Source organism: Mesorhizobium sp. M0152 (assembly GCF_040322415.1).
Lineage (GTDB): Bacteria > Pseudomonadota > Alphaproteobacteria > Rhizobiales > Rhizobiaceae > Mesorhizobium.
On record NZ_JAMYTH010000042.1, the window covers coordinates 1 to 43390 of the forward strand.

Annotated in this window: 29 protein-coding genes, 4 pseudogenes and 1 riboswitch; of the genes and pseudogenes, 19 read left to right on the plus strand and 14 right to left on the minus strand. The window is 60.8% G+C overall.

Annotation, left to right across the window (positions count from 1 at the left end; all coding sequences use genetic code 11):
* A partial coding sequence (locus NKJ26_RS28180) for a Ulp1 family isopeptidase (RefSeq protein WP_352698659.1) occupies nucleotides 1-2874 on the minus strand: 2874 nt, incomplete at its 3' end.
* Between the two features lie 658 nt (nucleotides 2875-3532).
* Nucleotides 3533-4068 (minus strand): annotated as a pseudogene (locus tag NKJ26_RS33655) (aldehyde dehydrogenase family protein); the annotation flags it as partial.
* A gap of 507 nt (nucleotides 4069-4575) precedes the next feature.
* On the opposite strand from NKJ26_RS33655, the pseudogene NKJ26_RS28190 reads away from it, so the two are divergent.
* The 3 genes and pseudogenes from NKJ26_RS28190 to NKJ26_RS28200 all read left to right on the plus strand — a co-directional run.
* Nucleotides 4576-4934 (plus strand): annotated as a pseudogene (locus tag NKJ26_RS28190) (DDE-type integrase/transposase/recombinase); the annotation flags it as partial.
* Between the two features lie 267 nt (nucleotides 4935-5201).
* Nucleotides 5202-5578, plus strand: a pseudogene (locus NKJ26_RS28195) (type IV secretory system conjugative DNA transfer family protein); the annotation flags it as partial.
* A gap of 641 nt (nucleotides 5579-6219) precedes the next feature.
* Nucleotides 6220-8754: a two-component system VirA-like sensor kinase gene (locus NKJ26_RS28200; RefSeq protein ID WP_352698661.1), complete on the plus strand. Its 2535-nt coding sequence runs from the start codon at nucleotides 6220-6222 to the stop codon at nucleotides 8752-8754.
* A 983-nt stretch (nucleotides 8755-9737) separates the two neighbouring features.
* Here NKJ26_RS28200 and NKJ26_RS28205 read toward each other — a convergent pair.
* Nucleotides 9738-11231: an NAD-dependent succinate-semialdehyde dehydrogenase gene (locus NKJ26_RS28205; RefSeq protein WP_352698663.1), complete on the minus strand. Its 1494-nt coding sequence runs from the start codon at nucleotides 11229-11231 to the stop codon at nucleotides 9738-9740.
* 123 nt (nucleotides 11232-11354) lie between these two features.
* Nucleotides 11355-12734, minus strand: a complete 1380-nt coding sequence (locus NKJ26_RS28210) for an aminotransferase (protein ID WP_352698665.1) — start codon at nucleotides 12732-12734, stop codon at nucleotides 11355-11357.
* Nucleotides 12735-12832: 98 nt separating this feature from the next.
* Between NKJ26_RS28210 and NKJ26_RS28215 the strand changes: the two genes are divergently transcribed.
* The 4 genes from NKJ26_RS28215 to NKJ26_RS28230 all read left to right on the plus strand — a co-directional run bounded on the left by NKJ26_RS28215 (nucleotide 12833) and on the right by NKJ26_RS28230 (nucleotide 16812).
* Nucleotides 12833-13714 carry a transketolase gene (locus tag NKJ26_RS28215; RefSeq protein WP_352698667.1) on the plus strand — a complete coding sequence of 294 codons (882 nt, stop codon included), beginning with the start codon at nucleotides 12833-12835 and terminating at the stop codon, nucleotides 13712-13714.
* Complete coding sequence (locus tag NKJ26_RS28220; RefSeq protein WP_352698669.1) at nucleotides 13711-14691, plus strand: transketolase family protein; 981 nt, start codon at nucleotides 13711-13713, stop codon at nucleotides 14689-14691. Before NKJ26_RS28215 ends, NKJ26_RS28220 begins: the two co-directional genes overlap by 4 nt.
* A gap of 35 nt (nucleotides 14692-14726) precedes the next feature.
* On the plus strand, nucleotides 14727-16040 hold the full coding sequence (locus NKJ26_RS28225) for an aspartate aminotransferase family protein (RefSeq protein WP_352698671.1): 1314 nt from the start codon (nucleotides 14727-14729) through the stop codon (nucleotides 16038-16040).
* Between the two features lie 88 nt (nucleotides 16041-16128).
* A complete protein-coding gene (locus NKJ26_RS28230) occupies nucleotides 16129-16812 on the plus strand; it encodes a GntR family transcriptional regulator (protein WP_023737066.1) in 684 nt (227 codons plus the stop codon).
* Nucleotides 16813-16856: 44 nt separating this feature from the next.
* Here NKJ26_RS28230 and NKJ26_RS28235 read toward each other — a convergent pair whose 3' ends face one another.
* The 7 genes and pseudogenes from NKJ26_RS28235 to NKJ26_RS33660 form a co-directional block, all read right to left on the minus strand.
* The gene (locus NKJ26_RS28235) at nucleotides 16857-18650 is read right to left on the minus strand and encodes a hydantoinase B/oxoprolinase family protein (RefSeq protein WP_352698673.1); all 1794 of its coding nucleotides are present in this window, start codon (nucleotides 18648-18650) and stop codon (nucleotides 16857-16859) included.
* A gap of 30 nt (nucleotides 18651-18680) precedes the next feature.
* Nucleotides 18681-20741: a hydantoinase/oxoprolinase family protein gene (locus tag NKJ26_RS28240; protein WP_352698675.1), complete on the minus strand. Its 2061-nt coding sequence runs from the start codon at nucleotides 20739-20741 to the stop codon at nucleotides 18681-18683.
* A gap of 16 nt (nucleotides 20742-20757) precedes the next feature.
* Nucleotides 20758-21747, minus strand: coding sequence for an ABC transporter permease (locus NKJ26_RS28245; RefSeq protein WP_352698677.1), 990 nt, complete (start codon nucleotides 21745-21747; stop codon nucleotides 20758-20760).
* On the minus strand, nucleotides 21740-22714 hold the full coding sequence (locus NKJ26_RS28250; protein WP_352698679.1) for an ABC transporter permease: 975 nt from the start codon (nucleotides 22712-22714) through the stop codon (nucleotides 21740-21742). Before NKJ26_RS28250 ends, NKJ26_RS28245 begins: the two co-directional genes overlap by 8 nt.
* A complete protein-coding gene (locus tag NKJ26_RS28255) occupies nucleotides 22711-24213 on the minus strand; it encodes a sugar ABC transporter ATP-binding protein (RefSeq protein WP_352698681.1) in 1503 nt (500 codons plus the stop codon). The genes NKJ26_RS28250 and NKJ26_RS28255 overlap by 4 nt, the downstream gene beginning before the upstream one ends.
* A 73-nt stretch (nucleotides 24214-24286) precedes the next feature.
* On the minus strand, nucleotides 24287-25357 hold the full coding sequence (gene torT, locus NKJ26_RS28260; RefSeq protein WP_352698683.1) for a TMAO reductase system periplasmic protein TorT: 1071 nt from the start codon (nucleotides 25355-25357) through the stop codon (nucleotides 24287-24289).
* Nucleotides 25358-25833: 476 nt separating this feature from the next.
* Nucleotides 25834-26337 (minus strand): annotated as a pseudogene (locus NKJ26_RS33660) (ISNCY family transposase); the annotation flags it as partial.
* A 366-nt stretch (nucleotides 26338-26703) separates the two neighbouring features.
* Between NKJ26_RS33660 and NKJ26_RS28265 the strand changes: the two are divergent.
* Nucleotides 26704-27456, plus strand: coding sequence for an SDR family NAD(P)-dependent oxidoreductase (locus NKJ26_RS28265; RefSeq protein ID WP_031213998.1), 753 nt, complete (start codon nucleotides 26704-26706; stop codon nucleotides 27454-27456).
* A gap of 11 nt (nucleotides 27457-27467) precedes the next feature.
* Here NKJ26_RS28265 and NKJ26_RS28270 read toward each other — a convergent pair whose 3' ends face one another.
* The gene (locus NKJ26_RS28270; protein ID WP_023747628.1) at nucleotides 27468-28145 is read right to left on the minus strand and encodes a GntR family transcriptional regulator; all 678 of its coding nucleotides are present in this window, start codon (nucleotides 28143-28145) and stop codon (nucleotides 27468-27470) included.
* Between the two features lie 837 nt (nucleotides 28146-28982).
* On the opposite strand from NKJ26_RS28270, the gene hemA reads away from it, so the two are divergent.
* From hemA to NKJ26_RS28310, 8 genes are all read left to right on the plus strand, one after another.
* Nucleotides 28983-30194, plus strand: coding sequence for a 5-aminolevulinate synthase (gene hemA / locus NKJ26_RS28275; RefSeq protein ID WP_352698685.1), 1212 nt, complete (start codon nucleotides 28983-28985; stop codon nucleotides 30192-30194).
* Nucleotides 30195-30764: 570 nt separating this feature from the next.
* A complete protein-coding gene (locus NKJ26_RS28280) occupies nucleotides 30765-32069 on the plus strand; it encodes an ATP-grasp domain-containing protein (protein ID WP_352698687.1) in 1305 nt (434 codons plus the stop codon).
* A gap of 220 nt (nucleotides 32070-32289) precedes the next feature.
* Nucleotides 32290-32406: riboswitch (TPP riboswitch) on the plus strand.
* Nucleotides 32407-32509: 103 nt separating this feature from the next.
* The gene (gene thiC / locus NKJ26_RS28285; protein WP_352558838.1) at nucleotides 32510-34345 is read left to right on the plus strand and encodes a phosphomethylpyrimidine synthase ThiC; all 1836 of its coding nucleotides are present in this window, start codon (nucleotides 32510-32512) and stop codon (nucleotides 34343-34345) included.
* A complete protein-coding gene (gene thiO, locus NKJ26_RS28290; RefSeq protein WP_352698689.1) occupies nucleotides 34342-35343 on the plus strand; it encodes a glycine oxidase ThiO in 1002 nt (333 codons plus the stop codon). Before thiC ends, thiO begins: the two co-directional genes overlap by 4 nt.
* Nucleotides 35312-35509: a sulfur carrier protein ThiS gene (gene thiS / locus NKJ26_RS28295; protein WP_352698691.1), complete on the plus strand. Its 198-nt coding sequence runs from the start codon at nucleotides 35312-35314 to the stop codon at nucleotides 35507-35509. The genes thiO and thiS overlap by 32 nt, the downstream gene beginning before the upstream one ends.
* A 2-nt stretch (nucleotides 35510-35511) precedes the next feature.
* On the plus strand, nucleotides 35512-36285 hold the full coding sequence (locus NKJ26_RS28300) for a thiazole synthase (RefSeq protein ID WP_352698693.1): 774 nt from the start codon (nucleotides 35512-35514) through the stop codon (nucleotides 36283-36285).
* Nucleotides 36282-36887 (plus strand): thiamine phosphate synthase, encoded by a 606-nt coding sequence (locus NKJ26_RS28305; RefSeq protein WP_352698695.1) that lies wholly within the window; start codon nucleotides 36282-36284, stop codon nucleotides 36885-36887. Before NKJ26_RS28300 ends, NKJ26_RS28305 begins: the two co-directional genes overlap by 4 nt.
* Complete coding sequence (locus NKJ26_RS28310) at nucleotides 36878-37639, plus strand: hydroxymethylpyrimidine/phosphomethylpyrimidine kinase (RefSeq protein WP_352538849.1); 762 nt, start codon at nucleotides 36878-36880, stop codon at nucleotides 37637-37639. Before NKJ26_RS28305 ends, NKJ26_RS28310 begins: the two co-directional genes overlap by 10 nt.
* Before the next feature lie 626 nt (nucleotides 37640-38265).
* On the opposite strand, the gene NKJ26_RS28315 is transcribed toward NKJ26_RS28310, so the two are convergent.
* Together NKJ26_RS28315 and NKJ26_RS28320 are read right to left on the minus strand one after the other, a co-directional pair.
* On the minus strand, nucleotides 38266-38958 hold the full coding sequence (locus NKJ26_RS28315) for a hypothetical protein (RefSeq protein ID WP_352698696.1): 693 nt from the start codon (nucleotides 38956-38958) through the stop codon (nucleotides 38266-38268).
* 242 nt (nucleotides 38959-39200) lie between these two features.
* Complete coding sequence (locus NKJ26_RS28320; RefSeq protein WP_352606402.1) at nucleotides 39201-39488, minus strand: hypothetical protein; 288 nt, start codon at nucleotides 39486-39488, stop codon at nucleotides 39201-39203.
* Nucleotides 39489-40024: 536 nt separating this feature from the next.
* On the opposite strand from NKJ26_RS28320, the gene NKJ26_RS28325 reads away from it, so the two are divergent.
* From NKJ26_RS28325 to NKJ26_RS28335, 3 genes are all read left to right on the plus strand, one after another.
* Nucleotides 40025-40414 carry a hypothetical protein gene (locus NKJ26_RS28325; RefSeq protein ID WP_352606400.1) on the plus strand — a complete coding sequence of 130 codons (390 nt, stop codon included), beginning with the start codon at nucleotides 40025-40027 and terminating at the stop codon, nucleotides 40412-40414.
* A gap of 284 nt (nucleotides 40415-40698) precedes the next feature.
* On the plus strand, nucleotides 40699-42354 hold the full coding sequence (locus NKJ26_RS28330) for an MFS transporter (protein WP_352606398.1): 1656 nt from the start codon (nucleotides 40699-40701) through the stop codon (nucleotides 42352-42354).
* Between the two features lie 136 nt (nucleotides 42355-42490).
* The coding region (locus tag NKJ26_RS28335; protein ID WP_502903220.1) for an NAD(P)/FAD-dependent oxidoreductase at nucleotides 42491-43390 on the plus strand (900 nt) is incomplete at its 3' end.

Below are 43390 nucleotides of genomic sequence, written 5' to 3' on the forward strand. Positions count from 1 at the left end.
CGCCTCCCATGGCAATGCACCCACTTGATGGGTGGGGGCCTGCATCAGCACGCGAGCGCCTGAATTGCCGATCTCGCTCAGCTGCTTAGCTTTCCCAGGGAGCTTCTCTGGCCGACCCAATGCCTTCTGCGGCCCGCTGTGCTGCGCAGCGGCGTCCCCAATGGCACGAGCCTCCATGCCGACTGCGTCTTCCGGACGAGCAGCAAGGGCAATTTCGCGCCCGAGTGCGGCGTACGGCGGGAACTTCCGGAGATGAGCTAGTGCACTGATCCACCGGTTACCACTGGAGTCCAAATAGCGCCTGGCATCTTCATCCAGCGACCCCTCGTAAAGCCGAGCCGCAATCCCCGGCCTGTTGTTTTCATGCAGGTATTGACTGAAACGTCTAAGAGTAGCCGCATAGTCCTGAGTGGTTTTGGGATTCGGCCCGGTCGCAGGCTCTGACTCGTACTTTTTGATGAGAGCCGCTTTGTAATCTCTGATGAGCTCGGCGTCGACAGGGTGGGGATTCAGGGCAGCGCGGCCCACCATTGGCGCTCCGCCCGCCGACTCTTTGAGACGACCCAGTGCTCTAGCCACGTTCGAGGAGCCACTCTCGCGCTGGTACTCCTTGAGATCCTGATCCAGCAACGGATCGTCAAGCCGAGCAGCAAATCCCGGCTTGTTATTATCAAAGAGCCAACGACCAAAGCCGAGAAGAGAATTTACATGGTCCGTGACCGTGCGCTCCCCGACCTTACCGGCATAGAGTGCTGACCGCAGCCCTTCGACAACGGTCGCATCGTTGGAATAAAGAGGACGCTTGTCGCGACCGGAGACCACTACTGGAGGATCTGGCTGCACCGCCGCCGGCATAGAACGAGCATGGTCACGCAACTCGAACGGTGCGGGGGGATTCAGATCAACCACTGACGAATCCGGCGCATGATGATGGCGTGTTTCCCCGGGAACAACGTCCCGTACGAACACCGAGTCTGGGTTGCCTTGGTCCGGCGCGACTGGAGCCAGGGCTCTGTCGTGCAACGCTCGCGCTGACTGGCCGAGCCGCTTGATCCGCTGGTGAAACGTCCCAACGGGGCTTTCCTTAACCGCGTCTCGCGCCTGTCGGTCCATGAGTTCAAAGTTCGTGAGATAATTTGCCGTTCCAGATGTATCGTCACCCATGAGTCGGGTTTGTAGTGCCTGCCGATTGACGACGAGGTTGTTGAGGTTCAGGTCTGGCAGGTCTGGCTGCCATCTTTGCAATCGCCCAACCAGCGCCCGCGTGCCGTCCACCACGTAGACTCCGCAATCCCACTCGTTGCTCTGCTGGGCGATGCGGGGTAAGTCCACGCGGGTCTCCAGGCTGGCGCCCAGCCTTTCTGCGAGGTGTTTTGCAAGCTTGTCATGCCATCCGCTGACGGAGTCATAATGATAGGCAACCGGCCGTTCCCGGTCGCTGCGATCAACGAACAGCAGCGACCAATGTTTGCCGCGCTCCGCAAGAGTCTTACCGCCATCGCTCACTGGCACGAACAGGAAGTCGGCTGTGTCGTTACCGTTCTGATTATGGACGATGCGCTGGAATGCGCTTAGCTTGTCGCTCTCGGAGCCCAAGCGCAGATGATAATTGGCTACGAGGGGATCCACGAACCGCGTCCGGGCGGCGAGTTCTGGATTGTTCCCCTGCAACTCCTGCTCCAGGAGCTGGTAATCCCTGTGGATATGTTCGTCGCCTAGCAATTGCAATGCGCCGAGCACCCGCCCGCTGGGGTCGCCGAAAACACCAAAAAACCCTTCGACCGCGGGGGACATCCCCTCAGGAAAGAGCTCTGGCGAGGCGGAATTCCCCGCCCGCAAGCTGGGCGGAGCGAATTCCGGTGGCCTCAGTGGCACCTCCTCGCTTGGTAGCAGGTTGCTCCTGTCCTGTGCAGCGATCCGCTCGTCCGGCGCGCGCTGGTCGCCGTCGCGCCAGATCAGGGGACGAAAGGACTCTGCGGGATCCGAGGCTTGGTGATGGTGCCCAGTTGGTACGAAAGACGATGGCAGAACAGCGGCGTCTTCATTAGCTTCCCCAGGGAGCTTCTCTGGCCGACCCAATGCCTTCTGCGGCCCGCTGTGCTGCGCAGCGGCGTCCCCAATGGCACGAGCCTCCATGCCGACTGCGTCTTCCGGACGAGCAGCAAGGGCAATTTCGCGCCCGAGTGCGGCGGACGGCAGGAACTTCCGGAGTTGAGCTAGTGCAATGATCCTCCGGTCACCACTGGAGTCCTTATAGCGCTTGGCATCTTCATCCAGCGACTCCTCGTGAAGCCGAGCCGCAATCCCCGGCTTGTTGTTTTCAACCAGGTATTCACTGAAACGTCTAAGAGTAGCTCCATAGTCGTGAATGGTTTGGCGATTCGGCCCGGTCGCAGGCGCTCCCTTGTACTCTTTGATGAGAGCCGCTTTGTACTCTTTGATGAGCACGGCGTCGGCAGGGTCGGGATTCAGGACAGCGCGGCCCACCATTGGCACTCCGCCCGCCGACTCTCTGAGACGACGCAGTGCCACAGCCACAGTCGAGGAGCCACCACTGCTCTCGTACTCCTTGAGATCTTCATCCAGCGACTCCTCGTGAAGCCGAGCAGCAAATCCCGGCTTGTTATTTTTAAAGAGCCAACGACCAAAGCCGTAAAGAGAATTTACATGGCGCTTGACCGTTTCCTCCTTGGCCTTACCCGCGTAGAGTGACCTCAGCCCTTCGACAACGGTCGCATCGTTGGAATAAAGAGGACGCTTGCAGCCGCGACCGTCGGAGACCACTATTGGAGGATCTGGCTGCACCGCCGCCGGCACGGCGGAACGAGCATGGTCACGCAACTCGAACGGTGCGGAAGGATTCAGATCACCCACTGACGAATCCGGCGCATGATGATGGCGCGCCGTTGAGTGACCCGGCTGCAGCACCGAGGCACCTAGCATCGACCCACTGCCTCCGGCGTACGGCGCCGCGGCGTGTTCTTGTCCGCTCCCTTGCATCATGGGCTGCGCTTCCCATGGGGCCGCGCCTTCGATGAGGCTCAGGTCTCCCTGAGACGGATGAGGATGGAACGGGTCTGGCAGAGCCGGAACGCCGGGGGCGGGAATTTGGGCAGCGGCTTGGCGCGCCTCGCCCGAGCGCTGCTCAAAGCCCTCTTGCCCGGCCTGTGCCGCTTGCTCTTGAGATGCCGGGGGCTGCACCTGCCGCCAACCTGTTACATTGGATAGGTCAAATTTGTGCCGGTTCACGCTAGCCTCACGTCCACAGATCAGCTGAGCAACCTACTCGGGCATACTTACGAGAAGCTGACGAGGTCCGCGGTCCCGGAGCGGGTAGGCCTAATTTTCTGCGCGCCGATTGCGCTGGCGCGACGTAGCCCGGCCTTTTGCCAGCTCGGCAGCTACGGCTCGCAAAGAGCGTCGTAAGGCTTGCGGAGCCGCCCCTCAGCTCCCGTCGAGGAGCAATCCACAATTCACATATTTGGAGATGGCTCGCTGGTTTACCGGTCTGCGAGCCCTGCAAGCCCATGCTTCAGATGCCGCCCGTGCAGAGGTATTTCATTTCGAGGTAGTCCTCGAGGCAATGGCGGGAACCCTCCCGCCCGATGCCGGACTGCTTCACTCGGCCGAAAGGCGCGGCTTCCGACGACATGCGTCCCGTGTTCATACCACTATGCCATATTCCAAGGCCTCGGCGACACGCCAAACACGCTTCCGTTTGAGGCACAAATGTGGGGGAAGGCCGTAGATCGTGTCGTTGGCCTCATGCACGACCTATCCGCATCGTCGAAGCAATCACAGGCGCCAGCCGCCCGAATGTCTCTTTCTTGCGCGATGGTCATCTCGCTGGAGACAGGACCGATAGTTCGACGTGCCATTCGCGCGATGCGTTTGCCCCCGCATCGAATTCTGCGGCCTTTCGCGACGGCATGGGATTCGAATTTGGCCAGAGCCTGCCTGTCGATCAGCGCACCGATCGCCACTCCGGAGCAAAGCCCTCGCCAACGATAAGTGGCGGACTTTCTCCACGAACTCTCGACAAACACCTTCGTGAACGCCTGACTGGACGGGGGTAGCCATGCCGAACAGGTCGCATAACCAGGCCATCGTTCGGCGACTGCAGCCGCGAAGCGTCTCGAACACATCGGCTCGATGCGGTTGCGTCCAGAATGCATCAGCGAGCGGCGGGAGTCTTCGCTATATTCGCCCCCGACATCCCGAAGTCCACCAGCTTGCCTGCCAAAAAGGGGTGTTGCATGAATAAACCCGCTTTCGTCGCCGTCAGCCGCGTGCCCAGGAAGGACGACAGTCTCCATAGCAAGAATGCGAGATGATCATCGTATTCAGCGGCAGCGTGCCGGCGAAATTGGGTTTTCGGCAAGCCAAATAGCGCGATGCAGAAGGATGGTGAGGATTTCGCGTCCGCCACTGCGATGCATAGAGCCACCCTTCGCAACCGACCAGCGCAACAAAGCTCGTTATGCGGCGCGTAGGTTCGTAGACGCTTATCCAGTATCGAGATAACAAGGCCGCTGCGCAGGAACGAACTCTGAGAGCGCACCCTGCGAGAGGTTGCGCTTGCTGACGCGGCTGTGGAAGAAGCAGGGGCTCGCGCCGAAGCGCATGATCACCGACTAGCTTCGCTCGTATGGAGCGGCAAAGCGACAGATGATGCCGGACGTCGAGCACCGGTCGCACAAGGGGTTGAACAACAGAGCGGAGAATTCCCATGTGCCGCCGCGAAAACGGGAGCGGATGATGCAGGGGTCCGATCGCCGGGAGGCCTGCAACGCTTCGTCTCGACCTTGTCAGCCCTCCGCAACCTCTTCGTCCCCCGCCCCAAACGTTCTGCTCTCGCCATACATGTTCATCGCTTGCAAGCCATCGCCGAATGGAAGGCCGTGACTGGAACGCCCGCAACGATGGATTGCTAACGGCGAACTCATGCTGGTCGGCAAGGCGATACTGGCTGGAGCATCAACTCGGCCGACGAGAGTGGCCACACCATCCTAGACAGGATCGGCCGATATGCCCGGCATCGCCGCTCTGCAAAAAGCACAGCGGGCATCCAGATGTTGCCGGGTTGACTATGGGTGTCCGAACCGCGAAAAGAGGCCGCTCTTTATGAGTGGCGTGCGCTGGCAGTCTAACCCCAAGCCCCCCGCCCGGGCTGCCGGCGCGCTTCTAGGAACATCGAGGTAGATGACGAGACTCCGAACTACATTTCCAAAGCTATCGGTGGATTCACATTTCAAGCCCAATCGATTTCCTACAGCCAGGCGCGAACGTTCGATTGGAACGTTCAGAATTCACATCAAGGTGCACCGCTGTTGCGTCCCGAACAGGTGCGGCTGCTCAATGACGAGTACGAAATCGTTCTCATCAAGGTCTGCCACCATTAAAATTGAGGAAGGTGCGATATTTTTCGGATCGCATTCTGAAACGCATCTTTGAAAGCCAGACAGGCGCCCTCCCGGAGCCGGCGCCCTTGACGGGAGCAGAGGAGGCGCTCTCCGCAGAATCTCAACTCGATGACCCGCAGTGTGAATTGGCGCAGGACTTTGACGATACAGTTTGATGTGAGGCTAGTATGAACCCGCGAAATAGTAATCCATCCCGTGTAACAGCTTTGTCGCAGGTGCAGGACGCCGGCTTGGAAGACGGGCAAGCGGTCCAGGCCCGGCGAGTGGGCTTTGAGCAGCACGTGTCCGAGGCGCTCCGGCCGCTGTTCGATGGTCGAGCTGACGAGCCGCCTACCGGTCCAGAGGAGCTTCTGCGACTGGAACAAGGGTTTCGCGAGGTGCTTCAGCGAGGGCAGGATCATCAAGCCGCCTCGTCTTTTTTCAGCGATCCAAGGATGCCCGCTGGACGGGATGAACCCAAGGGAAGCGTGTCGGACGCTTTCGCAGCAGCCGGCTCTAGGCACGCCGGAGTCGAGGCCGCCGCCCCGCCAGTGTTAGCTGCCAGCCAACAGCAGATCCGGCCCTCGCCAGTTGCGTTTGACCGGCCGGCATCATCCTCGGCTGCTGCAGGCGTGCGCTTGTATGCCCCTTCGATGATCTCTCGGAAGACCAGTTCCGAAAACTGCGATCAGTTGCCCGCCTTGTGCTGCCGCCTCGCCGTCGAGGTCGAAACGCCCGCGAATCAATGGAAGGTCAGCGGGCCATGGGGGCAGAGTGCGACGGCGTCTACACCGCCTATTTGAGGGGAGAGGTACACTTGGCTTTCCTGTTCCAGCAGCATCCGGCCGCACACCGACGCGATGGGGAGCTAGAATTCAAATCGGACCTTCGCAAGGCACGCACCGCGGATCAAACGCCGTTCGTTTGGGAAAAATGGCTCAGTACCGACAAAGCTTCTGTAATGGCCCTAGTGGCCTCGGTCGCGCTCTTGGTCGCGATACAGTGGCAAGACCCCCAGATCAACGAGGCGGTCCTAAGCGAACTGCGGACGATTCAGATCAACTACGCATTGCTCCAGCGAGACGTCGCCCGCGCCGACATGGTATTGGACTTCCGTTCCGTTGCTTCTACCGGGCAAGCATTAAAAAGGAACCTTCAAAACTACCAACGCCTTGTTGAGATTTCGCCCAATGAGAGCTCCGGGGTGCACTCCAGGTTGGTTGCACAGCTCAAAAATTCCCTCGAAAACACAGAAGCTGCCATCTCGGTCTCGGCCGCGCAAAATGAGCTTCTGCAAAGCTCTCTCGTACGCTTTGCTCGCTCGGCTAATCGCCTTCGGGGGGGAGTGTCGAACAGGCCTGAATTTTCCAATCTGATCCTTCAATTTTCGGCCAGACCGGGATTCAGCCTCGCATTACAAATCGATCAGTCTCTCGGCCGACTTCCTCCTAGCCAGGACCAAGTCACGGAGGATGTTGCCCGCGAGGGCCGCGCTATACTGTCCTCAATGTTGAAGTTGGACCGCGCTGTCAATCGGATCCCATCCTTCGACACGTTCGCCAAGGCCGCCGAATTGGAGCGAGAACATCTGAAAGCCTACAGCTTCGCGAGCGCGCAAGCGCAGCGTACACGACTTTTCTTTGGCTTGGTGTCCATATGCCTCTGCTTGTTTGCGACCATTCGAGCCTCCACGCTGCATGTGCGGACGAAGCGATTGGAAAGGCGGTTGGAGCTTGAAGCGGCAATGAGTGAGATCGAAGCTTGCTTCATCGACAGTCAAGCAACGAAGGCTTCGCGGCGCTTCTCCACCGAAGCAGCGCTTAGACTCATTCAATGCGTTTTCGATGCGGATCAATGCGCGCTTGCTCTGGTGGATCCGAGTATCAGCAGGAATACCGAGTACTTTGTCGCGAACAAGCGCATGCGCGTCTGGAACGCCACGCTAATCCATGAAGTCGTCTCACTTGTAGACGCGGAACAGCCAGTGTTTCGCGTCGTTCCGGCGTCGGAAGTGGTTCGGACTGCCGTAGGCACTTCCGGTGTCTGTCAAATTGTTGGTTGCAGGGCCTCCGATCAGCAGGCTGCGGTTTGTATCCTTGTTTTTGAAGGAGATCGCTCACCACCCTCCACAGACGACCTCCCGGTTCTGGCAAGCGCTACTGTGCGTTTAAGCAACCATCTTGAAATGCAACGTGTACACACGGAACGTAACCTTTTTGAGAGTCGATGGGAGCATGCGGAAAGGCTGACGGCTGTCGGCACAATCGCAAGCGGCGTTACACATGAATTCAATAATGTTCTAGGAGCAATAGTCGGCTACGCAGAGATGGCTAAAGGTCTTGTGCGCCGCCCCTCGAGAATTCGGGGCCACATCGGCCAAATTATCCTGGCCAGCAACCGAGCCAAGCTTATTATTGATCAAATTTTGTCACTAAGCCGAAATCGGAAGCGCGTGACGGTGCCTTTCGACGTCGCGGAGATTGTAATGGATCTGGCGCCATTGCTGCGAGTTACACTTCGTGCGGATGTTCAGTTGAACCTCAAGATCAACGAGTGGCAAACGGTGATCGAGGGCAGCCCAACCGAGATACAGCAGATCCTTATGAATCTATGCAAGAACGCGTCGGAGGCTCTCTTGAATGAGGGCCGTGTCGAGGTTAGCGTTTCTCGCGCTCACGTCTGTCAAACGAAGTCCGTGGCTAAGGGCACCTTGAAACCGGGAGATTACGTTCTCCTCTCCATCAGCGACGATGGCCAAGGAATCGCAAGTTCGGTGCTTCCGCATATCTTTGAGCCCTTTTTTACCACGCGCTCTCGCGTCGGCGGGACCGGACTGGGTCTTGCTGCAGTGGACCGCCATGTGAGCGCGCTCGCAGGATGCCTTGACGTCACCTCGGCTGTTGGCCGAGGTACACGCTTCGATCTCTACTTACCGGCCTGCGCTGAGGAGCAGGTCAGAGCTGATAGCGCTTTCGGCCCATACGATGGATCACTTGGCAACGGAGAAATCATTGCAGTCGTGGACCCCGATCCAGCAGCGTTGGAGATCTACAAGGATAAGATCGCCGCGCTGGGTTATAAGCCGGTCGGCTTCGCGACCTTCGAGAGTCTTTGCGACTGGATCGAGAGCGGGAAGGCAGCCGACCTCCTAATTTTCGATGAAGCGACTTTCCTAGGGCGAGGACAGGCCGAAGCCGTATGTCCCACCCTGATGACGGTGCCCATCATCGTCGTTGGTGGAAACGACCCCATGCCGATCACATCTGGTAATCAGACCTTCGTCCTTTGGCTAGCCAAACCGGTCTCGCCCAGGACGATGGAGCATGCAATTCGTACGATGATAGTGGCATGATGCCGCCGACGCGCTCAGGCTACCGAGCTATCGAGGCAATCGGAGGCGGAGCCGGCTGGGATCCAGCAAATACAAGAGCGTCGGACGATCTCTGCGCACCCGGCTCATGGCGAGTTCCCCTCGAACACTGTCGTCGGCTTCCGCCCAACAAAAGGGCTCCCCGACCACGGCAAACCTGCCGCCGTGCTCGTGACCGTCAAGGACAAGTCCCCGCGCGATGGGGTCTGCAGGCCTCCATCCTTGACAGTCACTGCGCGCTCGCGGCGACAGGCGACGGTAATATAAGGTCGGGACGAGGAGATGGTCGCCAATCGGTCAGGCAAGATGGTTGACGAACTGACTCGGGAGCAAAGCTTGACAATCATCGCCCCATTCACGCCAGACTTCTCCTGTGTTCATCATCGGCTACGGCTCCTCGCCCGCGCCGACAAGGCTATCGCCGCCCGGCCAGGCAAGCTATATCCCAGGTTCCGACGTGTTCCTTTCATGCTTGATGGCGCTAGGCTCCGGCAGGGCGACGGCTCCTCGCTTATCGCCTCCGCACATGTCGCCTTCGACGGATGAGAACGTCTCGGCCCCTGCAATCTTACACATCTTGGCTCATTTCCCCACCCACATGATTGCTATGTACGCTTTGCCGGTCGTCACCTCCCACGCTGCAACAGTCGCTACCGAGCGCGCTATCCCTTACCCCGGCCGGACTCGCACCAGCTGGAACGCGCCAGTTTCGGCCTGGCAAAGCTCACCTCGATTGCCGCGCAAACTCGTCACGTGTTGCCATCACCTGGGCCGAGGGGGCTCTGTGGCAAACCTTTTGGTAAGGGGAGCATGGCAAGCTCGGTCTGCGATTTCTCGGAAATGGCCAGTCTGAGCGCGCTGTTTGCTAAGCTTTTTCCGGAAACGTAAGATCATAGGGCGCTCACGATCTTAAGTCCCTTCTGCTCGGCATCGTAAAGATTTTCACCGGATCACCCGCGGGTTCGTCATTCCGCGTTCTGAGACGCGGGAAAAGCCGGCGCACTAGAGCCGAGGCCGCCGATGCAGACATATTTGGTATCGAGGTAATCCTCGATGCCCTGATGTCCGCCTTCCTTGCCGAGGCCGGATTCCTTGACGCCGCCGAACGGTGCCTCCGGCGTGGTGATGAGGCCTTCATTGACGCCGACCATGCCGTATTTCAGTCCTTCCATCACGCGGAAGGCGCGGCCGAGATCACCGGTGTAGAAATAGCAGGCGAGGCCGAATTCGGTGTCGTTGGCGAGTGCTATCGCCTCCTCTTCGGTCTCGAACTTGAACACCGGGGCGATCGGGCCAAAAATCTCTTCCTTCATGAAGCGCATCTTGGGTGTCGCGTTGGCAATGACGGTCGGCTGGAAGAACGAGCCGCCGAGCGCATGGCGTTTGCCGCCGGCGACAACCTTGCCACCCTTGGACGTCGCATCGGCAATCAGCTCTTCGACCTTCTCGACTGCCTTTTCGTCGATCAGCGGTCCCTGCTGCACGCCGTCCTCGAGGCCGGAGCCGACCTTCAGCCCGTTGCTGGCGGCGGCGAGCTTCTCGACGAATTTGTCATAGACGCCAGACTGAACCAGGAAGCGGTTGGTGCAAACGCAGGTCTGACCGGAATTGCGATACTTGGCGGTGATCGCGCCGGCGACGGCACGCTCGAGATCGGCGTCGTCGAAGACGATGAACGGCGCGTTGCCGCCGAGTTCCATCGACACCTTCTTGACGGTGACGGACGACTTCTGAATGAGAAGCTTGCCGACTTCGGTCGAGCCGGTGAAGGTTATCTTCGACACCAGCGGATTTGCGCAGATCTCGTCGCCGATCTCGCCGGCGGCGCCGGTCAGGATGTTGACGACGCCCTTGGGAAAGCCGACTTCCTCGGCAAGCGCCCCCCAGGCAAGGCCGGAATACGGCGTCTGCGAGGCGGGCTTTACGACCGCGGTGCAACCGGCGGCAAGTGCGGGACCGAGCTTGCGGGCCAGCATCGAGGACGGGAAATTCCACGGTGTGATCGCGGCGATGACGCCGACCGGCTCCTTGGTCACCAGAATGCGGCGATCCGCCCAGGGTGATGGCACCACGTCGCCATAGGTGCGGCGACCTTCCTCGGCGAACCACAGGACATAGGACGCGGCCGAGCCGATCTCGCCCTTCGATTCGAACAGCGACTTTCCCTGCTCGATGGTCAGCAGCTCGGCCAGCACGTCCTGGTTGTCCATCATCGCGTCGTGCAACTTGCGCAGCAGCTTCGAGCGCTCGAGCGCGGTCGTCTTGCGCCAGCTCTTGAAAGCTTCTGCGGCGGCTTCGATGGCGCGGCGGGTCTCGGCCTTGCCCGATTTCGGTACGGTGCCGATCTTGAGGCCGGTGGCTGGATTGTTGACGTCGACCGTCTGGCCGCTGTCGGCCTGCACCCACTCGCCGTTGATGAGATTGGCCTGCCGCATGAAATGGCTGGTTTTCTGAAGCATGGTCTGGCCTCCGTTCGGATAAGACACTCAGGATCCTGTATGCTGGCTGCGGCTCGCGCTTGCCCAAGCGCCTTTCGCGCGGCCGGCCCCTCCAGCGATGTCTCGCCGCCTCGCCGGGCGGGTTCATGCCGACTGGTCAGTCCGCGCATGGGCCGCCGCGGTCTCATCAAGAGCCGCGCGAATGCCATCAACCATGTAATCGATCTCTTTAGGGGCGATGACGTAGGGCGGGCAGATTGCCAGCACGTCGCCCATGTTGCGGATCATGACTCCGTGCTCGCGGCACCGCCGCTCGACATCGGTGCCAATTCGCAGCTCCGGCGCAAAGGCGCGACGGGTGGCGCGATCCTCGACGATCTGGATCCCCGCTATAAAACCGCGGCCGCGGACCTCGCCGACCAGTGTATGGTCGTTGAGCGCGTCCGCGAGCGCTGCATGCAGATAATCGCCGAGACGGCGCGCCTGGCTCACGAGATCGATCTCGCGGTAGATCCTGATCGCCTCGGCGGCGACGGCGGCTGTCACCGGATGGCCGGAATAGGTGAAACCGTGGCCGAACACGCCGACCTTGTGGGCCTCATCGGCGACGCACTGGTAGACCTTGTCGGAGATAATGACGCCGCCAATGGGCAGATGACCGGATGAAAGCCCCTTGGCGACCGACAGCATGTCCGGTTCCATGCCAAAAGTCTGGCTACCGAACCAGTTTCCGGTGCGTCCGAAGCCGCAGACCACTTCGTCGGACAGCATGAGGATGTCGTATTTGCGCAGCACCGCCTGAACCTTTGGAAAATAACCCTCCGGCGGTACCAGCACGCCGCCGGCGCCCATGATCGGCTCGGCGATCATCGCGGCGATGGTCTCTGGCCCCTCACAAAGGATCAGCGCCTCAAGTTCCCGGGCCAGGCGCGTGGCGTAGTCATGCTCCGCCTCGCCCGGCAGACCATCGAGATAATGGAACGGTCGCGCCGCGAATATGACGGGAAGCGGCGGCAGGTTGAAGGACTTGTGCATGTGCGGCAGGCCACTCAGCGCCGCGCCCATGATTGTACTGCCGTGGAAGGCGCCAAACCTACTGATGATCTTGCGTTTCTCCGGACGCCCCCGCGCCGCCTGGTAATACCAGGCGAGCTTGATCATCGTATCATTGGCTTCCGAACCGGAGCCGACCAGAAAGACGCGCGCGTGGTCGAACGGCGCCAACGCGGTAAGCTGCTCGACGAGTTCGACGGTGGGCTCGTTCGAGCGGTGGTTGAAGGTGTGGTAGACGGCGAGCTTGCGCATCTGGCGGTCAGCAGCGACAGCCAGCCGGCTGTCGCTGAAGCCAAGCGAGGCGCACCAGAGTCCGCCCATGCCCTCGATGTAGCGGTTGCCCGCGTCATCCGTGACGGTCGCGCCTTCGCCGGCCACGATCGTCAACGGACCATGATCCTCATGCAGGCGTGGATCGGTTTGGGAATGAAAGTGCCTGGCCATGTCCAGCACGCGCGATTCGTTGTTCATCAAAATTCTCCTTGCGACCAGATAGGCGGTTGCTTCAGCGACAAATATCTTATAACTTATAAGTTGTCGAGAAAAAATGATCCCGAGAGTGACGTCCAATGGCCAACGCACCCACTCCTTCAAACAACACCCTGCCACCCGACGCGGAGCGGATCGCCCTGTTGCGCGACACGGCAGAGTTCGTCCGGCTCGAGACGCTGCGCCTCATCCAGATCGCCAAGGTGGGCCACTATTCGTCGGTGTTCTCCTGCGCGGAAATATTCGCCACGCTCTACTACGATGCGATGCGGCTGAGGCGCGGCGAGCCGCAATGGCCGGACCGCGACCGCTTCCTTATGGGCAAAGGGCACGCCGCGGTCGGCCTTTATCCGCTGCTGGTCGACTGGGGCTTCTTCTCCAAGGACGTTCTCGACGGCTATACCCGGCTCGGCAATCCGCTTGGCGATCATCCCGACATGCGCAAGGTGCCCGGCGTCGATTTCAGCTCCGGCTCGATCGGCCATGCCCTGTCCGGCGGCCTCGGCATGGTGCTTGGCGGCCGTGCGGCCAACCGGCGCTTCGATGTCTATGTCCTGCTCGGTGACGGCGAGATGCAGGAGGGCCAGGTCTGGGAAGCGGCGCTGTCCGCCGCCCACCATAAGGCCGGCAATCTGATCGCCATCGTCGACCGCAACGGATACCAGCTCGACGGGCAGGTCGACGACATCATCGGCATCGAACCGTTGGCCGACAAATGGGCGGCGTTCGGCTGGCAGGTGCACGAGGTCGATGGGCACGACGTCGTCGCTCTCGCGACGCTGCTGCGACAGTTGAAGGCCGAGGCAGACCGCACCCGGCCCGTCTGCATCATTGCCAAGACCTCCAAAGGCAAGGGCGTTGGTTACATGGAAACCGAACCCGGCTGGCATCTGGGCTATCTCGCGCCATCGGACGAGGCCTTGGCCGCCGAAGAGATCAAGCGTGGAGGCAAAACACAATGAACGGCCCGATCGATACCAACTCCTGGCAGTACCGCCAGATCAACGCGCGCGCGCCTGGCCTGAGTTACCTGGCCAACGCGCTCATTGATCTGGCCGAAGACGGTTATCCGGTCGTGGCCGGTACGGCCGACCTTCAATATTCCAACGGGCTGGTGCGGTTCGCGCAACGCTTTCCCGAGCGCTTCACGCAATTTGGCATTTCCGAGCAGAACATGGTTTCGGCTGCTGCCGGCATGGCCAGCACCGGCGCCATGCCGTTCGTCGCTACATTCGCTTCTTTCCTGGCGCTGCTGTGCTGCGAACAGATCAGAACCGACGTCGCCTATTCGGCGCTGCCGGTGCGGCTGATCGGTCATCATGCCGGTATTTCACTCGGCTTTTACGGCACCTCCCACCATGCGACGGAAGATCTTGCCATTATGCGAAGCATTGCCGATCTCACGGTCGTCGCACCGGCCGACGGCCCGCAACTGGCGGCCGCCGTCAAGGCGTCTGTCAATCATGCCCAGCCAATCTACTTCCGCATTGGCCGCGGCCAGGAACCGCTGGTCTATGAAGACGACGGCGTCGACTTCCAGTTCGGCAAGGCGATCGTTCACGGCGAAGGATCGGACCTGACCATCATCGCCTGTGGCTCGATGGTCCATCCCTCAAGGGAGGCTTACCGCGCGCTGCGCACGGCGGGCAAATCCGTCGGGCTGATCGACATGCATACGGTGAAGCCACTGGATACCAAGGCAGTGCTTTCGGCCGCGGCTCACTCCCGCTTCATTCTGACGATCGAGGAACACAATATCCTCGGCGGTCTGGGCGGCGCGGTGGCGGAAATCCTGGCGGAGGCGGGCAGCCCGGCACGGTTGATACGCCATGGCATCCGCGACGAATACAGCCTGATTGCGCCGCCAACGCATCTCTACAAGCACTACCGGCTGGACGCGGCGGGGATCGAGGCCACCGTCCGCGAGGCCCTCGGCTGAGCGGCGGACAACCATAGCCATGCACGGACATTACGATGACCGATCAGAATAACACCACCTCACTGATCGAGCGCGCCGGTGCGGTGATGCCGGGCGGATTGCTCAGCCCGAGCCGCAGGCTGGGCGCGCCGCATGTCTTTGCCCGGGCGCAGGGTGCGTTTCTCTACGACGTCGAGGGACACCAGTACACCGACTTCCATTGCGGCTTCGGCGCCAACGTGCTTGGCCACTGTCATCCGGCGGTGCGTGAACGCATCGCTGCGGTCTCCCAGGACATCGATCTTGTCGGCGTGGGAACGATGCGGCTGGAGATCGAGGTGGCGGAGGCGCTGGTCGACTGCATCCCTTGCGCGGATCTCGTCGCCTTCTGCAATTCCGGATCGGAGGCGACCTATCACGCCCTGCGCCTTGCCCGTGCCGCCACCGGTCGCAAGCGCATCATCAAGTTCCAAGGCGGCTATCACGGCTGGCACGACTATGTCGCCATGAACGTACAGTCGCACGCGCAGGCGATCGGCAAGTACGACCCCATCAGCGCCGGCATCCTCGATGATGCCGCCCGTCACACAATCGTGCTGCCTTACAACGATGCCGGCGCCGTCGAGGATTATCTCAAGGCCAATCCGGGCGAGGTCGCGGCGATCATCATCGAGCCAATCGCTCACAATATGGGGTCGGTGATGGCGACGGATGTTTTCCTGCGCGACCTGCGTCGCCTGACCAGCGATCATGGTGTCGTGCTGATCTTCGACGAGGTCATCACCGGCTTTCGCCACGCGCTCGGCGGCTATCAGTCGATCGCCGACGTCACGCCTGATCTCGCGACCTTCGGCAAGGCGGCCTCCTCAGGCTATCCCGTTGGCGTGGTGGCCGGTCGTCGCGATCTCATGACGCTCGTCGGCCGGACCGGGGAAGGATCCGTGTTCATGGGCGGTACTTTCAACGGCACGCCGTCGACGCTCGCCGCCATGCAGGCGACGATCGAGGAGCTGTCGAAACCAGGCTTCTACGAACGCCTGTTTGCCCTCGGCGCTTTCATGCGCACGCAGCTGGATGGCATTATCGATCGCCTCGGCCTGCCCGCGCAGAGCGCCGGGTTTGGCTCGGTCTGGCTGATCTATTTCCTCAGCGGTCCTTACCGCGACTACCAGGACTTGCTGGGCAACGACGATGTTTTGGATCTTGCATTCCGCAGAGAGATGGTGGCGAACCGGCTGATCGGTCAGCCGCTTCCGCTCAAGCGTCTCTACCTGTCAGGGAGCCATGACCGGGCCACGATTGAGAAGTCACTGGATGTTATTGAGACAATCCTGCGCAAGCTCTCCGCTGGGAAACCCGCCAGCTCCTAGCCATGTTTCGCAACGGACTTATAGGATATAAGAGCGTCTCGCACTATCCGTTGTCGATTCGGTGCGGCCAAGATTGCAGCGGTGGACCATGAGCACGATGCAGCCAATCGAGCAAGGCAGTCTGTCGGCGAGAACTTATATCTCGCTGCGCGAAGCCCTGATCGCCGGCAATTTCCGGCCCGGCGAAAGACTGTTGATGCAGGATCTGGCGCAACGGCTGGGCACCAGCGTCACGCCTGTGCGCGAGGCCTGTTTCAGGCTCGTCAGCGAGCAGGCGCTGGAACTGCGGTCAGGGCGGTTCATCACCGTTCCAGAGCTGACCCGGTCGCGTTACTGGCAGGTCCGGCTCATTCGCATCGCGCTCGAGGGACTAGCGGCCGAACTCGCCGTTGAGCATGTTTCGGAGAAGGACATTGCAAAACTGGTCGAGATCCATCGCGATTTCGTGGCCGGCGAAACGTCCGGCGATGCTGACCGCGCCCGTCGCGCCAATCGTGAATTCCACTTCGGCGTCTACCGCCTGTCCAAGATGGATATGCTGATCGCCCAGATCGAAAGCCTGTGGGTCTCGATGGGCCCTATCCTTAACGTGTATTATCTGCAGGCCGAGAACGATTACATCGGTGCGGAGGAGCACGAGACGCTGATCGAAGCGTTCCGGACCCGCAACAAGAAGGTGGCGCGTAAGGCGATCGAACGCGACATCGTGCGCGGTGGCATGAACCTGTTGCGGTATTTCGACGAGCAGGACGCGGCCGCCAAGCGGGCGTGATCGAAGCCGCCGGTCATTTGCTGGCGACCTCTCTTCGCGCTGGCTCAGGCCGCCCGAAGGCGCGCGGTGGCATCCTGGTCGACGACCCAGACGCCCTGCTCGGCGTCCAGCACCAGGGCCACCTTGTAGGATTGGCGAGCCGCTTCGCTCGTCAGCCAGCCGCGGTCAACGCTGGCCGCGACACGGCGGACATCGCGCTTGGTCGGGTCGCCGTAGCCACCGCCGCCACAGGCAACGAACTCGATGCGCTCGCCGGCGCGACACGCCTCCTCATGGAACGCAGGCAATTCCACCAGCTTGCCGTCCGTGCCGCGCTTGGCGCTGCGACTGGCCTTGGCGTCACCGCCGCCGAGCACGCCGCGCGGCGGAAAAGTTGTGCCATCGGCCGAGTAGACCAGTGTCATCTCGTGGTCGACGGGATAGAAGACACCGCCCACCGCGGGAGCGCCCTCGAACTCGCCAATGCCTTGGGTATCCGCCGCCACGCCGCGCGATTCAATGATGATGGGATACATGGATTCGTCCACCTCCACGGAATCCAGCGCGATCAGGCCGCCATTCGCCGGCCCGCAATATGTCAACCAGCCGTCATAGCCGTGACGCGCGCCGCCGCCGGCGTAGCCAATGAAGACCTGGTTGACGTAGGGCTGCCCGTCCTTGAACGGATCCTTGCCCGAAATCACCCCGATCCCCGCCGGCAGGTGCGAGCCGCTCTCGGCCTGGCCATAGGGTTCTCCCATCGTCGAGAACACGCAATTGCCGGCGATGATCAACCGGTCGTTGACATTGGTGGTCGCCACCGAGGTGCCTACGGGGTAGCGGGGTTTGCCAACCACGCTTCCCTCCCGCATCAACACCTTGATCCGGCTCTTGGCGCCCTCATTGTGCGGGATGCCGTCGTCGAGATTGTTGAAGACGCCAATGCGGCACGAGCCCGTGCAGGTGTTTTCCGAAAGGTTGAGACCGCCAGGGACGTTATCCATGTTGTCACGCACATCGACCGTGATCTCGCCGGCTTCAGGGTCGACATCGATGGTGATCCTGACCGGGATGCCCTCCTCCGCCACGCCGGGGACCGGGTCATGGCGGACTTCGTAGGAGAACTTGCCCTTCGGCAATTTGGCGATCTCGGCCATGGCGCGACGCGCACCGTAGTCGAACCAGTCCTCGACGAAATCCAGCAGCGTGTCGCGGCCGTATTTTTCAAGCAGTTCCAACAGACGGCGTCGACCGGTCCTGCAGGCGCCGATCTGGGCGCGCACGTCGCCCAGCCAGATGTCTGGAACACGGTTGCGCATCATGCCGATGCGCAGGATGTCCTGCTTCTCCCTGTGCTGTTCGACCACGCGCACGCAGGGAAAGTGGATGCCTTCCTCATAAACGTTCTTGGCGAATGGCAGATATGTCGAAGGCGTCGGCGCGCCAGTATCGGCGTGATGGGAAAGCGCCACGGCCCAAAACAGCGGCTTGCCATCGAAAAAGATCGGCATGGCCATGATCAGGTCGGCATGATGCGTGCCGCCAGTGTATGGGCAGTTGTTGAGGAAGATGTCGCCGTCGGCGATATCGTCGAACAACTCCGTTATCGGACGGGTCGCTAGATCCATCGACATGACGTGGATCGGCAGCGCGTCCTCGGTGGAAACGAGGCGGTGATCATAGGTCAGGATCGCGCAGCTCAGGTCGCGGGCGTTCTTGATCACCGCCGAGCGGCTGGCCCGCATCACGACCAGCGTCATTTCCCGCACGACCGCCTCGAACCGGCTTTTGAGAACCGACATCAGGAACGGATCGACGCGGCGCGTTGGCGTCTCCAGGCGAATGACAGGTGAATTCATTTTATGATGCCTTGCTCGGGAAGGTTGGTGTCAATCGACGGTCACGACGATGTTGCCTTGTGGGTCGACGCGCCCGCGATGTCCGTCCTTGAGGAAGGCGGTGAACGTCGTCGCCTCCACCAGGCATGGCCCATCAAGCGCCGCCCCCGCGCCCAGCTGGTCCATGTCGTAAACAGGCAGAGAGCTCGTCCGCCGGGTTTCATGCAAATAAGCTGACCGATGGGTCTTGGCGACCGGCGCCGTCGCCTGGTCGGCCAGCCTGAAATCCTTCCAGGCATCCTGGTTAGCCCGCTTGCCCACCGCGCGCAGCTTCCAGTTGGTGAATTCGACAATGTCGCGGTCGGATCTGATCGAATAAATGCGTTCGTGCATCTGATGAAACGCTTCGACGAGACTTGGGAGTTTTTCCGCTTCGAGGCGCGGCTCATTGGCCTCGAAATGGACCTCGATTTCCCAGGACTGGTACTCGTAGCGACCAAGAAAGGAGAACTCGAAACGCCGCAGCTCGGGCTCAACGCCGGCCTGTTCGAGGAATGCCTCGCCCGACACCTTCAACCGCGCCAGGATGTCGGAGACGCCAGCGGCGTCGAAGCGCCGGGTCGAGGTCAGGAAAACCGCGCTTTCCTCGCGCGTGATATCAGAGATCAACCCGCCGAACGCGCTCAACCCAGCCATGAAGCGCGGGATCATGTAGCGTTTCAAGCCCAATATGTCGGCCATCTCGGCGATGTGGATGGCGGTCGCGCCGCCGCCGCAGACAAAGAAACTGTCGCGTGGGTTTATGCCCTCGCGAATGGTGATTTCCTCGATGGCCCCGACCATGTTGTGGTTGCTGGTGGTCTGGATGGCGTAAGCCGCGTCGAGCAGCGGGATGCCGAGCCGCGTCGCGATGCTCGCGACCGCTTTCTCGGCCAGTTCGCGGCTGATCTTGATCCGGCCGCCGAGAAAATAATCGGGGTCAATGATGCCGAGCACGACATTGGCATCGGTGACCGTCGGCGCGGTGCCGCCCGCTCCGTAGCATGCCGGCCCCGGCCGCGCGCCAGCGCTCTGTGGGCCGACCCGCAGCAGGCCGCCATCATCGACCCAGGCAATGGACCCGCCGCCGGCGCCGACCGATCTCACATCCACCTTCGCGATCCCCAGCGAATCGTCGTGGATCATGCTGTCCGGGGTGACGATGATCTGGTGGTCGCGCAAAGCCGAGACGTCGAAGGTGGTGCCGCCCATGTCACCGACGATGACGTTGGCTTCGTCGCTCAGCGCCAGCGCGGCCATCGGCGCCAGCGTCGGCCCCGACATGACGCTGTAGATTGGCCGCCGCAGCATCTCGGCGGGAGGCATCATTCCACCGACGCAGTTGGCCAGCAGCAGCTCGCCCTGGAAACCAGCCTGCGACAGTGCTCGCCGCAAGTCCTCGATATAGGTTCGCACGATCGGATTGATCGACGCGTCGATGGCGGCCGCGATGATGCGCTTATACTCGCGCGACATCGGATTGACTTCATGGCTAAGCGTCACCGGGATCTCCGGCCATGCCTGCGCGATGATTTCGCGCACCGTTGTTTCATGGATGGGATTGACGACCGACCAAAGCAGACCGACCGCTATCGCTTCGACCCCATAGCGCCGGAAGTCGGCTATCGCCGCCTCGACATCGGATCTCGACAGAGGCGTGAGCTCCCGCCCGCGCGCATCGACGCGGCCCCGCGCCGTCTTCGTCAGGTGGCGCGGGACATAGGGCTCGGGATAGTCGAGCCGCCACTGGAAGGCGCCCTTGCGCGGGCCCTCGCGCAGGACGAGGATGTCCTGATGTCCTTCGTTGAGGATCAATCCGACCTTGACGGTCTTGCGCTCGACCAGCGCGTTGGTCGAGACGGTCGAGCCGTGTACGATCAAATCGATCGCGGTCATGAACGTCGCGGGATCGAGCCCGTATCCGGCGGCCGCGACGTGCAGCACGTTGATGAACCCCTTCTCGAATTCGCCGGGCGTGGTGGGCGATTTGAAGATCGAGATTTTCCCACCGGGCTCGGAAACCAGGCAATCGGTGAAGGTTCCGCCGATATCGATGCAGACTTGATAAGCCATTTAAGGTCCGAAGCTGTTAGCGTTTCTTGTAATCGCGGCCCAGTATCAGGCTGGCCAGAATGATGAGGCCCAAAAGAACCTGCTGCAGATACCCGTCGAGCTGCATGAGGTTCATGGCGTTGGAAATGACCGTGATGAACAGGGCACCCAGCAGAGCCGCGGTGACGCCTCCTTCGCCGCCGGTCAGGCGCACGCCACCGACCACCGCCGCCGCTATCGATTCCAGGGTCAGGTTGCCGCCAAGATTGGGCTCGCCCGATCCGGTGCGCGCGGTGAGCAGCATGGCGCCAATCGCGGCCAGCAGCGAGCAGACCACGTAGTCGATCGCAACGACGCGTCCGGTTCGAACGCCCGCCGCCGTCGCCGCGCGAGGGTTGGCGCCGATGAGATACAGGCCGCGGCCGAACACGGTGAAGCGCAAGATCAGGAACAACAGTGCGAAACACAGCGCGGCGAACACGATGGGCACCGGAATGCCGATCAGCCGTCCCTCCGCCAAGGCGTCCGTGAAGGCCTCGGGAACGCCCGGCACGGGAAAGCCGCCGCTGACGGTTGAAGCCAGTGCCACGACAATGTTGGCCATGCCGAGCGTCGTCACCAACGGGTTGATGCCGATACCGGCGATGAGGAAGCCGTTCAGCCCGCCGATCAGCAGCCCGACGCCAAGGCCGGCGGCGATTCCCCACAGGATCGGCATATCGCCGGTTCCGGTCATCACCATCGCCGATATGACGCTGACGAGCGAGACGGTGAAACCAAGCGACAGGTCGAAGCCGCGCGTCAGCAGCACCATGGTCTGCGCCATGGCAAACAGTGCGAGATAACTCGTCTGGATCGCGATGTTCCAGAGATTGCCGCTTGAAACAATGCGCGGGTCGAGCAGACCGAGACCCAGCAGGGCCAGGAATACGAGCCCCGGCAGCTTGGCCTGCGACGCGAACTGGCGGATGTCCGGGCGAGCGCGGTCAAGGACAACCGGAGCCGCCATGTCTGGACGATCAGACATTGGCCCGCCTCCCCTGAACAATTCGGTCGAAAGCCAGTGCGCCGATGAGCACCGAACCCAGCACCAGCGTCTGGAATTTGCTGTCGATCTGCGTGAGGTTCATCGCATTGGCGATGATCGCCAGGCACAGCGCGGCCATGGCGACGTTCTCGGCGCGGCCTGAGCCGCCGCGCAATGAAACGCCGCCGATCACCGCCGCTGCGATCGTCTCCAGTCCGAGCGTCCCGCCGATCGTCGACTGGCCGGAACCGATACGGGCGGTGATCAGCACGCCGGTGAGTGCGGCCAAAAGACCGGAGAGCACATAGGCGGTAATCAACACACGGTGTGTGCGCACTCCCGACAGTCGGGCGGCGCCGACGTTGCCGCCGACGGCGTAGAAGTGGCGCCCGAGCGCGGTCCGACGCTGCAGAATGATGGCGATGGCGATCACCACGATCGCCAGCAGCAAGACCGGCGGCAGGCCAAGCACCTGCCCTCGCCCGATGGCATAGACGAAGGCGTCGGAAACGCCATAGATCGGGATACCCTGCGTGTAATAGAGCGTAAGTCCCGCGACGATCGACAACGATGCCAATGTCACCATGAAAGGTGATAGGGAAAGGCGCGCCACCAGCGTGCCGTTTACCAGGCCAACACAGGCGCCGCTGGCCAAGGCCAGCGCTACCGCCACCAGCAGCTGGAGCCCATGCGCGTCGGGCATCGCGGCCATCGCCGCGGCCGTGACCACGGACGCCAAGGCCATGGTGGCGCCGACCGACAGATCAAAACCGCCCGTGGTCATGACGATCATCTGGCCGATCGCCGGAACCGCCAGGAAGGAGAAATTGCGCAGGACGTTGAGGATGTTCAGGCGGTTCAGAAAACGCGGTTCGATGATCGCGGCCGCGGCCGCAACCGCGACCAGAAGCAGGATGACGATCCCGCCGGTTTCCAGAAAACGGCGCCGCAGCGTGTCAGGGCTCATGCTGCCTCCGTGGCGCCGGTTTCGGCGTCGAAATAGTGACGCAGCACAGTGGCCTCGGTGATGCCGTCGGCTTTGAGTTCGGCGACTATGCGCCCTTCGCGCATGACATAGACGCGGTTGGCCAGGTGAACGAGCTCTGGCAGTTCGGACGATGACAGCAGAATAGCCGCGCCATTCTCGACCAGGCCTTTCATAAGCCTGTAGACCTCGCTTTTAGCGCCCACGTCGATGCCGACCGTCGGTTCATCGAAAATATGGACCGAGACAGGACGCATCAGACCGCGCGCCAGCACGAGTTTCTGCTGGTTTCCTCCCGAAAAAGACGACGCCGCGCGTTCCGGCGCCATCGGTCGCAGACCCAGGGTCTTCAACGGCGCGGCTATCGCCCGGCGCTCGCGCCACGACTTGAGCAGTCCGGCCTGGGACAGTCTCGGGTCGTCGAGCGCCGCCATGGTCACATTCTCGCGGCCTGGCCGGCCAAGCGCCAGTCCCTCGGCGCCGCGATCGGCCGGGTAGTAACAAAGTCCGGCACGCAACATGCTGTGCGGCACTGGCGCTCGAACCACCGCGCCATGGAGCTCGATCTCACCGGACGTCACCCGCTCCAAGCCGAACACCGCCCGGCAAAGTTCGCTGCGGCCGCAGCCAACCAGGCCTGCCAGGCCGACGATTTCTCCAGCCCTGACCGTGATGGAGGCGCCCGACACGCTACCGGAGTCACGCAGCCCCCTGGTCGCCAGCACGATTTCGGCGGGGCGCTGGCTGATTGACGGATAAAGTCGTTCGACCGGCTGGCCGACCATCATCTCGATCAGGGTCGCGTCCGATGCCGCGGCGATGGCCACTGTGTCGATCTTACGCCCTCCTCGCAGCACCGTGACACGGTCCGCGAGCCGACGGATCTCCGCCATGCGGTGCGACACATAGATGATACCGACGCCCCGCGCCTTGAGGCCCGCGATGGCGGCGAACAGTTTTTCCGCTTCACCGTCGGTAAGCGACGCGGTCGGTTCGTCCAGGATGAGGATTTTGGCATCCGAAAGCATGCCCTTGGCAATCTCGACCATCTGCTTTTGCGCCCGGGTGAGCGTTTCGATCTTGCTGGCCAGCTCGACGTGAAAGCCAATGTCGCGGAAGCGTTCTTCCGCGCGGGCACGCATCGCGCGCCGGTTCAGGAAAAGCCGTCCTTTGATCTCGCGTCCAAGAAACAGGTTCTCCTCGACCGTGAGGTCGGGGACGAGACTAAATTCCTGGAACACAGCCGCCACCCCGGCATCGCGGGATTTCTGTGGGGTCAGCGCGGAAACGGTTTGGCCGTCGATACGGCACGAGCCTTCGGTCCAGCCATAGGTTCCCGCTATCAGATTGATGAGCGTCGACTTGCCGGCGCCGTTTTCGCCGAGAAGGGCATGGACCTCGCCGCTCAACAGCGAGAAGTCGACGCCGTCAAGCGCCACCACACCCCCGAAACGCTTCGTCATACCCGTAAGTTCAAGCATCGCTGACACCACCGAACTCGAAGCAAAAAGGGCGGCAGGCCAGGCCGAGGTCTGCCGCCCATCGAAGATGCGACTATTGTACCGAAAATTCAGGCTTCCACCCATCGGGCGCGAAAATCTGCGTCGGGTCGATTTTGTCGACGTTGTCCTTGGTCACGATACCCGGCGCCACCAGCAGAACCTTCTCATAGTCCTTCTTTTCCAAGGCGCGCACCGCGAGGTCGACGCTGATGCGGCCCATCATCACCGGATACTCGGCGGCAAAGCCAAGCACCTTGCCTTCCTTGACCAGCTTCAGCATCGTCTGGTTCTCGTAAGACGACATGATCACGACATCGTCGCGGCCAGCGTCGGCGACGGCGCTGACGGCCGCTTCCGCCGCAGCAGCCCCGCCCCAGATGACATTGAGATCGGGATAGGTCTGCAGGGCGTCCTCGACGAGGCGCAGGCTTTGCGGAACGCCGGGCTCACCATAGAGCTCGGCCGCGAGCTTGATGTTGCCGGTTTTGATGCTGTCGCGAAAGCCCGCCATATAGCTCTCCGCCCAACCCGATCCCTGCGGACCTGGCAGGCCGATCGCGGTCGTCTTTTTGTCGCCGAGATACTTCTTGAGGTACTCACCCTCCTGAAAACCCTTCTGGTAGGTATCGGGAGTGATGCGCGCGGTGATCGGAGTTTCCAGAATGGGATTGGCGACGGCGATCTGGACAAGGCCTTTGGCGTCGCCCTCCTTCAGCTTGGCCGCCAGACCGGCTTCCGAGATGGCGGCGACGAGCATACCCTGGGCACCGGATGCGACGCAATCGTCGTATTGCGACAGCTGCTTGGGCAGCGCGTCATAGCCGCCAGCCTGCAGGACCGTCACTTTGACACCCAGGCGCTTTGCTTCCTCAACGATACCGTAGTCGACCGAGACCCAGTAGCTGTCCTTGAGGTGCGGAAACAAGACGCACAGGTTCCAAGGCTTCTCGGCCTTTTCCAGCGGCACATAGTCGAGTGCCTCGACTTTTTTCAGATCGCCGCCTTTGGCCGCGTTGATCTTGAAGGGCCACCAATCCTTGGCCTGGGCGGCGTTGGGCAGGACGGCCACGCCGGTGACGAAAGCCGCCGCGAGGATGGATCGGAAAGCGCGATTCTTGGTCATGTGATTCCCCATTTGTTTCGTGTGTTCCCGGGTGGGGAGCCGGCAAATTCGCCGGCTCCCCGGTCTGCCTTGGGAGCAGAGATGCCGATGCGTGGAAGTCACCGTTTCGGCGAATGCGCCTTAGGGTCCGTCCGCGCTGTCGCTCATTCACAACGCCACCGTACTACTTATAAGTTATAAGTCAATAGCGTTTTCATTAGCCGGTGCTCAGCCGGGAAGGTGTCTTCAATCGCGGTTTCGCTGCCTCGACCGGGATCACAATCCATTTGACGAAAGACGAGGTCGGAGACAGCAGCCATGCAACTGGCCGCGGCGATGTGGGCTTCCTCGCGACCGACCGGTATGCGGCTTGTCGATCGAGTTGCCTGACATCAAGCGCCGGCGAATAAGTCAAAGCGATCAGCGTGGCCTTCGAATACAGAGCCATTGGTCAGCAGCCGCACTTCGCTATCGACCAAATCGTCATAGGGTCTTTAGGGAGGAGATGTGCCCAGTGCATTCGCGTGCTGCAACAGCCGCGCTGAACCGCACCGCAGCGTGCCATAACACGCTGCGGTCGGATGATTGTTGAAATGACGGTTCCCGCGCACGACCGTGCCGCTTTCCAACTTCTCTCGTCTGGCGCTTGCCAGCCTGAGTTCTTCCTAGAGGTCGGCGCCCGGATTGCGGGTGTTGTCTTGCGACTTCATTCTCCCGGCAGCCGGGCAAAGGCCCGCAACGTGGAGGCTTCTAAATGGAACGCGGGTTCCCGATGCTTAGTGGGTGGTGCTGCTGAGCAGGGGCAGGGCAGCACAGCCTCCGCCGGCAAGCCGTCGCGGCCGGTTCCCTTGATGGCGTGCCGGCGCAAGTCCCGCGTCACCAGGCTCGTAAATCGCGATGCACGTCCAGCCATTGCGACATGGTTTTGCCAGCTGAGAGGCCGATCCCGTGTGCGGCGAACAGTCGAAACACTGATTGGTCGGTGTGCGTTCTTGGCGTATTGTGCAGCACTTCTGGCATTACTGGCCTTGCGGGGGTGACGAGTCGGTCATGCGACAGTATGGATGTCCCTATCGGAATAGCCGGTCCGCCTTATCGGTCGTCACACCCGCATATTGCCCCGCTTCTAGGGAACACCCCATCACGCGAGGAAAGACATGGCCACATGCGCAGTATCGCCAATCTAGCCGTTGGGCCGACGGCCCGGCGCTTGGGCCAGTCCACCGGCTATAACCCGCGTCACAACTTGATCCACTGATCCTAGGTGACGACAACGTTGTTCGTCATGATTTGATGGGGCGGGGATTGGCCCAAAAGCGAGCCCCCCAAACTGTGCGGTTGCCAAATACGCAATGGAGTGAATTGGAATGATCATCGTAACAGGCGCCACGCACGGGATTGGGCGGGCCTGCGTGGAGAAACTTGCGTCTGGCGGTTCCAGAGTGGTGGCGACCGGCCGAGATGCAGAAGCGGGCGCGGCGCTCGAACGCGCCAATCACGGTGTCACGTTCGTTGCCGGTGACATCGTCCGTGAAGACGATTGCCGCCGTGTCGTCGACCGTGCGCTTGAACTTGGCAACGGCCGGCTCGCGGGGCTCGTGAACAATGCCGGCATGTCGAAGCGCATTGCCTTCGCCACCGCCACCCAGGACGATTGGGATGAGGTCCTTGCGGTTAATGCACGCAGCGTCTTTTTCTTCATCCGTCATGCGCTGGACGGCTTGCGGCTCGGGAGGGGTTCAGTCGTCAACATGGCCAGCATCGCCGGAAAGACGGGCGAAGAAGGGCTCGCTGCCTACTGCGCCTCAAAGGCCGCGGTCATCGGGCTGACGCAGGCACTCGCGCTGGAGTTCGGCGAGGAGATCCGCTTCAACGCTGTCTGCCCCGGCCAGATCGAAACACGCATGATGGGCAACATCATAAGCGATGCACTGCGCAAGAAGCAGCTCGAACTGCGGATCCCTGCCAACCGCTTCGGTGCCCCTGAAGAGATCGCTGATGTGGTCGCTTGGTTACTTTCGAATCAATCGAGCTATGTCAACGGCACGGTGGTGACTGTAGACGGCGGGGAAACAGCCGGCCTGCGCACACCGCGCGTCGCGCAGATCGATGGTGCTTAGGGCAATTCAGCTCAGCCGGAGCCGCGCTCGTCGAAATAGCGCAGAAAACCATGTGAGCCTCGCTGGATGTCGTTCTCGATCGCCTCGCGGGCCCTCTTCCTGTCGCCAGCCCTCAAGGCCTCGATGAGATGGTCATGTTCTTCCGCGCCGGTGTACCCGCGCGGAATTTCCCGATCGTAAACGTTAAGGATTGGACCCATCGAGGCCCACATGCTTTCGATCTGTCCGATCAGCATCGGCATACGCGACAGGCGGTAGACGCCGAAGTGGAAAGCGCGATTGGAGGATCGCGCTTCCTTGATATTACCGGCCTTATGGCTCTCTACAAATGAGGCGCGGAAGGTCTCAAGCTGTTCGAGATCGGCGGGGGCAAAATGGTCGGCAGCGTGTTCTGCCGCAAGCCCTTCAAGTGCCACGCGGATCAGCTTGATCTGAATGTAGCGGGCGCGGCTGAGGTCTGGCACCGCGGCGAACCTGCCGGAGCGCAACTCGAGCGCCTGCTCGCTGACGAGCCGCAGACAGGCTTCGCGCACCGGCGTAATGCTGGTTCCGAGCTGCTCGGCAAGATCCTGCATAAGCAGACGATCGCCCGGCGCGAAATTGCCGATGATCAATCCATCCCGCACCTTGCTGTAAATCCGCGCGGACAGGCTGCCCATCTCCTCGGGCTGCATCTTCATAGGGCCCATGGGACTCCCCTCGTCTCTGCTGCAGCTCTACGGAAATGTCGATTGACGCGTTTCACTACGTTTATAAGTTATAATTGCTGCCTATATTTTGTTATTCAGCGGCAGACAAGTACGTGCACGTTAATTGTCTGCAGCAAACATGTCCGTTTTCATAATTATTTGTGAAATTTTGTTTTTATAAAAAACAAGGAGACCCTTCTTTTCCGATTCTGACAATGGAATGTGACGACAGAAAAAGGCGCGATCTCATCTGCGTGGCATGAGTTGGTGTGCGAGAGATGATGACATCTGAAGGAGCCGGGAAGCTTACGTGTCAATTTCCAGTCTGATGGGCAGAAATTTCCGATTCTGAGGCGACTCCGAACCGGCTGGACCGACGATGACGTCGGCACCGTCAAGATGATCCGGCAGGCCAGCACGTCCAAAAGCTGCATATGGCGTTTGCAGAGCGTTTCGCCGCCGAAGGGCTTCAAGGGCTGTTGCGCGACAAGACGCGGCCCTCGCGCATTGCGGCTCTCGGGCCCGAAAGCCCGCCGAGCGCAGCTCTGACAAGGCCGCGACAGGAATCGAACGACGACTGGCCAGAATTATGAAATCCCTTGCGACACTACAATTTCAGACATTTCAGTAACAATAGATTTAACATTCTCTTCACTTGCACTTTGGGGCGCGTTACCCGAATTAGCTGGAGCGGCCGAAACCCCCGCAAGATCAAGCGCGTAGTCGAATCCAATCTTGCTGGTGCTTGTCGAGGGATGCGACGCGATGGGCCGGCGCAGGTGCGCTGTGAAGCAGCACTGAGCGCGCCGAAAAACGGCTTCCCAACAGGAGATTGATTTGGATTATGTGAAGTATTTCGCCGGAAGAATCGAGCAACTCAAAGGCCGTGGCGGGTATCGTGAATTTGCCGATCTGGAGCGTCAGTCTGGCAACTTCCCAAAGGCCTGGCTCAATAGGCCCGACGGGCGAAAAGAGATAACCATTTGGTGCACTAATGATTATCTCGGTATGGGGCAGCACCCCAAAGTGCTATCGGCAATGAAGCGCGCCATCGATGCCAACGGCGCAGGATCGGGAGGATCCCGCAACATTGGTGGCACCAACCATTATCACGTGTTGCTCGAGCGGGAGCTTGCAGTTTTCCACAATAAGGAAGCAGGATTGATTTTTGTTTCCGGCTTCAGCTCAAACGATTCATCATTGAGTACATTGGCATCTTTGATGCCGGACACAATTATTTTTTCTGACGAGCACAACCACGCTTCAATTATTAGTGGATGCCGCAACAGCCGGGCCGAAAAGCGCGTCTTCCGGCATAACGACGTTGCGCATTTGCGGGAGCTTCTGCGCAGTGTAAATCCTGCAAGACCCAAGATCATTGTTTTTGAATCGGTATATTCAATGGACGGTGACATTTCACCGATCAAAGATATCTGTGACATGGCGGACGAATTTGGCGCAATGACGTTTCTGGATGAAGTTCATGCATCGGGAATGTACGGTCCGAAAGGCGCCGGCATTGCCGCGGAACTTGGCATCATGGATCGTCCAACCATCATCGAAGGGACGCTAGGTAAGGCGTTCGGCTCGATGGGGGGTTATGTGACCGGACCTGCCTCCATTGTTGACAGCATACGAAGCTTCTCGATCGGTTTCATTTTCACCACGGCGCTTGCGCCAGCGCTGGCGGCTGGTGCGCTGGCAGCGCTGCGCCATCTTCGCGATTCAGATTCAGAACGAATTGATCTGCACCGGAAAACGAAACTTTTAATCGGATTGCTGAAAGAGGCGGGCATCCCCGTCATGCCGACCCGAAGCCACATCATTCCTGTGCTTATTGGTGATCCATTCCGTTGCAAGGAAGCGTCCCGCCAGCTTCTGGATCAGCATGGAATATACGTTCAGCCAATTCTGGCGCCGAGTGTTCCGGTGGGAACCGAGCGGTTCAGGGTGACGATTACGCCTGCCCATAGTACGACAGATATTCGGACGTTCGTCGATGCGCTCAGGCAGGTTCTGCTGCGGGACAATCTTGGCAAGGCTGCCTAATGTAAATGCTGGGAACGACAGGGCGCGCAGCCTCAGACCTGATTATATTAGCCGGGCTCGCCGAGGTGGAAGCGGCGGTCAGCGATCCGGTTCTGACGCCCGATCGCATCTTCGAATGTCATCGGAAAGCAGTTCCGTAACCCGCAATGACAGCTTTCGCGATCTTAAATGATGTGACTCCATGATTGAATGGGGCCGTTTGACGGCTCGCTGCTTACACATCGGGCCGGTTCCAGATTCAGGGCTCACGATGAGCCGGTATGACCAGAGCGCATGTTCTTGTGCTGCGAGTTTGATGTGGCTTGGCGTGCCCTACCCGAGGGGTAGGTCACGCCCAGGCCCACGGGATCACACACCAACCCCAGCTAACCTGGTTTGAACGGAGCAAGCCTCCGACGCCGCCCTAATCAAAAACGCTGCAACAGATCCTTCAAATCAATTTGCAAGATTTTTACAACCGTCAGTCGTTGACAATGGTACGGCACCGCGAGTCTGAGGTCCGGCACGGCTACAAAAGTGACGCCGGTACCCTCGGACCGCCGCCAGCACGCAACATCGGGATTAACAGCAATGGTAAGAAGAAGAGCGCTCATATTGGTCGAAGGCCATAGGGGTACTGGTCAGCTATACGTCCAAGCGGCTCAGTGTCTTGGTCTTCATCCAATTACTCTGACGGCTGATCCACCTCGGTACGACTATCTTTCGGCGGAAAACGTTGAGGCAATCCGTGTCGACACTGGCAATCTCGAAGCGTTGGTCCGCGAAAGTTCGCGGCTGCGTGCTACCCACGACATTGCTGGCATTACTGGCTTTGCCGGGGACCATGAATCGATCTATGCGACAGTTGGCAAGCTTTGCCGGCATTTCGATCTACCGGGACCGAACCCTGAATCGATTGAACGAAGCTGCGACAAATTCAAGCAACGCCAACTCCTCGCGCAGGCCGGCGTTCCAATACCGGCTTATCGGTTGGCAACAAATGCGGCGGAGGTAGAAAGCTCGGCTGCAGAGATCGGCCCGCCCGTGATTCTTAAGCCGGCAGTAGGCAGCGGCAGCATGGGTGTCCGATTGTGCCGCAGCCTCGAAGACGTAGCCGAACATACGACCTATCTATTGGGCGGAAAGCACATATGGCGGTCTACACCGAAAATACTCGTCGAAGAATTCGCACAGGGCCCGTTCTATAGCATTAATGTTATGGGGAATGAGGTCGTTGCGATTTGCGCCAATGACTTTGGTCCCCTCCCCCATTTCGTCATACGTGAGGTGACGTATCCGGCCCTGCTAACCGATCAGGAGCGTGAGCGCATCGCCGATGTTTCGCTGAGCAGTTTGCGGGCTCTCGGCCTTGGCTGGGGGCCAACTAACATTGAACTCCGGTGCACGAAACGCGGTCCAGTTGTCATTGAAGTCAATCCGCGTCTTAGTGGCGCGCCCGACCCTCAACTGGTCCAGTTAGCTTACGGTGTCGACCTCGTCACCGAGCACATCAAGCTTGTTATTGGCGAGAAATGGGATCTGCGCAAAAAGCATTCGCATACTGCGGCCGCGCGATTCCTGCTTCCTGATCAAGATGGCACCCTGGACTGGATTGGTGGCGACACTCAGGCAGCTGCTATATCAGGTGTGGCCGAGGTCAAATTGAATGTTGAACCCAAGACACCGATCGTCAGGAAGGGGGATTTCCGAGACTGGATTGGACATGTCATTGCCACTTCGCCCAGCCGTGCTGAAACCGACGGCGCCCTTCAGCGAGCGGTCGACTTGATCGATTGGTCGATCACCCCTTTTCCGGCGACAATAAGAGGTGATCGAGAGCACGATGTTTGTGGGGCGTTCGGGCGGCCCACCAGTTCTGTTCCGATCAGGCATTGACGGCTTAAGATCCTTGAAACGCAGCAGTTCCCACGTCAATGTCACATCAAGTTTGACGAGGCAAATGCAGCTTTGGCCACACCTGCCTTGTCTCCCGCGGAACTTCTCCGCGACCCATGGCGAGGCCGTCGGCCCAATTTGGGCCCAATTTGAATGCCGCCCACCGCCGCCGCAGGACGAACATGCGCTTGACAAGACAACGCCGGCCCGTTCAACTTGAGGCATTCACCAGGGGAGTCCCGGCAAGGGGCTGAGATACTGCTGGCTTTCGCGGCGCAGTGACCCGTTGAACCTGATCCAGTTCATACTGGCGTAGGGACGGTGCAAGCGCTCTGCGGGAGTTCACGCCCGAGGTGCTGTTTCGGCAGGTCGACAGAAGCGTCTTTTCATCCTTCCGGCACAGAACTGGGTCTCCAATGCATGAGCAAAGGAGCCTCAAGATGAATGCCCTCACCCCAGCCGTCTCAACGGGACCGCTGCCTGCTTCGCGTAAGATCCACAAGCCCGGTGCCATCCACCCGCAGATCAGGGTGCCGATGCGCGAAATCTCCGTCCATCCGACAGCCGGCGAACCGCCCGTCACCGTCTACGATCCGTCGGGCCCCTATACCGATCCGGCTGTCGAAACCAGCATCGAAAAAGGCCTGGCCCGGCTTCGCCACGAATGGATCTTGGCGCGCGGCGATGTCGAGGTCTGCGACGGCCGCCATGTCCGGCCGGAGGACAACGGATTCGCGACGGGCGAACGCCTGACGCCAGAATTTCCCATCCGCCACCGACCGCTCAGGGCCAAAGCAGGCAAGGCGGTGACGCAGCTTGCCTACGCGCGCGCCGGCATCATCACACCCGAAATGGAGTTCGTCGCCATCCGCGAGAACCTTGGTCGCGAGATCCTGCGCGGCAAGCTTGAGCGCGACGGCGAGGCTTTCGGCGCGACGCTGCCCGATTTCGTCACGCCCGAATTCGTGCGTGACGAGGTGGCGCGCGGACGGGCGATCATCCCCGCCAACATCAACCATCCCGAGAGCGAGCCAATGATCATCGGCCGCAATTTCCTGGTCAAGATCAACGCCAATATCGGCAACTCCGCCGTCACATCGTCGATGGCGGAAGAGGTCGAAAAGATGGTGTGGGCGATCCGCTGGGGCGCCGATACGGTGATGGACCTGTCGACCGGCCGCAACATCCACAACATCCGCGACTGGATCGTGCGCAACGCGCCGGTGCCGATCGGCACGGTGCCGCTCTACCAAGCGCTCGAAAAGGTCGGCGGCATTGCCGAGGATCTGACCTGGGAGGTCTACCGCGACACGCTGATCGAACAGGCCGAGCAAGGCGTCGACTATTTCACCATCCACGCCGGCGTGCGGCTGCATTACATCCCGCTGACCGTCGACCGGGTGACGGGTATCGTCTCGCGCGGCGGCTCGATCATGGCCAAATGGTGCCTGCACCATCACCGGGAAAGCTTCCTCTACGAGCACTTCGCGGAGATCTGCGACATCGCCAGAGCCTACGACGTCTCCTTCTCGCTCGGCGACGGCCTTCGTCCGGGCTCGATCGCCGATGCCAACGACGCGGCGCAGTTCGCCGAGTTGGAAACGCTCGGCGAGCTGACGCAGATCGCCTGGGCGAAGGATTGCCAGGTGATGATCGAGGGGCCTGGCCACGTGCCGATGCACAAAATCAAGGCGAACATGGACAAGCAACTCGCCGTCTGCGGCGAGGCGCCGTTCTATACGCTTGGACCGCTGACGACCGACATCGCGCCGGGCTATGACCACATCACCTCAGGCATTGGCGCCGCGATGATCGGCTGGTTCGGCACCGCCATGCTCTGCTACGTCACGCCCAAGGAGCATCTCGGCCTTCCCGATCGCAACGACGTCAAGATCGGCGTGATCACCTACAAGATCGCCGCCCACGCCGCCGACCTGGCGAAGGGCCATCCGGCAGCGAAAGTCAGGGATGATGCGCTTTCCCGCGCGCGCTTCGAGTTCCGCTGGGAGGACCAGTTCAACCTGTCGCTCGATCCCGAAACCGCGCGGTCCTTCCACGACCAGACTTTGCCCAAGGAAGCGCACAAGGTGGCGCATTTCTGCTCGATGTGCGGACCGAAATTCTGCTCGATGCGTATCTCTCACGACATCCGTGCCGAGGCGCAGAAAGAGGGCATGGCGGCGATGGCGGCGAAATACCGCGAGGGCGGTGATCTCTACCTGCCGGCGGACGAGACCGGCGCACCGCTCATACCTCAGCCACGTGAGCCATCATGAAGGTCTTGGTCAAAGGAGCGGGCGTTGCTGGCCTCACCGCCGCCTTCGAGTTCGCCGCACGCGGCGCGGCGGTTACCGTTGCCGAGACAAGGCCTGCCCTTGGGGGCAATGCGTCGTGGTTCGCCGGTGGCATGTTGGCGCCGTGGTGCGAGCGTGAAAGCGCCGAGCAGCCGGTGCTGGATCTCGGAAGCGACGCCGCCGACTGGTGGGACGCCGCAACGCCAGGCTTGGTAGCACGACGGGGAACGCTGGTCTTGGCCGCGCCGCGCGATGCGGGCGAGCTCGACCGGTTCGCCAGCCGCACGACGGGCTATCGGCGCGTCGAGGAAGATGAAATTGCCTTGCTGGAGCCCGACTTAGCCGGCCGCTTCCGCCGCGGATTGCTCTTCCCCGCTGAGGGCCATCTTGATCCGCGCCAGGCGATGGCAGCACTTCATGACAAGCTCGCGGCCACGGGTGTTGAATTCCACTTCGGCGCCGACGCCCAGCATGTTTTTGGTTTCGATCGTCAGATCGATTGCACGGGAATGGCAGCGCAAAATGACAGGTTGCGTGGCGTTCGCGGCGAAATGCTCATCCTGCGTACCCCTGATATCTCGCTGTCGCGCCCCATCAGGCTGCTGCATCCGCGCTTTCCACTGTACGCAGTGCCGCGCACCGACCACCGTTTCATGATTGGTGCGACGATGATTGAAAGCCAGTCCGTCGGACCGGTTACGGCGCGTTCGATAATGGAACTGCTGGGTACCGCCTATGCCCTCCACCCGGCCTTTGGCGAGGCCGAGATCGTTGAAACCGGTGTCGGCGTCCGCCCAGCCTTTCCCGACAATTTGCCGCGCGTCGAAACCAAGGGTGAAATCATCGCGATCAATGGGCTCTACCGCCACGGTTTTCTCCTCGCCCCCGCCATGGCGCGCCAGGCTGCCGACCTGGTTTTCAGTCAAGACAGAACCAAGGAGCTTGCTCATGAAACTGATGGTCAACGGCGAAGCGCATGAGGTTGCCGCCACCACGCTGGAGGCGCTGCTTGCCGCGCTTGACTATGAGGGCGATTGGCTCGCGACCGCCGTCAACAGCGACCTCGTGCACAAAGCCAACCGGGCGGAATTCCAGTTGAACGACGGCGACCGGATTGAAATCCTCTCGCCCATGCAGGGCGGCTAGCCATGTTCGATCTTCTCGGGACGACGCTTCCCTCCCGCCTGCTTCTCGGCACGGCTCAATATCCTTCGCCGGCCATCCTTGCCGATGCAGTCAGGGCTTCGGGCACGGCGGTGGTGACCGTCTCGTTGCGCCGTGAAATGGCAGGCGGCAGGGCTGGCGAAAAATTCTGGTCGTTGATCCGCTCGCTTAGTGTCAGAATCCTGCCCAACACTGCTGGCTGCCACTCCGTCAAGGAAGCGGTCACGACCGCGAAAATGGCGCGCGAGGTCTTCGGCACCAATTGGATCAAGCTCGAAGTGATCGGCAACCATGACACGCTGCAGCCGGATGTTTTCGGTCTGGTCGAAGCCGCCCGCATCCTGTGCGAGGACGGTTTTGATGTATTCCCCTATACCACAGATGACCTTGTCGTCGCCGAGCGGCTGCTGGAGGCGGGCTGCGAGGTCTTGATGCCCTGGTGTGCACCGATCGGTTCCGCCCTCGGGCCGGTCAACATTCTGGCCCTGCGCTCAATGCGCGGGCATTTCCCGGGCGTTCCGCTGATTGTGGATGCGGGGCTCGGACGGCCGTCGCACGCGGCGACTGTCATGGAACTCGGCTTTGACGCCGTGCTCCTGAACACGGCGGTCGCCAGGGCGGCCGATCCGGTCGGCATGGCGCGCGCGTTCGGCAAGGCGGTCGAGGCCGGTCGTGAAGCTTTCAGCTCCGGAATGCTCGAACCGCGCGACGTCGCCATACCATCGACACCGACCATCGGCAGGGCAGTATTTTCATGAAGCTCGATCCCTTCTACCTGATCCTCGACAGCGCCGCCTGGATCGAACGGCTGGTGCCGCTTGGCGTTAAGATGGTTCAGTTGCGCATCAAGGATAGGGACGAGGCCACGCTGCGGACGGAAATCCGCCGCGCGAACGGCGTCTGCGCGGTCCATGGTTGCCAACTGATCGTCAACGACTATTGGCGCACGGCAATCGAGGAAGGCTGCGACTTCGTCCATCTCGGCCAGGAGGATTTGGCTGCGGCCGACCTGCTGGCGATTAAGTACGCCGGATTGAAGCTCGGGCTTTCCACGCACGATCATCTCGAACTGGAAACGGCCATCGCTGCCGAGCCCGACTATATCGCGCTCGGCCCCATCTATCCCACCATCCTGAAGCAGATGAAATGGGCGCCGCAAGGGCTCGAGCGGATCAGCGAGTGGAAGCATAGGGTGGCGCCGATCCCATTGGTCGCCATCGGCGGCCTCAACCCCGACCGGCTCGACGGTGTCTTCGAGGCCGGTGCGGACACCGCGGCGGTGGTCACCGACATCACGTTTAATGCCGATCCCGAAGCGCGCACGCGAGAATGGATCGAAAAGACAAAGCCATGGCGCTGAGGCGAGAACCGCATGTGCTCGTGGTCGGCGGATCAGACTCCAGCGGTGGGGCTGGAATTGCACGCGATATCGAGACGATCTCTTCCATTGGCGTGCGCACCTGCCTTGCTGTCACCGCGCTAACGGTGCAGACGCACCATGCGGTCATGGAAATCCACTCTATGCAACCCGGTCTGGTGGCCGGTCAGATGCGTGCGGGGTTGCAGGCCAACAAAGTGGCGGCCATCAAGATCGGGATGCTCGCCACGGTGGAGATCGTCATTGCGGTTGCCGGAGTGCTGCGCGAAAATCCGCAGGTGCCGGCAGTGCTCGACCCGGTGCTGGCGTCGACGTCAGGCCGGGCGCTCCTGGAAGCCGGCGCCATCGCCGCCCTGAAATGCGATCTGATGCCATTTTGCCGTCTGGTCACCCCCAATCTCTTCGAGCTGGCACTCCTTGTTGGCTCGGAGCGGGCAGTGGATGAGGACGGCGTAGTGTGGCAAGGCCAAGAATTGCTGGCAGCCGGCGCGCGGGCTCTGCTGATCAAGGGCGGCCATGCATCGGGACCGCAATCAACCGATATTCTGTTGCGCCCCGATCACGAACCAGTCCGCTTTGACACGCCGCGTCTTGCCGCATCGATGCGCGGGACGGGCTGCATGCTGGCCAGCTCGATTGCGGCACATCTGGCGAAGGCGCAATCAATCGAGTACGCCGTGCGCCAGGGCAAGCTCTTTGTGTTAGAAAAGCTTCGGAAAACCCCAGCCGAATAGCCGTAGAGCCGGCTCAAGCGTTCAGCGGCTGACGCTGAAATGGAAGCGTAGCCCTCCTGCCCTTTTTTCACAGGGCGTGACGGGATGAGGCCGCTTTGCAGATCGGAATTCAGCGGCGCCGAGACAAGCTGCCCTGCCAGGCCGGGAAAGTAACGGGACTCTTCCTGCGGCGAAGCGCACTGCCAGTAAGGCATGGGGATGCACTTGTGCCTCCTGGCGAGTGTGAGGCCGCAGGAGCGAGGCATTTCAGCGCGGCGGGGGCCGCCGGATCTGGCCCCGCAGTGCTGGAGCAAAGCAAAGGCCGGTTTGAGTGGGTGGGGAGAGAGGGCCGCGCGCCTCTCTTCCCGCTACATAGGAAAGGTGCCGGTAGGCACATCCATGTCGGCGCAGCCGTGCCGCGAAGCGCCCCAAGAAAGAAGAGCGTACAAAACGGAAGCACCGAAATGCCCGCCAGCGGGACCAAGTCAGATCGGTGCAGGAGAAAGACCGTGGCCCTGAGACCGGCTCAACGGGGCGGCCGTAGGAGCATCAGCAACGCGCCGCCGTCAGGCGGGATGCGGAACGGACGGCCCCCGGCGAAGGGCGCCGTTCTCTTTGAGCTGCGACCCTGGTGAGCGCCTTCGTGCCTAAAGCTGTGCCGTCGGGCTAAGCTTCAGCTTAAGATCGTTCTGAAAAGCCGAACATGGTTCGTCGAGGTAACCCTTGAGGGAAGGATCCTTGTCGGGTTCCCTGTTTTTCGACAAAATCGCCCTGCAGAATTTATATTGCGATTTGGCGGCATCGCACTGCTGGGTGTCCGCCTTATAGCAAGCGTGGACCAAAACGGCTCCCAGGTAATCATGCTCGACGTTGTTGGAAGAAAGGTGGGTCTGAATGTCTTGGAGAATGGCAACTCCATGGGACATCCCATCTGCTCCGGAGTAGGTCATTACGAGTTGACCGGGTCGTTCAAAGCCGCTTACCGAGCCGCTCCCTGCAACGTTCTCGTAGGTGCCAGACAAATCCGGGGCCGACGTGAATGTCAGCTTGAAGGGGTGCCCCAGGCCGACGGGGGTGACATCCGTAAAGTCGGGACCGTAGTACACCGAGAGATACCACTCGCCCTCTGTAAGAGCGTTGGGGGCTTGCCCGAGCCCAAGGCGCTGCATGCTCTTGTCGATGACAGTCCGAACGACGTTGGACGTGCCCTGCTGGATGCCTTCGCCGAAGCCGGTCCAGATGAAGGCGCCTACGTCCAACACAGCCACACCCAGCAGGCCGAACCTCGCACCTGTTGACTTCGTTTCACGCCCGGGCTCGATTTCCGGCTGGTCCTGCATCCGCCCCTCGCAACGCTCGTCGGGAACAACTTGGGACCCGATTATGGGCCCCAAGGGATCGGTCAGCAGGCTTCCAGATGAACTTTCTTCTTCATGTGCATTCCTCCTCGACTCAAGGGCACTTGCCGTGCGGAGCCGAACACACGCAGTATGGAGATGATACCCGATTGCGGCTTTCAAGTGTCCTCGCATCCCCCGAGGGCGCCACCTGATCTCTCGGGCAACCTTGTTCGGCGCCGCAGTTATTGAGGCGGCCGGCTTGGAAGCAGTTCCTTATGGCCCTCATGCATAAACCAGAGCACCCGTTTGAGATGACTGCGAAGGGTCTTACGGGCGCGAATTGGCTCTTTGACCGGATCGATACCCAGTACATCCAGCGCCATCTCCTCTTCGCTGGCACTGTCGGCGCAAGCGTCCATGAGCTTCAAATAGAGCTCGAAATGCTTGTCCTCATATGCGGTTAGGCTTTCCGACCAGGGGACTTCCGTTGCAATGGTTGGATCAGGCATTGGGCGCGATCTGCTTTTCATCCATGTCTCGTTTTGGCGATGAACCAGGCCGCCGTTCCAATTCAGAATATCTCCATCTAGCGCACTTTCAACCGTTCTCGGCCTTCTTCGGACAGTGCCCAATCGTTGCATATGGTCGTGGGTTCCAAATTGGCGCGCGGCTGCTCGCGACCAATACATCCTCAACTTGGCGAGGCGATGTAACGCCCGGCTGAGCCAGAATGGCGCGGCTATTGAGCATCGCCGATTGGATCGAACCTCTTATTTTAGCTTCGCGATAATCTTGTCTGGATGCTTGCAAGCGTCCATCATGCCGCCGTACATACGCTTAAGGATCTCGCCCATCACCGTACGAGCAGCAAACATTTCCAAACTCGATCTTGCAACTTGAGGCTTTGCGTTACTGCATAGCTGCATTGCACAAAGTGTTTGCGCATTGCACAACTTTTAGCCATTAAGCTACAGCTGATGCACGCGATGGTTTCCTCCCTTTCCATCGTATCAGCTGTTCCCCTCTGAAGGTTTGGACTTTACTCCTAAAGGGCCTCGGTTTTCCGATGGCCCTTTTTTTGGCGGTCGCCACGTCGTTAATAGAACGCGGCTCGATCGCCGGTTCAGCTATCAGGCTTTGGAACCCGTTCTGCCCGGCCGACCCCTCCCGACAACAGTCTGACCTTCGCCAGCCTTCTACGGGCAAGCGTTCGCGCCAAAAGTTCAAAGCCGCGTCCGTAACATTCGACGATGAAAGCCAATGTCATCAGGTCGAGCAGAAACTCGTCGATCGCATGTGTGAGCGCATCAGACTTTTGTCCGAACTGAAGGAGCAGGGCGCGCGCGTCTTCGATCGCGGCCTGGCAATCGTCTGCATCTATCAGGGAACTGATCCTGTCAAAGATCTGCAAGCGTCCTCACTTTCGGAAGCCACATTCAGCATCGAACGCCGCTGATGAGTGAGTTTCCAACAAAAGAACAGGGTAACGTTCGCGAAAAATCGCTCGGCAGCGCGTCGAACGAGCATGATGCCTCAAATGACATGTGAATTCCGGCTCACCAACATGTCGTCGAAGGCGAGTGAGCCGGCCCATTTCTGCGTCTCGGCCGCCGGACCACTGGTCAGGAGGAACTGTGGCCACATCGTCGGAGACAAATGGGTCCATCTATTCTTCCAGCCGCCACGGTTCAGCCTAGATTACATGGGAAGCGACAATAACGGAAAGCAAAGGATCGCAAAATGAGTAGGGTGGCTGGATCAAACGAAGATTTGGCTGCACCAACGACCTTTGGGCCACTTCTGCAGCCCACCTTTCGCTCGATCTGGCTCGCCACGCAGGTTTCAAGCCTCGGCTGGTTGATGCAGACTGTTGCCATCAGCTGGCTGATGGCAACGATCTCGACTTCCGATCTGATGGTTGCGTTGGTTCAGGCTTCATCGAACCTGCCCGCCTTCGTCTTGTCTGTCTTCGCCGGGGCTCTCGCTGACAATTTCAGCCGGCGCAGGGTGATGTTCGCCGGTCGGTGCCTTATGGTGACTGCCTCCGCGATGCTGACCGCATCGGTGGCGCTGGGCTTTGTCAGTCCGTGGATGATCCTCGGCTTCAGCTTCTTGATCGCAAGCGGCGGTGCTCTCAATGATCCGGCCTGGCAAGCGTCGGTTGGCGATATTGTGGATCGACGAGATGTTCCCGCTGCCGTCACCCTGCTTTCTGTTGGATTCAATACCGTCCGGACTGTGGGCCCGGCGCTCGGCGGCATTGTAGTTGCCTCGTTTGGCCTTATGGCGGCATTCGCGGTGACCACGCTCACCTATTTCGTACCCTTGGCCACTATTTGGCGCTGCAAGTGGAAGGTTCGTTCCTCCCCTCTTCCACGCGAGTCGATGAGGACGGCGATCTATGACGGGCTGCGCTTCACGGCGATGTCATCGGAAATCAAGGCCGCGATCGCGCGCGGAACCCTCTTTGGCTTGGCGAGCATCGCCATACTCGCGCTGCTGCCGGTGGTTGTCCGCGATCAGCTGGGAGGAGGCCCGCTCGCCTATGGCGCGCTCATGGCCGGCTTCGGGACCGGAGCCGTCTTCGCTGGCCTCTCCAACAGCCTGTTCAGACGGAGCTTGTCGCAGGAGCGGCTGATGAGGCTCTCCTGCGTCGCCTGCGCGGCGTGCTCACTTTGCCTGGCACTGACAACTTCGATCGGGGTGGCGGCAATTGCACTCGCTTTGGGCGGCGCGGGCTGGGTCACCGCCTGGTCAGGGGTCGGTGTGAGCGTGCAGCTGGCAAGCCCGCGCTGGGTCGTGGGGCGCACCATCTCGATCTACTATGCTTTGATAGATGGTGGCATCGCGCTCGGCAGCTGGGTGTGGGGCACGGTGGCCGAAAACCATTCGCTGGCCCTGGCGCTGGAGGGTTCCGCTGCCTCCCTGATGTTCGTCGCTGCAGCCGGCGTTCTGTTTCCTCTTCGCGAGCGCCGCGACTCAGAGCCCGATCCTCTGGAGGATTTCGATGCCCCGGCTGTCGCTCTCAATCTGAAGCCGAGAAGCGGCCCGATCGTGGTCAAGGTCGAATATGTGATAGCCGAGAGAAATCTCGAGGCTTTCCTCGACCTCATGCGGCAGCGGCGTCATGTACACAGCCGGGTCGGTGCTCGGAATTGGACGCTCCAGCGGAACTTGCAGAAGCCTATGCATTGGACGGAAACGTTCCGCACGCCGACCTGGACGGACTACCTTCGCCTCAATCATCGTCTGACGGAAGTGGACAAGGAACTGGACGAGCGTGTCTTCCAGTTGCACGCGGGAGAGGAAGCGCCTCAGATGACACTTTCCATCGAGCGACCGACAAGCTCGGCCCGCAAGCCCGAGCACTCAGCTTTTCGCCATCCCCGTCATTGAAGCCCGGCCGGCACAGAAAACGCGATTCTTGTCTATCGCGCTCAAACCGGTGCGGGAGACGGACAATCCACCAAAATTCGATGATGGGTGGCAGAGAAGAACCCCAGGCTGAGAGTGCGACCGATCGGTCCCCCCGGTGAAGCGGAGCCTGGGGCTACAGCGGCACGCGATTATTGCCGCGTGTCACCTTTTGAATTTAAAGTCTTCCTCAGTCCGCCTCGCTGATCCGGGCCAACGCTATCTTGAGGTTGGCATTTTGTCCCGCCAGCTCGCTGAGACGATCACGTTCGGCGGCGACCACATCCGGACTGGCGTTGGCAACGATGCACCCGCGCGGAGCGTGCTGTTGCTGGAAGCAGGAAGGCATGATCCGCCAAAGACGGGAGAGGTGCTGCCGGCAGTAGCGAATGGGCTGCTGCGTCAGCTTGGTGTCTGGACGCCGTTCGCCGAGGTCGGCTTCGTTGAAAATCGTGGGCTTGTTTCGGTGTGGGCCAATGAAGTTCCCAGCGAGCGGCACGGCATGTTTTCCGCTCAAGGTGCCGGCTGGCAGCTCGACCGGACGCGATTCGACCGGCTGATGGTGCAGGCGGCCAAGGCGGCAGGTGTGGACACGCGGTTTGGCTCGGCCGTGGGTTCGGCAGTGCGCGACGATCAAGGCTGGCTGCTCAAGCTGGCCGATGAAGCTATCGTTGCCCGCGCCGTGGTTTGGGCGACCGGTCGCAGTTGGAGGCTGGCGCGATGTTTCGGCGCCAAGCTCACCATGCACGGACATCTTGCCGCCTACACACGCTTTTTCGACCGCGCACCGGGCGATTGCAGCATGGTCGTCGAGGCGCGTCCCGAAGGCTGGTGGTACAGCGCCGACTTGCGCGTGCCTCACCGATCCGGATCTGGGCAGCGAACTGCGCAAAGCCGGACATTGGTACCGCGCTTTAGCCGCAACGCAGTCCATCGCGCCGCTCGTGCCGCCCAACGCAATCGAGACCGCCAGCATGATCAAGGCGGCGGGAACCGCAACGATCGCTCCGGCCGCCGG

Excerpts from the sequence above, each read along its gene's own strand:
- NKJ26_RS28205 (WP_352698663.1), bottom strand. The coding sequence starts at position 11,231 with ATGCTTCAGAAAACCAGCCATTTCATGCGGCAGGCCAATCTCATCAAC.
- NKJ26_RS28210 (WP_352698665.1), bottom strand. The coding sequence starts at position 12,734 with ATGAACAACGAATCGCGCGTGCTGGACATGGCCAGGCACTTTCATTCC.
- NKJ26_RS28215 (WP_352698667.1), top strand. The coding sequence starts at position 12,833 with ATGGCCAACGCACCCACTCCTTCAAACAACACCCTGCCACCCGACGCG.
- NKJ26_RS28220 (WP_352698669.1), top strand. The coding sequence starts at position 13,711 with ATGAACGGCCCGATCGATACCAACTCCTGGCAGTACCGCCAGATCAAC.
- NKJ26_RS28225 (WP_352698671.1), top strand. The coding sequence starts at position 14,727 with ATGACCGATCAGAATAACACCACCTCACTGATCGAGCGCGCCGGTGCG.
- NKJ26_RS28230 (WP_023737066.1), top strand. The coding sequence starts at position 16,129 with ATGAGCACGATGCAGCCAATCGAGCAAGGCAGTCTGTCGGCGAGAACT.
- NKJ26_RS28235 (WP_352698673.1), bottom strand. The coding sequence starts at position 18,650 with ATGAATTCACCTGTCATTCGCCTGGAGACGCCAACGCGCCGCGTCGAT.
- NKJ26_RS28240 (WP_352698675.1), bottom strand. The coding sequence starts at position 20,741 with ATGGCTTATCAAGTCTGCATCGATATCGGCGGAACCTTCACCGATTGC.
- NKJ26_RS28245 (WP_352698677.1), bottom strand. The coding sequence starts at position 21,747 with ATGTCTGATCGTCCAGACATGGCGGCTCCGGTTGTCCTTGACCGCGCT.
- NKJ26_RS28250 (WP_352698679.1), bottom strand. The coding sequence starts at position 22,714 with ATGAGCCCTGACACGCTGCGGCGCCGTTTTCTGGAAACCGGCGGGATC.
- NKJ26_RS28255 (WP_352698681.1), bottom strand. The coding sequence starts at position 24,213 with ATGCTTGAACTTACGGGTATGACGAAGCGTTTCGGGGGTGTGGTGGCG.
- torT (WP_352698683.1), bottom strand. The coding sequence starts at position 25,357 with ATGACCAAGAATCGCGCTTTCCGATCCATCCTCGCGGCGGCTTTCGTC.
- NKJ26_RS28265 (WP_031213998.1), top strand. The coding sequence starts at position 26,704 with ATGATCATCGTAACAGGCGCCACGCACGGGATTGGGCGGGCCTGCGTG.
- NKJ26_RS28270 (WP_023747628.1), bottom strand. The coding sequence starts at position 28,145 with ATGGGCCCTATGAAGATGCAGCCCGAGGAGATGGGCAGCCTGTCCGCG.
- NKJ26_RS28280 (WP_352698687.1), top strand. The coding sequence starts at position 30,765 with ATGGTAAGAAGAAGAGCGCTCATATTGGTCGAAGGCCATAGGGGTACT.
- thiC (WP_352558838.1), top strand. The coding sequence starts at position 32,510 with ATGAATGCCCTCACCCCAGCCGTCTCAACGGGACCGCTGCCTGCTTCG.
- thiO (WP_352698689.1), top strand. The coding sequence starts at position 34,342 with ATGAAGGTCTTGGTCAAAGGAGCGGGCGTTGCTGGCCTCACCGCCGCC.
- thiS (WP_352698691.1), top strand. The coding sequence starts at position 35,312 with ATGAAACTGATGGTCAACGGCGAAGCGCATGAGGTTGCCGCCACCACG.
- NKJ26_RS28300 (WP_352698693.1), top strand. The coding sequence starts at position 35,512 with ATGTTCGATCTTCTCGGGACGACGCTTCCCTCCCGCCTGCTTCTCGGC.
- NKJ26_RS28305 (WP_352698695.1), top strand. The coding sequence starts at position 36,282 with ATGAAGCTCGATCCCTTCTACCTGATCCTCGACAGCGCCGCCTGGATC.
- NKJ26_RS28310 (WP_352538849.1), top strand. The coding sequence starts at position 36,878 with ATGGCGCTGAGGCGAGAACCGCATGTGCTCGTGGTCGGCGGATCAGAC.
- NKJ26_RS28315 (WP_352698696.1), bottom strand. The coding sequence starts at position 38,958 with ATGCAGGACCAGCCGGAAATCGAGCCCGGGCGTGAAACGAAGTCAACA.
- NKJ26_RS28320 (WP_352606402.1), bottom strand. The coding sequence starts at position 39,488 with ATGAAAAGCAGATCGCGCCCAATGCCTGATCCAACCATTGCAACGGAA.
- NKJ26_RS28325 (WP_352606400.1), top strand. The coding sequence starts at position 40,025 with ATGGCCCTTTTTTTGGCGGTCGCCACGTCGTTAATAGAACGCGGCTCG.
- NKJ26_RS28330 (WP_352606398.1), top strand. The coding sequence starts at position 40,699 with ATGAGTAGGGTGGCTGGATCAAACGAAGATTTGGCTGCACCAACGACC.